Origin of the sequence: Streptococcus sp. 1453, assembly GCF_013276955.1 — a bacterium.
Lineage (GTDB): Bacteria > Bacillota > Bacilli > Lactobacillales > Streptococcaceae > Streptococcus.
The window spans coordinates 58,000-115,670 of the sequence record NZ_VMLZ01000002.1; the positions used below are offsets into that span (position 1 = coordinate 58,000).

Genomic DNA, 57,671 nt, shown 5'->3' on the forward strand with positions numbered 1-57,671 from the left:
GGAGATGCGACGTCGTGGAAGCGTTCAAGGATGCAAGGCTGTAAAACAGGAGTTTGAAAATGAAAAGACCACTTGAGATGGCACATGATTTTTTGGCTGAGGTAGTGACTCAGGATGATATCGTAGTGGATGCGACCATGGGAAATGGTCATGACACGCTTTTTCTAGCCAAGCTAGCCAAGAAAGTCTATGCCTTTGATATTCAGGAACAAGCCTTGGAAAAGACCCAAGACCGTTTAAATGAAGCAGGTTTAGAGAATGTCCAGTTGATTTTGCAAGGTCATGAAACACTGGACCAGTTTGTGACAGAAGCCAAAGCAGGGATTTTTAATCTGGGCTATCTGCCGTCAGCTGATAAGTCCGTCATTACCCGACCTCAGACAACGATTGAAGCATTAGAAAAGCTGTGTGGCTTACTTGTCAAAGGTGGACGGATTGCCATTATGATCTACTATGGTCATGATGGTGGCGACCTCGAGAGGGATGCTGTCTTGGATTTTGTTAGACAGTTGAACCAACAAGAGTACACAGCTGCCATTTACCGAACTTTAAACCAAGTCAACAATCCACCGTTTTTAGTAATGATTGAAAAATTAGAGAGATATAGACATGGATAAACAATACCTACGTGAAAAGCTGGATGCCATGCGCCAGAATTTTGTTGAATCAACCCACCACGAACGAGCAGTGGGAGTGCTAGACCAAGCGTATATGAGCAAAAAAATGCTTAAAATCAAGAAAAAATTAGTTGCTCTTGAAATGGAACGGTGCCAGAGAAAAATTGAGCACAAGGATTGTTCCAAGATTGACCAAAAAATCAAAGAGCAGAAGGAGATATTTGAATCCTGTTGTAAAAAAGATTAAGGAGGACGTGCGTGGAATTACTGATTTACCTCATCCTGTTTTTACTGGTCTTGATTGTCTCAAGTACAACCAATAAGCTCCTGCCCTTTTTGCCTCTCCCTTTGGTGCAGATTCTTTTGGGAATTGTGATTGGTCTCTTTTTACCCAATACCGACTTTCATCTCAATACGGAGTTGTTTTTGGCACTGGTTATCGGACCCTTGCTTTTCCGAGAGTCGGAAGAAGCTGATATTACAGCTATTTTAAAACACTGGCGAATCATTATCTATCTCATATTTCCAGTGATTTTTATCTCGACCCTGAGTTTGGGTGGCTTGGCCCACCTTCTTTGGTTCAGCCTTCCCTTGGCAGCTTGCTTGGCTGTTGGGGCGGCCCTTGGACCTACGGATTTGGTGGCCTTTGCCTCTCTTTCGGAGCGTTTTAGCTTTCCTAAGCGCGTGTCCAATATCCTTAAGGGTGAAGGACTCTTGAATGATGCTTCTGGCTTGGTTGCCTTTCAGGTAGCTTTGACAGCTTGGACAACTGGAGCCTTTTCCCTTGGGCAAGCAAGTAGTTCGCTCATCTTTTCAATTCTAGGCGGTTTTTTAATTGGCTTTTTAACAGCCATGACCAACCGTTTCCTCCATAGCTTCTTGCTAAGTGTGAGAGCAACAGATATTGCCAGCGAACTTTTACTAGAATTGAGTTTGCCTCTGGTAACCTTCTTCCTGGCAGAAGAAGTCCACGTTTCAGGGATTATTGCCGTTGTGGTCGCTGGGATTTTAAAGGCAAGCCGTTTTAAGAAAATTACGCTCCTCGAAGCCCAAGTGGATACGGTGACCGAGACGGTCTGGCACACAGTCAACTTTATGCTCAACGGTTCTGTCTTTGTGATTTTAGGGATGGAGCTGGAAATGATAGCAGAGCCTATCTTGACCAATCCAATCTATAATCCCTTACTGTTATTGGTATCTCTTATAGCCCTTACCTTTGTCCTCTTTGCCATTCGTTTTGTCATGATTTATGGCTATTATGCCTATAGGACTAGACGTCTCAAGAAAAAGCTAAATAAGTATATGAAGGACATGCTTCTTTTGACATTTTCAGGTGTCAAAGGAACGGTGTCGATTGCGACGATTCTTTTGATACCGAGTAATTTAGAGCAGGAGTATCCTCTCTTACTTTTCCTTGTCGCAGGGGTGACACTTGTCAGCTTTTTAACAGGCCTCGTGGTCTTGCCTCATCTTTCTGATGAACAGGAAGAAAGCAAGGATTATCTCATGCATATCGGCATTTTGAATGAAGTAACGATAGAGTTGGAAAAAGAGTTGGAAGATACCAGAAATAAGCTCCCTCTCTATGCGGCTATTGACAATTACCATGGACGTATTGAAAATCTCATTTTAAGCCAAGAAAACCAGGATGATCAAGAAGACTGGGCTGCTTTGAAACTCTTGATTCTTAGTATTGAAAGTGATGGATTGGAACAGGCCTATGAAGAGGGGAACATTAGCGATCGTGCTTACCGAGTTTACCAACGTTATCTGAAAAATATAGAACGAGGCATCAATCGTAAATTTGCGTCACGATTGACCTATTATTTCCTTGTTTCTTTGCGGATTTTACGTTTTCTCCTTCATGAAATTTTTACTCTCGGAAAGACCTTCCGTAGCTGGAAGGACAAGGAGAAAAGCCGTCTCCGTGCTCTTGATTATGACCAAATTGCAGAGCTCTATCTGGCCAATACAGAGATGATTATTGAAAGTTTGGAAAACCTGAAGGGAGTCTATAGACGCTCTTTGATTAGTTTTATGCAGAAGTCTCGTCTTCGTGAAACAGCTATTATCAGCAGTGGTGCCTTTGTCGAACGGGTTATCAATCGCGTTAAGCCTAACAATATCGATGAGATGCTGAGGGGCTATTATTTGGAGCGCAAGTTGATTTTCGAATACGAAGAGAAACGATTGATTACGACCAAGTATGCCAAGAAATTACGACAAAATGTCAATAACTTAGAGAACTATTCTCTGAAGGAAGCTGCCAATACCCTGCCTTATGATATGGTGGAATTGGTAAGAAGAAATTAGTTAATACTCTTCGAAAATCTATTCAAACTACGTCAGCTTCGCCTTACCGTATGTATGAGACTGACTTCGTCAGTCTTATCTACAACCTCAAAACAGTGTTTTGAGCAGCCTGCGGCTAGCTTCCTAGTTTGCTTTTTGATTTTCATTGAGTATAAGATTGTAAGTGAAGGAGTGTCACATGAAAAAGTGGTGGAAAGAGCTGATAGACAAGCCTCTATTAAAAGCTTTTTTGCATTATTATCAAGCATCAGATAGTGAGTTGACCAGTGTCGCAGTAGCCTACTATTGGTTGATTTCGATTTTTCCACTTCTTTTGGTGGTGGTCAATATCCTCCCCTATTTTCAGATTCCTGTGGGAGAATTTCTGGGCTTTGTGAAAGACGTCCTGCCCCCAAGCCTCTATGAAGGTGTGGAAAAAATAGCCAGAGAAGTCTTGACCCAACCTTCAACAGGTTTATTGAGTTTTTCTGTTTTATCGGCGTTATGGAGTTTTTCAAAATCTATGAATTTCTTGCAAAAAGCTTTTAACAAGGCTTATGGCGTCGAAAAGAGTCGTGGGCTTATTTCCCATCAGATGGTGAGTCTCCTAGTCAGTTTTGGCTTGCAGCTCCTCTTTGCGTTTGCCTTGTTTTTGAGCTTATTTGGGCAGATGATTTTGGATTTACTTGCTCATTATTGGACAAAAGATGGTATTATCTATCAGGCTTTACAAGGTTTGGCAGGTCCTCTGACTTACGCCCTCCTCTTTGCTATCTTGGTCATGCTTTATTATTTTCTTCCCAATCTATCTAACAGGAAAATTAGCTATACCCTACCAGGCAGTGCCTTTGTTCTCTTAGTGATTTTAGTTCTACTAACTCTGTTCTCTAGTTATCTCAATTACTATGTCCATCATTTAGTGGACGTCCGAATTTTAGGTTCAGTTCTTCTTGTTGTGATGATGTTTTGGTTTATCTTGATTGCTAAAATTGTTATCCTAGGCGCAGTTATCAATGCCAGTGTGCAGAGTTTGAAAGATCCGAGCTTGAGAAAAGATTAACCATTTATCTATTACAAAAGCGCATAGTATCAAGNNCTTGATACTATGCGCTTTTGTGCTTTGACAGTTTTTGTATAATTTTTGTCCAAGATTTCTAAATCATCTGATTAAATTCCTATTTTTCCCTATCATCGTCCCTGTTTTTTCGAAAATGGAAGGAGTATAATAAACCTATCAATAAAATGATAGGAGGAACTTTATGGGTCATATTTTCTTTTTTCTAAGTGTCTTTTTGGCAGGGATTCTATCCTTCTTTTCTCCTTGTATCTTACCCTTGTTACCGGTCTATGCAGGGGTGTTACTAGATGATAAGGATGGTGCTCAGGCTTCTAGTGGCAAATTTTCCATCTCAGTTGTTAGTTTATTGCGAACGCTGGCCTTTATAGCAGGAATTTCCTTTATCTTTATTTTGTTGGGCTATGGAGCTGGTTTTTTAGGCGACTTGCTTTATGCTTCTTGGTTCCAATATGTGACGGGTGCGGTTATCATTCTCTTAGGCTTGCACCAGATGGAGATTCTACACTTTAAGGGGCTTTATAAGGAAAAGAGGTTACAACTGCAAGGACAGGAGCAAAATGGTAAGGGCTATAGTCAGGCATTTTTATTGGGTTTGACCTTTAGTTTTGCTTGGACGCCTTGTGTGGGACCGGTTCTTGGCTCTGTTTTGGCCTTGGCGGCTTCAGGTGGCTCAGGTGCTTGGCAGGGAGCTGGTCTCATGTTAATCTATACGCTGGGTCTAGCGCTACCATTTTTGGTCCTAGCTCTGGCCTCTAGTTATGTTTTGAAACATTTCCGAAAACTTCATCCCTATCTCGGAATCCTCAAAAAAGTGGGAGGTTTTCTCATTATTGTGATGGGACTCTTGGTTCTGTTTGGAAATGCTTCAATTTTAAGTCAATTATTTGAATAAAATGGAAAGGAATATCAGTATGAAAAAATGGCAAACATGTGTTCTTGGAGCAGGTTCGCTCCTTTGTTTGACGGCTTGTTCAGGCAAGTCCATGACAAGTGAACACCAAATGAAAGATGAAATGAAGATGGAGCAGACAGCTAGTAAAACAAGCACGGCTAAAGGGAAAGAGGTGGCTGATTTTGAATTGACGGGAGTAGATGGCAAGACCTACCGCTTATCTGATTACAAGGGCAAGAAAGTCTATCTCAAATTTTGGGCGTCTTGGTGCTCCATCTGTCTGGCTAGTCTTCCAGATACGGATGAAATTGCTAAAGAAGCTGGCGACGACTATGTGGTCTTGACAGTAGTGTCACCAGGACATAAGGGAGAACAAGCTGAAGCGGACTTTAAGAATTGGTATAAGGGATTGGATTATAAAAATTTCCCAGTCCTAGTTGACCCGTCAGGTAAGCTCTTGGAAAGTTATGGTGTTCGTTCTTACCCAACTCAAGCCTTTATAGATGGTGAAGGAAAATTGGTCAAAACGCAACCAGGTTTTATGGAAAAAGATGCGATTTTGCAAACTTTGAAGGAATTAGCCTAGGAGGTGTCCTATGAATGATAAGCTAAAAATCATCTTGTTGCTAGGAGTATTTTTCCTAGCCATAACCGGTTTCTATTTTCTATTGATGCGAAATGCAGGGCAGACAGATAGCTCGCAAATTGAGAAAGCGGCAGTCAGCCAAGGAGGAAAAACAGTGAAAAAAACAGAAATTAGTAAAGACGCAGACTTGCACGAAATTTATCTAGCTGGAGGTTGTTTCTGGGGAGTGGAGGAATACTTCTCCCGCGTTCCCGGAGTGACAGATGCCGTATCAGGCTATGCAAACGGTAGAGGGGAAACAACTAAGTACGAATTGATTAACCAAACAGGACATGCGGAGACTGTCCATGTTACTTATGATGCCAATCAAATTTCCCTCAAGGAAATCCTGCTTCATTATTTCCGCATTATCAATCCAATCAGCAAAAATAAACAAGGAAATGATGTGGGGACCCAGTACCGTACTGGTGTTTATTACACAGATGATAAGGATTTGGAGGTAATCAACCAAGTCTTTGATGAAGTTGCTAAGAAATACGATCAACCTCTAGCAGTTGAAAAGGAGGCTTTGAAGAATTTTGTAGTGGCTGAGGATTACCACCAAGACTATCTCAAGAAAAATCCAAATGGCTACTGCCATATCAATGTTAATCAGGCTGCCTACCCTGTCATCGATGCCAGCAAATACCCAAAACCAAGTGATGAAGAATTGAAAAAGACCTTGTCGCCTGAGGAGTATGCAGTTACCCAGAAAAATCAAACAGAGCGAGCCTTTTCAAACCGCTACTGGGATAAATTCGAATCCGGTATCTATGTGGATGTGGCAACTGGGGAACCCCTCTTTTCATCAAAGGACAAGTTTGAGTCTGGTTGTGGCTGGCCTAGTTTCACCCAGCCCATCAGCCCAGATGTTGCTACTTACAAAGAAGATAAGTCTTACAATATGACACGCATGGAAGTGCGGAGCCGAGTTGGAGATTCTCACCTTGGCCATGTTTTTACGGACGGTCCACAGGACAAAGGTGGCTTGCGCTACTGTATCAATAGCCTCTCTATCCGCTTTATTCCCAAAGACCAAATGGAAGAAAAAGGCTACGCTTATTTACTAGATTATGTTGATTAAGAAGTATTTCCTAAGCAGTTAGAGGAGAATTTTGCTATACTGATACTAGTAAGTGACAAAGGAGAGAAGCATGACCTACACAATCTTAATCGTAGAAGATGAATATCTGGTAAGACAAGGCTTGGCCAAGCTGGTCAATGTAGCAGCCTACGATATGGAAATCATCGGTCAGGCTGAAAATGGAAGGCAGGCTTGGGAATTGATTCAAAAGCAGGTGCCAGACATTATTTTAACCGATATCAATATGCCTCAGCTAAATGGCATCCAGTTGGCCAGTCTAGTCCGAGAAACCTATCCTCAGATTCATCTAGTTTTTTTGACTGGCTACGATGATTTTGATTATGCCTTGTCTGCTGTCAAACTCGGTGTGGATGACTATCTGCTCAAGCCTTTTTCTCGTCAGGATATTGAGGAAATGTTGGGGAAAATCAAGCAAAAACTAGACAAGGAAGAAAAGGAAGAGCAGTTACAAGATTTATTAACCGATAAGTTTGAAGGAAACATGGCCCAGAAAATCCAGTCCCATCTGGCTGATAGCCAGTTTAGTTTAAAGTCTTTGGCCAGTGACTTGGGCTTTAGTCCGACTTATCTGAGTTCTTTGATTAAGAAAGAGTTGGGTTTGCCTTTTCAGGATTATTTGGTGCGAGAACGTGTCAAACAAGCCAAGCTCTTGCTTTTGACTACAGATCTGAAGATTTACGAGATAGCTGAAAAGGTTGGTTTTGAAGATATGAACTACTTTACCCAACGTTTTAAACAGATTGCAGGTGTGACCCCTCGTCAGTTTAAGAAGGGGGAAGGTTGATGAAGCGTTCTTCTCTCCTAGTCAGAATGGTTATTTCCATCTTTCTGGTCTTTCTCATTCTCCTAGCTCTGGTTGGAACTTTCTACTATCAATCTAGTTCATCAGCTATTGAGGCTACCATTGAAGGTAATAACCAAACGACTATCAGTCAGACTAGCCACTTTATCCAGTCTTATATCAAAAAATTAGAAACCACCTCGACTAGTTTGACCCAGCAGGCAGATGTCCTAACCTATGCTGAGAATCCCAGTCAAGACAAGGTCAAGGGAATCCGAAATCTGTTTTTGACCATCTTAAAGGCAGACCAGGACTTGAAAACTGTTGTGCTGGTAACCAAATCTGGTCAGGTTATTTCTACAGATGACAGTGTGCAAATGAAAACTTCCTCAGATATGATGGCTGAAGATTGGTACCAACAGGCCATTCATCAGGGAGCCATGCCCGTTTTGACTCCAGCTCGTAAATCAGATAGTCAGTGGGTTGTTTCTATCACTCAGGAACTTGTTGATGCCAAGGGGGTCAATCTGGGCGTGCTTCGTTTGGATATTTCTTATGAAACTCTAGAAGCCTATCTAAATCAACTTCAGTTGGGTCAGCAGGGCTTTGCCTTTATTATCAATGAAAACCATGAATTTGTCTACCATCCTCAACACACAGTTTATAGTTCGTCTAGTGAAATGGAGGCCATGGAACCCTACATCGAGACGGGTCAGGGCTATACTCCTGGTCACAAATCCTACGTCAGTCAAGAAAAGATTGCAGGAACTGATTGGACGGTACTTGGCGTGTCTTCGCTGGAGAAGTTAGACCAGGTTCGGAATCAACTCTTGTGGACCTTGCTTGGGGCTAGTATCACATCTCTTCTTGTCTGTCTCTGCTTGGTGTGGCTTAGTCTTAAACGCTGGATTGCTCCTTTGAAGGATTTGAGAGAAACCATGCTGGAAATTGCTTCTGGTAATCAGAATCTTCGTGCCAGGGAAACTGGTGCCTATGAACTGAGAGAAGTGTCTCGTCAGTTCAATGATATGTTGGATCAGGTTGATCAGCTGATGGCAGATGTTCGCAGGCAGGAAGAAACGACCCGTCAGTACCAACTTCAAGCCCTATCAAGCCAGATTAATCCGCATTTCCTCTATAACACCTTGGACACCATCATCTGGATGGCTGAATTTCAGGATAGTCAGCGAGTGGTTCAGGTGACCAAGTCTTTGGCAACCTATTTCCGCTTGGCACTCAATCAAGGCAAGGATTTGATTTGCCTGTCTGATGAAATCAATCATGTTCGCCAGTATCTCTTTATCCAGAAACAACGCTATGGAGATAAGCTGGAATACGAGATTGAGGAAAATCCTGCCTTTGATAACCTAGTCTTGCCCAAGTTGGTGTTACAACCTTTGGTGGAAAATGCTCTTTACCATGGCATTAAGGAAAAGGAAGGTCAGGGACATATTAGAGTTTCTGTTCAGAAACAGGATTCAGGATTGGTCATCCGTATTGAGGATGATGGCGTTGGCTTCCAAACTGCTGGCGATAGTAGTCAGAGTAACCTCAAACGTGGGGGAGTTGGTCTGCAAAATGTTGATCAGCGACTCAAACTTCATTTTGGAGACAATTACCAGATGAAGATTGATTCTAGGCCCCAAAAAGGGACGAAAGTGGAAATATACATAAATGGAATAGAAACTAGCTAACTCCCAGTCAATTCTGGGAGTTTTATGCGTAATTGGGCAAGCTTTCTAGGTTGTCTATCTTGCTAAAAACAAGAAAAAACGGTATGATAGAAGAGTGACAAAAGAGGTGACAGAGATGAACGAGACACAGATTCAAAGAGAAACACGTCAGATAGTAGAAGATGTTTTAGAAAAGGCCAATTTGAAGCAGGGGGCCCTTTTTGTTTTAGGTCTATCTTCTAGTGAGGTGCTAGGTGGTCAGATTGGGAAAGAGTCCAGTCAAGAGATTGGTGAGCTGATAGTGGAGACTATCTTGGGTATTCTAGGTAGTAGAGGTATCCATTTAGCCGTTCAAGGTTGTGAGCATGTCAATCGAGCCCTCGTTGTTGAACGTCAGGTGGCAGAGCAGTTTGGTCTGGAAATCGTTAGTGTCCTTCCAACTCTTCATGCAGGAGGTTCGGGTCAGTTGGCAGCCTTCAAGTTTATGCAGGATCCAGTTGAGGTTGAATTTATCAAGGCTCATGCTGGATTGGATATCGGAGACACTGCAATTGGTATGCATGTCAAGCATGTTCAGGTTCCGATTCGCCCTCTTTTGAGAGAGATTGGTCATGCCCACGTAACGGCGCTGGCTAGTCGTCCAAAATTAGTCGGAGGTGCGCGTGCGCACTATCCACAAGATTCTATTAGAAAGTCGTGAGAATGAATAAAGGAGATGAAAGTGTTTAAAAAAGACCGTTTTTCAATTCGTAAGATTAAGGGAGTTGTAGGTTCTGTATTTCTTGGAAGCCTTTTGATGGCTCCTTCTGTAGTGGACGCAGCCACCTATCACTATGTAGATAAAGAGGTTATTTCACAAGAAGCTAAAGATTTAATCCAGACAGGAAAGCCTGATGGAAATGAAGTTGTATATGGTTTGGTATATCAAAAAGACCAGCTGCCACAAACAGGGACAGAAGCATCTGTTTTGACAGCTTTTGGTTTGCTGACTGTTGGGAGCTTGCTTTTAATCTACAAGAGAAAGAAAATTGCCAGCGTCTTTCTAGTTGGAGCTATGGGATTGGTAGTCCTTCCTAGTGCAGGAGCTGTAGACCCAGTTGCGACCCTAGCACCAGCTAGTCGAGAGGGTGTTGTTGAAATGGAGGGTTATCACTATGTTGGTTATCTATCAGGTGACATCCTCAAAACGCTTGGCTTGGACACTGTTTTAGAAGAAGCCTCAGCTAAACCTGGAGAGGTGACTGTAGTCGAAGTTGAGAATCCCCAAGTAACAACAAATCAGGAGCAAGCTAAGCCAGAAAACCAAGCAGTAGAGACAGAGGAAGCTCCAAAAGAAGAAGCACCTAAAACAGAAGAAAGTCCAAAGGAAGAACTAAAATCGGAGGTAAAACCTACTGACGAGCCCCTCCCTAAAGGAAAAGATGAAAAAGAAGATTCAGCAGAACCAGCTCCAGTTGAAGAAGTAGGTGGAAAAGTTGAGTCAAAACCAGAGGAAAAAGTAGCAGTTAAGCCAGAAAGTCAACCATCAGACAAACCAGCTGAGGAATCAAACGTTGAACCACCAGTAGAACAAGCAAAAGTCCCAGAACAACCCGTGCAACCTACACAACCGGAGCAACCAAGGATACCAAAAGATTCATCACAACAAGAAGATCCTAAAGAGGATAAGGTATCGGAAGAGACACCGAAACAAGAAGATGCACAGCCAGCAGTAGTAGAAACAAGAGATGAGGCTGCTAATCAACCTGTTGAAGAACCAAAAGTGGAAACGCCTGCTGTAGAAAAACAAACGGAACCAACAGAGGAACCAGTAGACCAACCAGTTGTGACGAAACCAGCTGAGAAACCAGTAGACCAACCAGTTGTGACGAAACCAGCTGAGAAACCAGTAGACCAACCAGTTGTGATGAAACCAGCTGACCAACCAGTTGTGATGAAACCAGCTGACCAACCAGTGGAAACACCTACTGTAACAAAACCAGTGGACCAACCTACGTCACATGATCATGAGACTCCAAAAGAAAAATCGGTACCTGTTTTAACATTAACGAGTATCACAGATAATGCGATGAATCGTTCTGCAAATTTAAACTATAATTTAGAGAATGCTGATAATGCAGAAATTAAGAACATCGTAGCTGAAATTAAAGATGGAGATAAGGTTGTTAAAACCATCGACCTATCTAAAGAAAAACTAGAAGATGTGGTTGAAGGTTTGAATCTTTATAAAGATTATAAAGTAGCAACGCGAATGACTTATAATCGCGGTCAAGGTGATGAAACAACGACCTTAGATGAAAAACCACTTCGTTTAGACTTGAAGAAAGTTGAAATCAAGAACATTGCGTCAACTAGCTTGATTAGTGTGGATGAAAATGGCGTCGAAACGGATAAAAGTTTAATAACTGAAAAACCGACAGACGTTGCTCCACTTTACTTACGAGTGACAACTCATGATAACAAAACAACAAGACTAGCGGTAAGTTCTGTTGAAGAAGTGGTTGTTGATGGAAAAACATTGTACAAAGTGGTAGCAAAAGCTCCAGACTTAGTTCAACGTAGAGAAGATGATACTTTCAGTGAAGAGTATGTTCATTACTTTGAAAAACAAAAATTAAAAGAAGGTAATATTTATTATAGCTTCAACGAGCTTGTAAAAGATATTCAAGCTAACCCTACTGGAGAGTTCAAACTGGGTGCAGATCTTAATGCAGCCAATGTTCCAACTCCAAGTAAATCTTATGTGACAGCTACGTTTAAAGGTACATTATCAAGCAATGGAGATAATCGTTTCACTATTCACAATACAGCTCGACCTTTATTTGCTAATATTGAAGGTGGTAAAATCCACGATATTAATCTCGCTAATGTAAATATTAATATGCCTTGGGCTGATCAAATTGCATCTGTAGCAAATGTGATCAAAGGTGGTAGCCTTATTGAGAATGTTAAAGTCAAAGGTAATGTGCTCGGCAGAAACTGGGTATCTGGTTTCATTGATAAAATTGATAGTGGTGGTAGATTAGTTAATGTTGCATTTATTGGTAATGTAACTTCTGTTGGAGATGGGGATAAATTCTTAACAGGTATTGTTGGAGAAAACTGGAAAGGATATGTCGAAAAAGCATACGTTGAGGCTAATATTAAAGGTAAGCGAGCTAAAGCTGCAGGTATATCTTATTGGTCACAAAATGGCGGAGATAACAATGCTGTCGGTAGAGACGGAGCAATTAAGAAATCTGTCGTTAAAGGTACAATAGATGTTGAAGACCCAATTGAAGTTGGTGGCGCTGTTGGAAGCTTAAACTATCTTGGTTATATAGAAGACACTGTTTCTATGATGAAAGTTAAGAACGGTGAAATTTTCTACGGTTCACATGATATCGATACCGATCCATATTACACAGGGGATCGAGTAAATAGAAATTTCGTTGTTGACGGTGTAAGTGAAGGTAAATCTTCTTATAGATACTCTAAACAACAAAATCGTATTAAATCAATATCTCAGGAAGAAGCTGATAAGAAAATTGCAACACTGGGAATCACTGCTCATGAATATGCAATTAACGAACCAGTAGTTAACACTCTTAACAACATAAAACCAAAAGCTGATACTTATAAAGATACTCAAGATTACAATGCAGAACGTGAACTTGCATACCGTAATGTTGAAAAACTTCAACCATTCTACAACAAAGAATGGATTGTCAATCAAGGTAATAAGATTCCTGAAGGATCTAAATTACTAACTACAGAAGTATTATCTGTGACAGGTATGAAAGATGGACAATTTGTAACGGACTTGTCAGATGTTGATCATATTATGATTCATTATGCTGATGGTACTAAGGAAGAAAAAGCTGTATCAGCAAAAGCTACATCAAACGTGGAACAAGTAAAAGAATACGGTATTACAGATTTAGGAGATGTAGTTTACACACCAAATATGGTGGTTAAAGATAGAACACAATTAATCAGCGATATTAAAGCGAAATTAGATAGCGTTCAATTGATTTCACCTGAAGTGCGTGCGTTAATGGATAAACGTAACAAACCAGCTGAGAATAGTGACAATCATAAGAACAATTACATTCGTAACTTGTTCCTTGAAGAAAGCTTCAAAGAAACTAAAGCTAATTTGGATAAATTAGTCAAAGCTTTAGTCGAAAATGAAGACCATCAATTGAATAGTGATGAAGCTGCAATGAAAGCCCTTCTCAAGAAAGTTGAAGACAATAAAGCTAAAATTATGATGGGTCTTACTTATTTAAATCGTTATTATGGATTTAAATACAATGATATGAGCATTAAAGACCTTATGATGTTCAAGCCTGATTTTTATGGTAAGAACGTTAGCGTTATCGATAGATTGATTCAAATTGGTTCACGTGAACATTTCTTGAAAGGGGACCGAACTCAAGATGCTTATCGTGATGTGATTGCGGGAGCAACAGGTAAAGGTAATTTAAATGACTTCTTAACATATAACATGAAACTCTTTACAGAAGATACTGATATGAATGTGTGGTATAAGAAAGCTATTTCTCATACTAACTATGTAGTTGAGAAACAATCATCTAACCCTGATTTTGCTAATAAGAAATATCACTTATATGAAAACTTAAATAACGGTGAACATGGTCGATACATTTTACCGCTTCTTAATACGAAGAAGGCTCACATGTTCTTAATTTCAACGTACAATACGCTAGCGTTTAGTGCATTTGAGAAATATGGTAAGAATACAGAAGCTGAACGTGAAGCGTTCAAGAAAGAAATAGATTTACGTGCACAAGAGCAAATTAATTACTTAGACTTCTGGTCAAGACTTGCTGCTGATAATGTACGTAATCAATTGTTGAAATCTGAAAATATGGTCCCATCAGCAATTTGGGATAACCAAGATGTTCCAGGTAATGGATGGGCTGACCGAATGGGTCATAATAAGAATGGTGACTATGCTCCAGTTCGTGAGTTCTATGGACCTACAGGTAAATGGCACGGATATAACGGTATGGGTGCGTATGCTTATATCTTTTCTAATCCACAAAACTCAGAAGCTGTATACTACATCATCTCTAGTATGATTAGTGATTATGGTACATCTGCATTCACTCACGAAACAACTCATATCAATGACCGTATGGCCTACTTAGGAACATGGCGTCACCGTGAAGGGACAGATATTGAATCATTTGCTCAAGGTATGCTACAATCGCCATCACTTACAAACTATAATGGTGAATATGGTTCACTTGGATTAAATATGGCGTACGAACGTAAAAATGACGGTACACAAATTTATAACTATGATCCTAATATGTTAAGTAGTCGTGAGAAGATTGATCACTACATGAAGAACTATAACGAATCAATGATGATGCTTGATTACTTAGAAGCAGAATCTGTCATCAAGAAAAATACTGGAACTAACGATAAGTGGTTCAAGAAAATCGATAAGAAATATCGCGAAAAAGCGAGCTATAATAAGTTAGAAGGTGCACCACACCAATGGGATTTAGTTCGTGATTTAAATGATGATGAGAAGAGTATGAAACTGACAGCTATTGATCAACTTGTAGATAACAACTTCGCTACTAAACACGGGCTACCAGGTAATGGTCATTACCGTACTGAAGGATTCGATTCTGCTTATACTGTTGTGAATATGATGACTGGTATTTATGGTGGTAACACAAGTAAGAGTACGGCTGGCTCAATCTCATTCAAACACAATACATTCCGTATGTGGGGCTACTACGGTTACCTTGATGGATTCTTAGGGTATGCATCTAACAAGTATAAACAAGAATCTAAAGCAGCCGGCAACGTAGGTCTAGGTGATGACTTTATCATCCAAAAAGTTTCTAAAGGTAGATTTAATACATTAGAAGAGTGGAAGAAAGAATGGTATAAAGAAGTCAGAGCTAAAGCTGAGAAAGGTTTTGTAGAAATTGAAATTGATGGTCAAAAGATTTCAACATATGAAAAACTTCAAGAGCTATTCGATGCTGCAGTTGAAAAAGACCTTCAAGGTAATAAATTTGATAATACAGTGAATCTTAAATGGAAAGTTTACAAACAACTATTGCAGAAATCAGACGGATTTACTGGAGATTTATTCACTAAATAGTAGATAGGACTAGTAAAATGAAAAAAGGTAGATCAGCTTTGTCTGTATCTGCCTTTTTATGCTATACTTAAGGTATGCATAGAAAAACAGTGATTGATTTTAGGGCTTTGGGGGAGCGATACATCTTTACCCAGCCTATCAAAGAGTTAAAAACCAGAAATTTAACAGAAGTAACAGCCTTATTGGCACAAGTGGAAAGTTACCAAGAGCAGGGCTACTATGTGGTGGGCTATGTCAGCTATGAGGCTGCACCTGCTTTTGAGGAAAAATTAGCAGTTCATAAAACTCCTTTATTGGCAGAGTACCTGCTATATTTTACCGTTCATGATAGCGTAGAAACATCCCCTATTCCTCTGATGTATGATGAGGTTGATTTGCCTTCTGATTGGCAGGAAGTAACGTCTGCAGAGGACTATGAAAAGGCGATTGCCCAGATACATCATCATTTGCGGCAGGGAGACACCTATCAGGTCAACTACACCGTCCAACTCAAGCAGGACTTAAGCGCTAATCCTTTTGCCATCTACAATCGTATGGTGGTAGAGCAGGAGGCGGGTTACAATGCTTATGTTGAACATGATGAGATGGCAGTCATTTCCATGAGCCCAGAGCTCTTTTTTGAGCAAAATGGCCGCGAGTTGACAACGCGACCAATGAAGGGAACGACTCAGCGTGGCATGACTGACAAAGAAGACTTGGAGCAGGCCAGTTGGTTGGAACAGGACCCTAAAAATCGCTCTGAAAATATGATGATTGTGGACCTCTTGCGCAACGACATGAACCGTATTTCTGAAGTGGGGAGCGAGCACGTGGAGCGTCTGTGTCAGGTAGAGCAGTATTCAACTGTCTGGCAGATGACTTCGACCATCAAGAGTAAGTTGCGAGAGGATGTTGACCTTGTAGAAATCTTCCGCTCACTCTTTCCTTGTGGTTCCATAACGGGCGCTCCAAAAATTGCGACTATGGAGATTATAAAGGACTTGGAGCCGCAACCGCGCGGAGTCTACTGTGGAACGATTGGTCTCTTGCTTCCACATGGGAAACGGATTTTCAATGTCGCCATTCGTACCATTCAACTGTATCAAGGGAAAGCCATCTATGGAGTTGGCGGAGGCATTACATGGGATAGCACTTGGGAATCTGAATACCGCGAGGTTCATCAAAAGGCGGCAGTTCTTTATCGTAAACAAGCTCGTTTCCAAATAATTACAACTGGAAAAATCAGTCAGAAGAACTTGTTGTTTGAAGATCAACATTTGGAAAGACTGAGAAAAGCTAGTCGATATTTTGCTTATCCTTTTGACCCAGAAATTTTGAGACAAAAGATTGAAGCAGAGTGTCAGGATTGTGAAGTTAATCAAGATTACCGCTTGCGAATTTCTCTCAGCAAATCTGGAGAGATAGAAGTCAATCGTCAAATATTGGAACCTTTCAGTCCGACCTTCTGCAAAGCCGAACTTTTCCTTCAGGAAGCGAATTTGCAACAAGCATTTACCTATTTTAAAACAAGCCACCGACCGCATTTGAGCATAGGGGAACAAGAGAAGATTTACCATAATGCAAGAGGAGAATTGCTTGAAACCTCTATCGGAAATTTGGTTCTGAAAATCGCTGGGAAACTCTACACACCGCCTATCCGACTGGGAATCTTACCAGGAATTTACCGTCAGCATTTGCTGGAAATAGGAGAGGTAGAAGAGAAAGTCTTGACCTTGGCAGATTTAGCCCAAGCAGAAGCTATTTACGGTTGTAATGCAGTGAGGGGCTTGTATGAATTAAGCCTAGAGGAGAACTAGATGAAACTGGTATTTTTACACGGGTTAGGGCAGTCGGCAGAAAGTTGGAAAGAAGTTCGGAATTTACTGACAGATTATCCTTCTGAGGCTATCGAGTTATTTCCTTCTGGAGTTAGCAGCTATCAAAAAGCCAAGGAGCGAGTTTATCAACACCTAGCTCAAGAGACAGAACCTTTTGTTTTGATTGGATTGTCCTTAGGTGCTGCCCTGGCACTAGAACTTTCCAGTTACGATTTACCAAATCTTCGAGCTTTGGTTCTATCAGGATGCCCGCTTAAATTAGCAGGGAATATCCTATTTTATGTTCAGTTGCTGATTTTTAAACTACTTCCTAAAAGGGTATTTGAAAAACAGGGGGCAGACAAGACTTTTATAATAGGTATTTCCAAAGAATTGAAGACACTTGATTTAACGGATATAGCAGGGATTTGCCCCTATCCAACCTTACTAATTTGTGGCAGCAAAGATAAACCGAATCTTAGTTCTATGAGAAGTCTTCATAAACTAATATCAAAATCCCAATTTCAGATTATCCCAGACGGCCCTCATGTCTTGAATAAGGAAAAACCAAAGGAGTTTGTAGAAAAGACCAGAAGTTTCCTTGAATTACTGAAATAAGTTTGATAAAATAATATTGAAATCGATAACATCGTTAGAGGAGAACCAAATGGACAAACGTCTATTTTTAAAAATGAGTCTGGCTACCTTGTCAGTTTTAGCCTTGTTTTCACAATCTGTTTTAGCAGAAGAAAACATCCATTTTTCTAGCTGTAAGGAAGCTTGGGCTAATGGCTATTCAGATCTTCATGAGGGAGACCCTGGGTATTCTGCCAAGTTAGACCGCGATCATGATGGTGTGGCTTGTGAATTGAAAAATGCCCCTAAGGGTGCCTTTAAAGCAAAACAAGAGACTACAACTCAAACTGATACAAGTTCAGCAACAACAAGTGGCTGGGTTAAGCAGGATGGTACTTGGTATTACTTTGATGGAAATGGCAATCCAGTGAAAAATGCATGGCCGGGAAGCTATTACCTGAAAGAAGATGGTCAAATGGCACAGAGCGAATGGATTTATGATGATTCTTATCAGGCTTGGTATTACTTGAAATCAGATGGATCTTATGCAAAGAATGCATGGCAAGGAGCTTACTACCTTAAGTCAAACGGTAAAATGGCACAAGGTGAGTGGGTTTATGACTCTTCTTACCAAGCCTGGTATTACTTGAAATCAGATGGTTCTTATGCTCGCAATGCATGGCAAGGAAACTACTATTTGAAATCAGATGGCAAAATGGCTAAGAATGAGCGAGTTGATGGAGGCCGCTACTATGTAGATGCCTCAGGTCTCTGGAAACCATAAATCAGATAAAATTTAGAAAGTTAATGCAAACCTTTGCATAAATGACTGAATTTTGTTATACTATATCTGTAAGCATTTTCAGTTAATTCATAATGAAAAAGGAGAATATGATGAGTCAAAAGATTATTGGGATTGACCTTGGTGGAACTTCTATCAAATTTGCAATCTTAACAACAGCAGGAGAAATCCAAGAAAAATGGTCTATCAAGACTAACATTTTGGATGAGGGAAGTCATATCGTAGATGATATGATTGAGTCTATTCAACATCGTTTGGACTTGCTTGGATTGGCAGCAGCAGACTTCCAAGGTATCGGAATGGGGTCACCAGGTGTGGTTGACCGTGAAAAAGGAACTGTTATCGGTGCCTACAACCTCAACTGGAAAACCCTTCAACCAATTAAAGAGAAAATTGAAAAAGCCTTGGGCATTCCATTTTTCATCGATAATGATGCCAACGTGGCAGCTCTTGGTGAGCGCTGGATGGGTGCTGGAGATAACCAACCAGATGTTGTCTTTATGACACTTGGTACAGGTGTTGGTGGTGGTATCGTCGCAGAAGGCAAATTGCTTCACGGTGTGGCTGGTGCAGCAGGTGAGCTTGGCCACATCACTGTTGACTTTGACCAACCAATCGCATGTACTTGCGGTAAGAAAGGTTGCCTTGAGACAGTTGCTTCAGCAACAGGGATTGTCAACTTGACTCGTCGCTATGCGGATGAATACGAAGGCGATGCAGCCTTGAAACGTTTGATTGATAACGGAGAAGAAGTAACTGCTAAGACTGTCTTTGACCTTGCAAAAGAAGGAGACGACCTCGCCTTGATCGTTTACCGTAACTTCTCACGTTACTTGGGAATCGCTTGTGCTAACATTGGTTCAATCCTAAACCCATCAACAATCGTAATCGGTGGTGGTGTGTCAGCTGCAGGAGAATTCCTTCTACAAGGTGTTCAAAAAGTCTACGACGAAAATAGCTTCCCACAAGTACGCACATCCACTAAATTAGCTCTTGCAACTCTAGGAAATGACGCTGGGGTTATCGGAGCAGCATCACTTGTATTGCAATAAAATAATAAAAGAGGAAAAATGCTAACCTAGAGTTAGTAATGTTCCTCTTTTCTTTTTTATGCTATACTAGTTAGGACAATAAATGAGGTGAGAGAGAATGACAAAAGCAGATACGATTTTTAAAGAGAATATTGAACGCATCCTCAAAGACGGTGTCTTTTCTGAGCAGGCCCGTCCCAAGTACAAGGATGGGACAGTTGCTAACTCTAAATATGTAACTGGTGCCTTTTCCGAGTATGACTTATCTAAAGGAGAATTCCCCATCACAACTTTGCGCCCTATCGCTATCAAATCAGCTATCAAGGAAGTGCTCTGGATTTACCAAGACCAGTCAAATAGCCTAGAGGTGCTTAATGACAAGTACAATGTTCACTACTGGAATGACTGGGAAGTGGGAGATACGGGAACTATTGGTGAGCGCTATGGTGCTGTTGTTAAGAAACACGACATCATCAATAAGCTTCTCAAACAGTTGGAAGCCAACCCTTGGAACCGTCGAAACATTATCTCCCTTTGGGATTACCAAGCTTTCGAAGAAACAGATGGGTTGCTCCCATGTGCCTTTCAGACTATGTTTGATGTCCGCCGTGTAGATGGGGAAATCTATCTGGATGCGACCTTGACCCAGCGCTCCAATGATATGCTGGTGGCCCACCACATCAATGCTATGCAGTATGTGGCTCTTCAAATGATGATTGCCAAACATTTTGGCTGGAAGGTTGGGAAGTTCTTCTACTTTATCAACAACCTCCATATCTATGACAATCAATTTGAACAAGCTCAGGAATTGCTTCGTCGTGAACCGTCAAATTGTCAACCACGTTTGGTCTTGAATGTACCAGACAAAACCAACTTCTTTGATATCAAAGCGGAAGATTTTGAGTTGGTGGATTATGACCCTGTCAAGCCACAGTTGAAGTTTGACCTAGCTATTTAAAACTCTTCGAAAATTTCTTCAAACCACGTCAGCGTCGCTTCATCAACAACCTCAAAACAGTGCTTTGAGTAACCTGTTGCTAGCTTCCTAGTTTGCCTTTGATTTTCATTGAGTATAAAAGAATAGAAAAAAAAGAAGTTGAGACAATGAATCCCAACTTCTTTTGTTTCTTAACGTGATACGCGGCGGCGAGCTGCTTTTTTACGGTTTTCTTCGATGAAAGCTGCTTTTTGCTCTTCTGGTTCGATTACTTTCTTTTTAAATGCGTATACTGCACCTGCAACGGCAGCGACAGTTCCTGCGACACCTGTTACAAGACCTTTAGCGAATCCTTTAGCCATGAGTCTTCCTCCTTTATATTCTCAATCAGCCAGCCTCCTCAAGAGGTCACATTTTTCTGACTGACCTTTTTGTGTTATAATAATAGTAACGAAAAAATGGAAATTTTTCAAGGAAAAAAGATGAAAACAAAAATAATTGTGATTGTTGGACCGACTGCTGTTGGAAAAACAGCTCTTGCTATTGAAGTGGCCAAGCGTTTTAATGGCGAAGTGGTTAGTGGAGATAGCCAGCAAGTCTATCGAGAACTTGATATTGGGACGGCTAAGGCTAGTCCAGAAGAGCAGGCAGCTGTTCCCCATCATTTAATCGATGTTAGAGAGGTAACCGAGTCTTACTCGGCTTTTGATTTTGTTTCAGAAGCTAAGATGGCTATTGAGGATATTCACAGCCGTGGCAAGCTAGCCATTATAGCCGGTGGGACTGGGCTTTATATCCAGAGCTTGCTAGAAGGTTATCACCTGGGTGGGGAGACTCCCCATGAGGAGATTTTGGACTATCGAGCTAGTTTGGAGCCATATTCAGATGAGGAATTAGCTCATCTGGTGGCGCAAGCAGGTCTTGAGATTCCCCAGTTTAATCGTCGTCGTGCAATACGTGCCTTGGAAATTGCCCATTTTGGTCAGGATTTGGAAAATCAAGAGACCTTGTATGAACCACTGATTATCTGCTTGGATGATGAGCGCAGTCAATTATATGAACGAATCAATCATCGAGTGGATTTGATGTTTGAAGCTGGACTTCTAGACGAAGCCAAGTGGCTCTTTGACCATTATCCAGATGTGCAGGCTGCTAAAGGAATTGGCTACAAGGAACTCTTTCCTTACTTCCGTGGAGAGCAGACCTTGGAGGAAGCCAGTGAGAGTCTCAAACAGGCTACTCGTCGTTTTGCCAAGCGTCAGTTGACCTGGTTCCGTAATCGCATGCAGGTCACCTTTTATCAGATTGGAGAAGCTGGTGTGCAGGACCGCATTTTAAGCCAGATAGAGGAGTTTTTAGATGATTGAAACGGAGAAAAAAGAGGAACGGGTTCTGCTGATTGGTGTAGAATTGCAGGGAATGGACAATTTTGATCTCTCCATGGAAGAATTGGCCAGTTTAGCGAAAACGGCAGGGGCAGTCGTTGTAGATAGCTACAAACAAAAACGTGAAAAGTATGACTCCAAGACCTTCGTTGGCTCTGGTAAGTTGGAAGAAATTGCGCTTATGGTGGATGCAGAAGAAATCACCACTGTCATCGTCAACAACCGTCTGACCCCAAGGCAAAATGTCAATCTAGAGGAAGTTCTCGGTGTCAAGGTCATTGACCGTATGCAGTTGATTTTGGATATCTTTGCTATGAGAGCTCGAAGCCATGAAGGGAAGCTCCAAGTTCATCTTGCCCAGCTCAAGTACCTCTTGCCTCGTTTGGTTGGTCAGGGGATTATGCTCAGTCGTCAGGCAGGGGGAATTGGTTCCCGTGGACCTGGTGAAAGCCAGCTGGAGCTGAACCGTCGTAGTGTTCGCAACCAAATTACGGATATCGAGCGCCAGCTCAAGGTGGTTGAGAAAAATCGGGCGACTGTCAGAGAAAAACGTTTGGAGTCCAGCACCTTTAAGATTGGTTTGATTGGTTATACCAATGCTGGGAAATCAACTATCATGAACACCTTAACCAGTAAGACCCAGTATGAGGCTGACGAGCTCTTTGCGACTCTAGATGCGACGACTAAGAGTATTCATCTGGGAGGTAATCTCCAAGTAACTTTGACAGATACCGTTGGATTTATCCAGGATTTGCCGACAGAGTTGGTGTCCAGTTTTAAGTCAACCTTGGAAGAAAGCAAGCATGTGGACCTTCTGGTTCATGTTATCGATGCCAGCAATCCTTATCATGAGGAACATGAAAAAACGGTTCTCTCCATCATGAAAGACTTGGACATGGAGGACATTCCTCGTCTGACTCTTTATAATAAAGCGGATTTGGTGGAGGATTTCACGCCGACCCAAACACCTTATGCTCTCATTTCTGCCAAGTCTGAGGATAGTCGTGAGAATTTGCAGGCTTTGTTTTTAGAGAAAATCAAGGATATTTTTGAATCTTTTACCCTGCGCGTGCCTTTTTCTAAGTCCTACAAGATTCATGATTTAGAAAGTGTTGCGATTTTGGAAGAACGTGATTATCAGGAGGACGGCGAAGTGATTACAGGCTATATTTCTGAGAAAAACAAATGGAGGTTAGAGGAATTTTATGACTGATATTAAAGCGTTGGCTCTAAAATATGGGGGCTATACAAGTCTGGATAAGGTCTATCTGGATCAGCTTCTAGCTGGTAAAACAGAGCAGGAGCAGTTGGCACTGATCACACCTCCTCCAAGTGTAGTCAATGCTTACTTTGCAGAACTCTACCAGAAAAAGAGTCCCCAAGCTGCGACGGATTATTTTGCAGAACTCAGTCAGGAACTGAATCTCTACAATACTGAGCCAAGTTTCATCCTAGAAAATAAGCCTTTTATTCGTCTTAACCTATCTGGTAAATCCTTTGGTTTTTGTTATGAGAGTGAGGGTCTTGGTCGGATTTTCTCTGAAAATGAAGAGAAAATTTCAGATGACTTGCTCTTTGAAATTGCGCAAATTTTCCCCCATCAACTAGTCTTTGAAGAGTCTGGCAAGATTTATATGAAGGATGTCGGAGATGAGGAAGTTGTTAGCGTGGAAAATCTTACAGCTTTGACTGATTTGGAAAGCTTGGCGGATGGTCGTAAACGTCTCAAAGGTTACAGCCAAGAGGAGTTATTACAAGAAGCTGTTGCTTTTTCTGGCAAGCGCTATTTCCGATCGGAAAACCGCACAGCCATGTTATATATTGATTAATTAGAAAGTATCGAATGGATATTCAATTTTTAGGAACGGGGGCAGGTCAGCCCTCTAAAGCCCGCAATGTTTCAAGTCTTGCCCTGAAACTCTTGGACGAGATTAACGAAGTCTGGCTCTTTGACTGTGGAGAAGGTACGCAAAATCGCATTCTGGAAACCACAATTCGACCACGTAAGGTCAGCAAAATCTTTATCACCCACCTGCATGGAGACCATATCTTTGGCTTGCCAGGTTTCCTTTCTAGCCGTGCCTTTCAGGCTAATGAAGAGCAGACTGATTTGGAAATCTATGGACCGCAAGGAATCAAGTCATTTGTCTTAACCAGCCTTCGTGTGTCAGGTTCGCGCCTGCCTTACCGCATTCATTTTCATGAATTTGACCAAGATTCTCTAGGAAAAATCCTTGAGACCGATAAATTCACTGTGTACGCGGAAGAATTGGATCACACTATTTTCTGTGTTGGTTACCGTGTCATGCAAAAGGATTTGGAAGGAACGCTGGATGCTGAAAAACTCAAGGCGGCAGGTGTCCCATTTGGCCCACTTTTTGGAAAAATTAAAAACGGTCAGGACGTTGTTTTGGAAGATGGTACTGAAATAAAGGCAGTAGACTATATCTCAGCGCCACGTCCAGGTAAAATTATCACTATTCTTGGTGATACTCGTAAAACTAGTGCCAGTGTGCGTCTGGCTGTCAATGCTGATGTCCTAGTCCATGAATCGACTTATGGCAAGGGCGATGAAATAATTGCTCGTAATCATGGTCACTCTACTAACATGCAAGCTGCACAAGTAGCGGTAGAAGCAGGTGCCAAACGACTATTGCTCAACCATATCAGTGCCCGATTCCTTTCAAAAGATATTAGTCAGCTCAAGAAAGATGCGGCAACGATTTTTGAAAACGTCCATGTGGTTAAGGATTTGGAAGAAGTGGAAATCTAGCAGTCACAGAAAGGAACAGTATGCCTACTATTCTCATTACCGGAGCTAGCGGTGGTCTAGCCCAAGAAATGGTTAAACTTTTACCTGAAGACCAACTCATCTTGCTTGGTCGAAATAAGGAAAAATTAGCCCAACTCTACGGAAATCATCCCCATGCAGAATTGATTGAAATTGATATTACCGATGACTTAGCCTTAGAATCTCTGGTAACTGACCTCTATCTCCGCTATGGCAAGATTGATGTCTTAATTAACAATGCTGGTTACGGGATTTTTGAGGAATTTGACCAGATTTCTGACCAAGATATTCACCAGATGTTTGAGGTCAATACCTTTGCCCTGATGAATCTGTCTCGTCGCCTTGCGGCTCGAATGAAGGAAAGTCGAAAAGGCCATATCATCAATATTGTTAGTATGGCAGGTTTGATCGCTACTGGCAAGTCCAGTCTCTACTCTGCGACCAAGTTTGCGGCCATTGGTTTTTCAAATGCTCTGCGCCTTGAACTCATGCCCTATGGTGTCTATGTGACAACTGTTAATCCAGGACCTATCCGTACAGGATTTTTTGACCAAGCAGACCCAGATGGTACCTATCTCAAGTCGGTTGAACGCTTCCTGTTGAAACCAGATGCAGTGGCTAAAAAGATTGTCAAGATTATAGGAAAAAAGAAACGAGAACTTAATCTCCCGATTTTGTTGAACCTAGCCCATAAGTTTTATACTCTCTTTCCCAAGCTAGCAGATAAGTTGGCAGGGGAAACTTTTAATTATAAGTAAAAAGAACCAATGTGCAGGTTGTTGCTAGCCTACATATTGGTTCTTATCATTTCTCAACTATCAAATTGAACTTCTTCTAGTAGATAGTCGATAAAGCGTTCGCCCATCTTGGATAGGCTGGTTTTTTCATGCTGGATATAGACTAGCTCAATGGAGTCGTCAATATCCAATGGGATGGAAACGATGTTGTCTCCGTTGAGGTTGCTGTTCAAAATCCCTGTCGCAATGGTATAACCATCCAGACCAATCAAGAGGTTAAAGAGGGTAGCACGGTCGCTGACTACGATAGATTTTTTGTGGTATTCCTGCGAGAGAATCTCTTCAGAGAAGTAGAAGGAGTTGTGAGTTCCTTGATCATAACTTAGATAAGGGAAGTTTTCCAAATCAGACAGTTTCACCTTGTCTTTCTTTGCCAGAGGATTGGTCTTGCTGACAAAGATATGGGGCTGGGCTGTGAAGAGATGGTGAGCCAGCAGGTGGTTGTCATCCAGCATTTTCGTTAAAACATCACGGTTGTAGCTGTTTAAGAAGAGAACACCGACCTCACTACGGAAGTTCTTGACGTCGTCGATAATTTCCCAAGTTCGCGTTTCACGAAGAAAAAGTTCGTATTTCTCCATATCGCTTTTTTTGAGCAAAGAGACAAAGGCATTGACCACAAAGGCATAGTGCTGAGAGGAAACGCTAAAGAGTTCGCGGTGGGCAACAGGATTTTTATAGCGTTCCTCCAGAAGCTGGGTCTGCTCGACAACCTGACGGGCGTAAGAGAGAAACTCCATCCCATCACGGGTCAAGGTGATGCCCTTGGGATTGCGGATAAAGATCTCAATCCCCATTTCATTTTCCAAATCTCTCACAGCATTGGAAAGACTCGGCTGGGTGATAAAGAGTTGCTTGGCTGCCTCATTCATGGAGCCAGTTTCGACGATTTTGATAATATAATGTAATTGTTGAATTCTCATGTTTTTATTGTACCACACTTGCGTCAGAATCGCCAAAGAAGATAGGAAAATCAGGGGCATTGTGTGAGTCTCTGTAAAGTAGTTAAGAAGAAACTTCTAAATCATTTAGTAAATAAGGTAAAAAAGTAGCTGAGCAAGGTATGTATTGGGCACTATAAAAATTTTCCTCGAAAATAAGAAACTTGCACGATTTACTCATTACTTAGCCAATACTAGAGTTTATACTAGTTACTGTAAAGATGATCATTTAAAAGAAGGAAGGAGGCAACTTTATGGCTAAAAATACAAATCGTTCAGAGATTGATTCTCTAAGTTTTGAGGTTGAAAAGCAGCAATCAGGAGCTGGTGATACACAGATTTTAAAATGACACTAGCAGGTCTCTGTGGATTGTGTTTCACCTATTCCTATGAGTGTACGAGAAATAATGTTCGCTGTTAGATAAAACAAAAGGAAAATTCTAGTGTTTTATTACAAAACATTGACAACATTTTGATTTGGTGTTATATTTACGGGGATAAATACAAATAAAACAAGACAACTTTGAGATTGATTCTTTGGATTATGGAAATTAATAGCCAAGAATTGGATGGAAAATCTGCTGCTGGGTAGGGTACGACTGTTAGATTAACAGCACAGGGGCGCTGTGGTTGGTGATTGACATATTCTTATGAATGTATTTCGCCAAACGTGCGCTGTGGGTAAAACTCTCTATTTTTTGACAGGAGGATAAAATGGAAGGAATTATTGGAACACTAGAATTCTATGCACCTGTACTGGTCTTAGGAGTTGTTGTCATAGGGATTGTTTACTTTATGAAAAAAAGAAACGATCGCAAATAATCAACATTGACCGATACCTAAAAAAGTATCGGCTTTTTATAGCATAAATATATTGCACAAAATACTCATGGCAAACTTTGAAAGAAACCGTATAATGAGAGAGTAATAAAGAAACGGAGGAATGAAATGATGAAACAGCTTATCGTGACAGGATTAACGAAAACATTTGGTCAAGGGGATAATATCGTTCATGCTTTATCAGATGTGAACTTGTCCGTTGAAAAAGGTGAATTTCTGGCAATTATGGGGGCCAGTGGTAGTGGAAAAACAACACTCCTCAATTGTATTTCAACGATTGATAAACCAACATCAGGTGAGATTCGATTTGAAGATTTTGACATCATCCATGCCAAGGAAAATGAACTAGCTGACTATCGTGCTAAAAATATTTCCTATATTTTCCAAGCTTACAACTTGGTGGAAACCTTGACAGTTTATGAAAATATTGTTCTACCTCTTCAAATTCAGGGGAAAAATATCAAAAAACATCAGGATAAGATTGAGGAAATTTTGAATAAGTTGGCCATCCAAAACTTAAAAGATAAGTTTCCTAATCAGTTATCAGGTGGCCAGCGACAACGTGTGGCAACTGCTAGAGCCTTGATTGATGATTCTAAACTGATTATCGCAGATGAGCCGACAGGAGCCTTGGACTCTGCCAATTCTGAAAAACTGATGGCGCTTTTGCAGGAAATCAATAAAAGTTTTGGTATTACCATTTTACTGGTTACGCATGACCCTGCTGCAGCAAAGTACTCTTCACGGATGGTGCTACTTAGCGATGGAAAGATTATGGATGATTTGGAACGTCACAGCTTATCTAATGAACAGTATTTGCAAGAGATTTACAGCCGTACCAGATAGGAGGGGGAGAGTATGTATCCAAAATTGATTTTACGAAATGTATTTCGAAATTTACAGACCTATACCATCTATTTTTTCAGTCTGACCTTGATTTATAGCTTGCTCTACGCTTTTAATGCTTTACCAAGCCATCCAGTGATGCAAAGTTTATCAGGAGCAAAGGAAATGTTGACGACGGTGATGAGTCAGTACATGGGCTTGCTTTCCTATCTGATTCTATCGGCGATTGCCTTTCTCGTCGTTTATTCCACAAACTTTGTCCTGGGACGGCGTAAGAAAGAGCTGGGACTTTATGCAACGCTGGGAATGAAGAAGAAGCAGATTATCGGTACCCTGTTCTTTGAAACCATGCTGGTCAATATCTTTTCCTTGATTCTAGGTTTCTTGCTTGGATTGATTTTACTGGTCATTCTAGCTAAGATTGCATCTGAGTTTTTTATGGCCAATTACTTTGGTAGTCTGCTTTTCTTTGATAGCAAGTCTGTCATCTTACTAGTTTATTCCTATTTGGTAACCAGTCTTATTGTTGGTGTCATGGACATTCTTACCTTTAGAACGCAAAATATCATTGCACTCATTCAAGAAAATGGGGTCAAGAAATCTGTCTTGGCAAAAGGCAAGCCAGTTCTTCAAGCACTTCTCTTTATTCTTTCGACAGCTGTTATCGGTTTTGGTGCTCTCTATTTTTCAGACTATCACCATCTATCACTCTTGAAAAGTTGGGGTATCTTGCTGGTATCTGTCTTCGTGATTTTTGTGATTTTATTTTACAATACCTTGAGCCATTTTATCTTGGTCTCCCTTAGAAAACTGCCTCAAACCTACTATAACAAACTAAACACTTTTAAAATCCGTCAATTTTCAAAACAAGCTGATAGTAATTCGGTCACGTTGGCTGTCTTATCCTTGACCTTGACACTGGCTCTCAGCTTACTCGTTTTTAGTGGTAGTGCCTATACGACTATGAACCGAGAGCTGAACAAATACTCACCTTATGATGTAACTGTCAATCTCTACCGTGGTAAAGAGTTTCAATTTTCTCAGGAATCTGTCAAAGACAGATTGAAAGCCGATGGCTTTGACTTTAATTTCATCAAAGAAGAGTACAGCTATCCTATCTATTCTAGTGATTTAACCTATAAAGATTTGATTGATACCAGCAATCTCTGGGAGCATGATAAGGAACTTCCTGAATCAAAAGTACCGATTTTAGGAATTTCTGCCTACAATTATCTCCGCAAACTGCAAGGTGAAAGAGAGGTTGACTTGGCAGATAACCAATTTCTGATCAATGCTAACTATAAAGGAACTGCCAAGCAGATTCAGGACTTTCTATCAACGACCAAAACCCTCATGATTAACGGTTATTCTCTTAATCTTGCGTCTTCAAAGCCACTTGAAACAGTTTACTTTTTATCGTCAGTAGGTACAAATGACACAGGAACCTTAATTGTACCAGATACGGTAGTAGTTGGATTGACGGAAGACCACACGACCTATGTTGCCAATTTCAAAGAAAATATCGACAAACGGAAAGTAGAAACATTCTTAAGTCAGTGGATAGAAAAATACTACTTCACTCGTGATGGAGCAGAGTTGAATTCGTTCACCTATCAAACGAAAGGAAGAATTTTTGAGATTTATCTTGGATTTATGGGGGTCATTGTCTTTGTCATGATTTTTGTCAGTGTTATTTTTATCATTATTTCCCTCAGTATCTTGTCTCTTCAAACTTCTACAAGTGCTTTGGATAGTGTTAATGATTATCAAATCTTATACCTTCTTGGGAACAAGAGAAAGCAAAATCGCTCTATTCTTTTGCAACAGATTCTAAGTTATTTCTTGGTTCCGCTGGTCATCGCAGGTCCGCTAGCACTTGCCTTGAGTACCGCTCTTTTGGGCTATTTTGAGAATTTCGCTAATACCAGTATTTCTATTGATATCACCTATCTGGGAGTAGCGGTCTTACTCTTTGTCCTTTACCTGCTAGTGACTTACAGAGTAAGTTGGCAAATGATTGAAAATTAAGTCAAATACCAGAGTTGCCTATCCGACAATTCTGGTATTGTGTTATAATGATATTAAAGTAGTTCAGGAAGTGGATACATATGAAACAGTTTGTCAAATTGATCTCGAAAAACTCACTTTTATTGTGGTGGTTGACGATTTTTAATCATCTAACTTTGATGATTTATATTTATTATAGGATTCCTCTGGACTTTTCGACAGATTTTTCCTTACAGATGGTTTTATTGCTGATTATTGCTTTAATTGTATTTAGCTATATTTGTAATATTGTGACCTTTCGGTATAGTGAGTTAAAACTTTGGTTGCTCCTGATGATGTTTCTCATTAGCTGGCAATCCATCTTTAATCAAGGAGTTGCGAACACCCTGTTGCACTTTTTTGATATTCTTCATCCGCTCAACTCTTTTTTATTGGTGTATAGTTCTCTGTCTATTATCTTTCTGGGAGAGAAAATGGGAAAAGAACTGTTGAGTGTGTCCTTTGTGTTGACACTAATCACCATTAGTTCGTATCTGTTAAGTCCTTCAATTTTTCTATTTCTGTCCTTGTTTGCGTCTTTCTTTTTAAACCTTGTTCCCTTGATTTTACTGATTTTATATCATAAAGAGTTGAAAAGTAAACTCAAGTATCAGAGACGAAATTTGTGGATATTAGCTTTGATATTGCCTCTTTCTTATTTCTTTTTGTATATCAATACGAGGGGCTCAGGAGTGATGAACCTAGTCTGGTATCTGGAAATTGTTGGCATTTTAGCTTTTTTACACTTCAAAACAATTATCAGCTCTCTTCAAAAAAAGGTATCAGAGTTGAAATTGTCCTATATAAAAGCTTTTTCACACTTGTTTTTATTGGTTATGTTTTTGTTAGTAGGCATTTTCATCATCTTTCGTCTCGATTTAAACACGAGCTTTTTGGTCTTGAATATCATGTTACTATTGTTCGGGATTTGTTCGGAAGAATTGATTCGTCTCTTTCGTTCTGCTGAGATGCTAGATGCTAGGGATTATGTAAAAGTTCTCTTTTTAAAGCGTAATCGTATGGTGAAAAGTCTGCTGGCAAATGAAGACACAGAACAACAGTTCTCCGAATTTCTTCACAATGAAATCCTGCAAAATGTGATGGCGATAAAAAATTTCAATAAATATAGTAGCAATCAAGCTTTTGGTGAACAGATCAATCTGGTGACAGAGGAGTTGGTTCAGCGGATTCGTGAGCGGATGGATTATTATCAGCCAATGGTAGAAACAGACGAGCAGTTAGACATCCAGTATCAAGGGCTGATTAATCGGATTGTCAAGCGCTATCACGCAGAAAATGAAGTCGTTACACAGTTTCCTGCCCACTTTAGGCTTTTATCTCCTTACGATAAAATTGCCTATCGTCTGGTTGAGGAATTGGCGACCAATGCCGTTAAGTACGCTAGTGGTGGAAGGATTTCTTTGAAGATTGATGTGCATGATGACGCTATTTTTATCATTTCTGAAAATGACTGCCTTCAAACAGAAAAATCCTTAGGTTATGGCTTGAAAAATATGTCTAATAAAATTAGTGTTTTAGGTGGTCAAATGCAGATTTTTGAAAATAATAAGAGATTTCGTGTAGAAATTACTCTCCCGATTGATAAGGAGTTGTGTTATGAAAATTTTGTTAATTGATGATCATAAATTATTTAGCCAAAGTATCAAGATGATTTTAGAGTTATCGGAAAACATTAAAAAGGTCCAGTTAGTAGATAATTTTTCGACTATTTCGGAGATTGCTTTTAATGACTACGACATTATTTTGATTGACATCAACCTGACGAGTCTGTATCAAGCTGATGGGCTGACCTTGGCACAAGAGATTATCGACAATGGTTGTTCTAGTAAGGTTGTGATTTTGACAGGTTACAGTAAAAAAATGTATGAATACCGAGCTAAAGCAATGGGAGCTTATGGCTTTCTGGACAAAAGTATGGATCCAGATGAGTTGGTGAAAAAACTGGAAAAGATTTATCTAGGAGGTAAGGTCTTTTCAGATGAAGTGATGGTAGAGGTGCTAACATCACGAGAAATCGAGATACTAGAACTGGTTAGAAATGGCTTGACCATTGATGATGTCTGTGACAAGGTCTATGTGAGTAAACGTACAGTTTCTAATCACTTGGCCAATATCTTTTCAAAATTAGGAGTGGCTAACAGGCAGGAGGCGATTCATATCGCTGAGCAGTTGGGCTATTTTCCACCAGATTAAAAAGTTGCAGAAGATGCAGCTTTTTTAATTTCTGTGCTACTTCTTGTGTGAGTCTCTTCTTGAAAAAAACACAAAAATTTGCTAGAATGAGTCTTATGAAAACATTCTATGATGTGCAGCAATTCCTCAAACGATTTGGTATTATTGTTTACATGGGAAAACGCTTATATGATATTGAACTGATGAAGTTGGAACTCTTTCGGATTTACGATGCAGGGTTGATGGACAAATTAGACTATCTGGAAGCAGAAGCGGTTCTTCGCAGAGAGCACAAGGTAGAATTGGATTATATTGAGAAAAATGGAGAAAAGAACTAATGGTTACTTGGATTTTGTGGGCACTTATACTGGCAATGTTGGCGTGGATGGGCTTTAACTATTTTCGTATTCGCCGTGCGGCTAAAATTGTAGACAATGAGGAATTTGAAGCCTTGATTCGTACGGGTCAATTGATTGATTTGCGCGACCCAGCTGAATTCCACAGAAAACATATCCTTGGGGCCCGCAATATTCCTTCAAGTCAGTTGAAGACTAGTCTTGCTGCCCTTCGTAAGGATAAACCTGTCCTTCTTTACGAAAACCAACGTGCGCAACGTGTCACAAATGCGGCCCTTTACTTGAAAAAACAAGGTTTTACTGAGATTTATATCCTTTCTTATGGTTTGGATTCTTGGAAAGGGAAAGTCAAAGTTGAGAAATAAGAAAACGAGCTTGGATGTTTCCGAGCTCATTTTTTAACCACTTTTTCTGAGAAAGTCACGAATGCTTGCCAATTCTTGGGAGTTTAGGGGTCGATAGTCCCCTTCTTGAAGATTGTCATCCAAGCTCCAAGGTCCAAAATGGGTGCGTTTGAGGGAGGTCACCTTGACACCAACCGAGAGAAACATTTTCTTGACTTGATGAAATTTTCCTTCTGAAATGGTGATGGAGGCTCGACTGAGGGAAGGACTTGCAGATAGAATCTCTAGTCTTGCAGGTTTACAGACAGTACCATCTAAAAAGACAATTCCTTTTTGAAAGGCTTGGATATGGTCAGGTGTCAGAAGTCCATTAACCTCAACTCGATAAGTCTTATCGACATGATATTGGGGATGGAGGAGCTGAAAGCCCAAGGGACCGTTATCGGTCAAGAGGAGGAGGCCGGTCGTATCTCGGTCCAGTCGGCCGACGGCATAGAGCTTATCAGACTGGATGTCAGGTGACAGCAGGTCCATGACAGTTGGAAGTTCCCTGTCTTTATTGGCTGTAACGACACCAGCAGGCTTATGAAGCATAAGATAGGTATGCTCATAACCTTGAATGATTCGGTCCTGAAAAAGGAGTTCCTGTAGCCCTGTATCGATATTCTGGGCTAGGGAGCGGGCTGGGCAACCATCAACTAGAATTTCCTCTTTGAGTAAGGCTTGCTTCATGGCCTTTCGGCTAACTTTTTCTTGGGCTAATAAATTATCTAAACGCATACTGTGCCTATCTTATCATAAGTCGCCTTCTTTGAAAAGGCTTGACGTGAAAAGAAAAGCGGAGTGAAAACATTTACACTTGCTTGAATTATGTTATTTACTTGAAATTATGGTATAATCGTTCAGTTAGAAAATAAATTTTGAATATTATAGAGGAAATCATGACAAAATTAAGAGAAGATATCCGTAACATTGCGATTATCGCCCACGTTGACCACGGTAAAACAACCCTCGTTGACGAATTATTGAAACAATCAGAAACGCTTGATGCACGTACTGAATTGGCAGAGCGTGCTATGGACTCAAACGATATCGAAAAAGAGCGTGGAATTACCATCCTTGCCAAAAATACAGCCGTTGCCTACAACGGAACTCGTATCAACATCATGGACACACCAGGACACGCGGACTTCGGTGGGGAAGTTGAGCGTATCATGAAAATGGTTGACGGTGTTGTCTTGGTCGTAGATGCCTACGAAGGAACAATGCCACAAACTCGTTTCGTATTGAAAAAAGCCTTGGAACAAGACCTTGTCCCAATCGTGGTTGTTAACAAAATCGATAAACCATCAGCTCGTCCAGCAGAAGTAGTGGACGAAGTATTGGAACTTTTCATCGAGCTTGGTGCTGATGATGACCAGCTTGACTTCCCAGTGGTGTATGCTTCAGCGATTAACGGAACTTCTTCATTGTCAGATGATCCAGCTGACCAAGAAGCTACGATGGCACCAATCTTTGACACGATTATCGACCATATCCCAGCTCCAGTAGATAACTCAGATGAGCCTTTGCAGTTCCAGGTCTCACTTTTGGACTACAATGACTTCGTTGGTCGTATCGGTATCGGTCGTGTCTTCCGTGGTACTGTTAAGGTTGGGGACCAAGTTACCCTTTCTAAACTTGATGGCACAACTAAAAACTTCCGTGTTACAAAACTCTTCGGTTTCTTTGGTTTGGAACGTCGTGAAATCCAAGAAGCCAAAGCAGGTGACTTGATTGCCGTTTCCGGTATGGAAGATATCTTTGTCGGTGAAACCATCACTCCGACAGACGCAGTTGAAGCGCTTCCAATCCTACACATCGATGAGCCAACTCTTCAAATGACTTTCTTGGTCAACAACTCACCATTTGCTGGTAAAGAAGGTAAATGGGTGACTTCTCGTAAGGTGGAAGAACGCTTGCAGGCTGAATTGCAAACGGACGTTTCCCTCCGTGTTGACCCAACTGATTCACCAGATAAATGGACAGTTTCAGGTCGTGGAGAATTGCACTTGTCAATCCTTATTGAAACAATGCGTCGTGAGGGATATGAACTTCAAGTATCTCGTCCAGAGGTTATCGTAAAAGAAATCGACGGTGTTAAATGTGAGCCATTTGAACGTGTTCAAATCGACACTCCAGAAGAATACCAAGGTTCTGTTATCCAAAGCCTTTCTGAACGTAAGGGTGAAATGTTGGATATGATTTCAACTGGTAATGGTCAAACTCGTTTGGTCTTCCTTGTTCCAGCGCGTGGTTTGATTGGATACTCAACTGAGTTCTTATCAATGACTCGTGGTTACGGTATCATGAACCATACCTTTGACCAATACTTGCCATTGATTCCAGGGGAAATTGGTGGACGTCACCGTGGTGCCCTTGTTTCTATCGATGCTGGTAAGGCTACAACTTACTCAATCATGTCTATCGAAGAACGTGGTACAATCTTTGTCAACCCAGGTACTGAGGTTTACGAAGGAATGATCATCGGTGAAAACTCTCGTGAAAACGACTTGACAGTTAACATCACTAAGGCAAAACAAATGACTAACGTTCGTTCAGCTACTAAGGACCAAACAGCTGTTATCAAGACACCTCGTATCTTGACACTTGAAGAGTCTCTTGAGTTCTTGAACGACGATGAGTACATGGAAGTAACGCCTGAGTCTATCCGTTTGCGTAAACAAATCCTTAACAAAGCAGAGCGTGAGAAAGCTAACAAGAAGAAAAAATCAGCTGAATAAGAGCTAGAAAGAGAGAAAGATGGTCTATTTAGTCCTAGGAATTTTACTGCTCCTACTCTATGTATTTGCAACACCAGAAAGCATTAAAGGGACAGTCAATATCGTCGCTATGGTATGTATTTTAGTGGCACTTTTGGTTTTGTTGGCTCTATCTTTTCTGAAAATTTTTCAATTACCAACAGAAATGTTCCTAGCAATAGCCATGTTAATCCTAGCTTACTTTAGTGTGAGAGACATCACACTCATGCCAGTCAAAAAAAGTAAAAGAAGATAAAAAAGAGAGTTTCGGCTCTCTTTTTTGCTAGGAATTTTACAGTAGTTCGAATTGCTTTTTAGTTAATATCATCTCTTTTGCTTGGATAATATGAATGGGAAAAACTGAACTTAAATTCTTTCCCGACATCTATTTCTAAGGAAACTTTAAAATTCTATTACTAATGATATCTTAGTAAAATATGTTGATAGATTATATAAAAAGTGATATACTTAAGTTATAAGAAATCGTTTTCAAAATAAGAAAGGATTAAATTTATACTCAATGAAAATCAAAGAGCAAACTAGGAAACTAGCCGCAGGTTGCTCAAAGCACTGCTTTGAGGTTGTAGATAAGACTGACGAAGTCAGTCACATATATAATCCAAGGCGACGTTGACGCGGTTTGAAGAGATTTTTGAAGAGTATTGTTGTCTTGGTGCTTAGGGTGTAATGGATTAAACTAGGAAAATAATTCTAAGAATTTATAAAAGATAAAATCTTTTTCTATAGGGTTATTCTCTTATACAAGGAGTCTACTATGAAGAAACTATTCATATTATTATCAACTTTTTTTCTCAGCATCTTCCTTGCTTGGATTATTGTCTTACGTGCGCCACAATATTTATATGCAAGCTATGATTCCGTCTCCTTACTTCGTGTCAAAAAAGATACTCAGGAACCGACGCGTGAGGTATTTGAACAGGAATTGGAGAATTTTGCAAACTCAGAACAGAGTTTAATAGCTAGGAGAATTGTAGAGCCGAGTAAGGATGGGACGACTCACTTTACTTATGCAACTTATGGTCAGGGAACTTTACCAAAAGAATTCCAAGAAGCTAGCCAAGAAAGTCGTGAACGTAGTGATCCGCTAAATAGTTATCTCCTTTTGTCAGGCTCCTTGACGAAAGAAAAGCTTGCCGATAAATTAGGAGATTTGGGTTATAAAGCAATTGCTGACCGAAAGACACCTCCCTATTCTCTTGCTTTTCGAATGTTACTAAATCCACTTATTTTAATTAGTTTAGCAATATTTGGCTTATCTTTCTTTGCTTTAGTGATTATCACTCGGATTAAGGAAATGAGAGAAGCAGGTATAAAACTCTTTTCTGGTCAGACTCTCTTATCCATTATGGGGCATTCTTTATCTACTGATATCAAGTGGCTCCTTCTATCAGCCCTCCTTTCCTTCCTAGGTGGGGGAGTCGTTCTTTTTAGTCAAGGTTTGTTTTATCCTATCTTGTTAGCCACCTATGGTTTTGGGATTACTTTCTATCTGTTGTTTTTATTGGGTATTTCAATTTTACTAATGCTTCTTTATCTAATGAGTTTGAGTTACAAAGCATTAGTTCCCGTTATTAAGGGAAGATTACCCCTCAAACGCTTGATGGCTTTAACCCTATTGTGTCAGTTGGTTGCTGTCTTTACAGTGGGATACGCTGTTAAGACAGGTTTGACGTCTTACCAACGATTGAAAGAACTTGAAATTTCAAAACAAGCATGGCATGACAGAGTAGACTATTATCAAATTTCTTTTGGCTTAGGTGACAGAGTAAATGATACAGAAAATCAGAATAAGTGGTATGAATTTTCCAAAGAAGCAGTTGAACAAGAACAGGCTCTATTTGTAAAAGAGAATCTCATTCATTTTGCAAATCCTCAAGGAAAAAATGAAAACGGGGAAACACTGGATACCTATAGTCCAGATGCTAATGTTCTCTATGTGAGTCCAAGTTATTTAGACAAGGAAAATGTGGCTGTAAATGATGAGACTAGACAGAAACTAGCTCATCTTCAAAAAGGGGAATTTGGACTCTTATTACCAGAATCTCTTCGTTCACAGGAAGCAGAACTTAAGAAAGTTTTTGAAGAACGTTTGAACTATTACGGAAAATCAAGCGAGGATAAAGACGCTCCTTTAGAGTATGAAATGAGAGCGATTGTTAGCTATCTTCCAACAGGACAAAAACGCTTTGTTTATAATAACGGTGAAAGTCCAGTATCTATTCAGTACTTAACCGATCCGATTTTAGTTGTATTTACTCCAACATCTACAGGTGATAGTTTCATTTCAAAATATGTTTGGTCTATCAATGCTGGAAAACAACTCTTTATCAAAGGATATGAGAGTGGGCTAGAACTCTTAAAGAAAGCTGGAATTTATGAGCAAGTATCCTATCTTAAAGAAGGAAGAAGTGTTTATCTAACTCGTTATAATGAAGTTCAAACTGAAACAGCAACTTTAATATTAGGAGCTATTGTTGGGATAGCCAGTTCCTTATTACTCTTTTATTCTGTCAATCTTCTATATTTCGAGCAATTCCGCCGAGATATCTTGATTAAACGAATTTCAGGTTTACGATTTTTTGAAACACATGCTCAGTATATGGTTAGCCAATTTGCCAGTTTTGTATTTGGTGCTAGTTTCTTTATTTTAAGCAGTCGAGACTTGGTGATTGGCTTGCTCACTTTATTCGTCTTTCTAGCTAGCGCAGTTTTGACGCTTTACCGTCAAGCCCATAAGGAATCTCGTGTTTCTATGACAATTATGAAAGGAAAATAGGATGATTGAACTAAAGAATATATCTAAAAAATTTGGAAGCCGTCAGCTATTTTCAGATACAAATCTTCATTTTGAAGGTGGGAAAATTTATGCCTTAATCGGTACAAGTGGCTGTGGTAAGACAACACTCTTGAATATGATTGGACGATTAGAGCCATATGACAAAGGGCAAATCATCTATGATGGCACTTCTCTTAAGGACATCAAGCCTTCTGTTTTCTTTAGAGATTACTTGGGATACTTATTTCAAGATTTTGGCTTAATTGAAAGCCAAACCGTCAAAGAGAATCTCAATCTGGGTTTAGTTGGTAAAAAGTTGAAAGAGAAAGAGAAAATCTCTTTGATGAAACAAGCTCTAAACCGTGTTAACCTCTCTTATTTAGATTTAAAGCAACCTATCTTTGAATTATCAGGAGGAGAAGCACAACGTGTTGCACTAGCGAAGATAATTTTAAAGGATCCGCCTTTGATCCTCGCAGATGAACCAACCGCTTCGCTAGACCCCAAAAACTCTGAGGAATTACTCTCTATCCTAGAATCTTTAAAAAATCCGAATCGAACTATTATTATTGCGACCCACAATCCTCTTATTTGGGAACAAGTGGACCAAGTCATTCGAGTTACCGATTTATCACATAGATGATATGATAAGATTCATACTCAATGAAAATCAAAAAGCAAACTAGGAAGCTAGCCGCAGGCTGCTCAAAGCACTGCTTTGAGGTTGTAGATAAAACTGACGAAGTCAGTAACCATATATACGGCAAGGCGAAGCTGACGTGATTTGAAGAGATTTTCGAAGAGTATCAGTTAGAAGAAAGAGTCACAAACACACTTTGTGGCTTTTTTATTTCCATAAAAATGGTAAAATAGTAGGAGTAGAAATGGAGTTTGAGACATGAAAGTAATAGATCAATTTAAAAATAAGAAAGTCCTTGTTTTAGGTTTGGCCAAGTCTGGTGAATCTGCAGCTCATTTGTTGGACAAGCTAGGTGCCATTGTGACAGTAAATGATGGGAAACCTTTCGAGGATAATCCAGCTGCCCAAAGTTTGCTGGAAGAAGGGATCAAGGTCATTACAGGTGGCCATCCTTTGGAACTCTTGGATGAAGAGTTTGCCCTTATGGTGAAAAATCCAGGTATTCCATACAATAATCCCATGATTGAAAAGGCTTTGGCCAAGGGAATTCCAGTCTTGACTGAGGTGGAATTGGCTTATTTGATTTCTGAAGCACCGATTGTTGGTATTACTGGTTCGAACGGTAAAACAACCACAACGACTATGATTGGGGACGTTTTGACTGCTGCTGGGCAACATGGTCTTTTATCAGGAAATATCGGCTATCCTGCCAGTCAGGTTGCTCAAACTGCGTCAGACAAGGACACGCTTGTCATGGAACTTTCTTCTTTCCAACTCATGGGCGTCCAAGAATTCCATCCTGAGATTGCGGTTATTACCAACCTCATGCCAACTCATATCGACTACCATGGCTCGTTTGAAGAGTATGTAGCAGCCAAGTGGAATATCCAGAACAAGATGACAGCAGCTGATTTCCTTGTCTTGAACTTTAATCAAGACTTGGCAAAAGAATTGTCTAGCAAAACACAAGCTACTGTTGTACCATTTTCAACACTGGAAAAGGTTGATGGAGCTTATCTGGAAGATGGTCAGCTATACTTCCGTGGAGAAGTGGTCATGGCAGCTAGCGAAATCGGAGTTCCAGGTAGCCACAATGTAGAAAATGCCCTTGCGACTATTGCTGTAGCCAAGCTTCGTGGTGTAGACAATCAAACTATTAAAGAAACTCTTTCAGCCTTTGGTGGTGTCAAACACCGTCTCCAATTTGTGGATGAAATTCAGGGTGTTAAATTCTATAATGATAGCAAGTCAACCAATATCTTGGCTACTCAAAAAGCCTTATCAGGATTTGACAACAGCAAGGTCATTTTGATTGCAGGTGGTTTGGACCGTGGCAATGAGTTTGACGAATTGGTGCCAGACATTACTGGACTCAAGAAGATGGTCATCCTGGGTCAGTCTGCCGAACGTGTCAAACGGGCAGCAGATAAGACTGGTGTGGCTTATGTGGATGCGACTGATATTGCTGATGCGACCCGCAAAGCCTATGAACTTGCGACTCAAGGAGACGTGGTTCTTCTCAGTCCTGCCAATGCCAGCTGGGATATGTATGCTAACTTTGAAGTACGTGGCGACCTCTTTATCGACACAGTAGCGGAGTTAAAAGAATAATATGAAAAAAATTGTCTTTACAGGTGGGGGGACGGTTGGACACGTTACCCTCAATCTTTTGTTAATGCCCAAGTTCATCGAAGATGGTTGGGAAGTCCACTATATCGGGGACAAGCGTGGTATCGAACACCAAGAAATCCTCAAGTCAGGTTTGGATGTTACCTTCCATTCCATTGCGACTGGAAAATTGCGTCGCTATTTCTCTTGGCAAAATATGCTGGACGTCTTTAAAGTTGGCTGGGGAATTGTCCAATCGCTCTTTATCATGTTGCGACTTCGTCCACAAGCACTTTTTTCAAAGGGAGGCTTTGTCTCTGTGCCACCTGTTATCGCAGCACGTGTTTCAGGAGTGCCAGTCTTTATTCACGAGTCTGACCTGTCTATGGGCTTGGCCAATAAAATCGCCTATAAATTTGCGACTAAGATGTATTCAACCTTTGAGCAAGCTTCAAGTTTGTCTAAGGTTGAGCATGTGGGAGCAGTGACCAAGGTTTCAGACCAAAACACTCCAGAACCCGATGAATTGGTGGATATTCAAACCCACTTTAATCCTAAATTGCCAACTGTATTGTTTGTCGGTGGTTCTGCAGGTGCTCGTGTCTTTAACCAATTGGTGACAGACCATAAGAAAGAATTGACAGAACGCTACAATATTATCAATCTAACTGGAGATTCTAGCCTGAACGAGTTGAGCCAAAATCTTTTTCGTGTTGACTATGTGACCAATCTCTATCAACCCTTGATGGAATTGGCTGATATTGTTGTGACACGAGGTGGCGCTAATACGATTTTTGAGCTCTTGGCTATGGCAAAATTACATGTCATTGTGCCACTTGGTCGTGAAGCAAGTCGTGGTGACCAGATTGAAAATGCAGCTTACTTTGTAAAAAAAGGCTATGCAGAAGAGCTTCAAGAAAGCGATTTGACCTTGGATAGTTTGGAAGAGAAGCTTTCTCACTTACTAAGTCACAAGGAAGACTATCAAACTAAGATGAAGGCTTCTAAGGAATTGAAATCTCTAGCAGATTTTTATCAATTGTTGAAAAAAGATTTATCATAAGGAAAGTAAATGTCAAAAGATAAGAAAAATGAGGGCAAAGAAATCCTCGAAGAATTGAAAGAGTTATCAGAATGGCAGAAACGAAACCAAGAATATCTAAAAAAGAAGGCTGAAGAAGAGGCAGCCCTAGCTGAGGAGAAGGAAAAGGAAAGACAAGCTCGAATGGCTTCGAAATCTGAAAAGTCAGATGCAACTGAGGACCAGGAGAGTGAATCTGATCCAAAAGACCCAAAATTAGCTAAGGACGAGTCTGAAGAAAAAGTAGAATCCTCAGAGGGTGACAAAGAGGAAGAAGAGATAGAAGAATCAGGGTCTAAAGAGAAGGAGGAACAGGATAAAAATCTTGCTAAAAAGGCTCCAAAGGAAAAAGCAGCCAAAGCAAAGATTCCTGGCCTCCATATCTTGCGAGCTCTAACGATTTTATTTCCAAGTCTGCTTTTATTGATTATCTCTGCCTACCTACTCAGTCCTTATGCGACCATGAAGGATATCCGTGTTGAGGGAACGATGCACACTACGGCTGATGATATCCGACAGGCTTCAGGCATTCAGGATTCGGATTATACGATTGACCTTCTGCTAGATAAGGCAAAATATGAAGAGCAGATCAAGTCTAACTATTGGGTGGAATCAGCTCAGCTTGTCTATCAATTTCCAACCAAGTTCACTATCAAGGTCAAGGAATATGATATTGTGGCTTACTATATTTCTGGTGAAAATCATTATCCTATTCTTTCCAGTGGTCAGCTTGAGACCAGTGCTGTGAGTTTGGTCAGTTTGCCAGAAACTTATATATCAGTTCTCTTTAATGACAGCGAACAAATCAAGGCTTTTGTCTCAGAACTTGCTCAAATTAGCCCAGAACTCAAGGCGGCTATCCAGAAGGTGGAACTAGCTCCCAGCAAGGTCACTTCCGATTTAATTCGATTGACCATGAATGATTCGGACGAAGTCTTGGTTCCCTTGTCTGAAATGAGCAAGAAATTGCCTTACTACAGTAAGATTAAGCCTCAATTGTCAGAACCGAGTGTGATTGACATGGAAGCTGGAATTTACAGTTACACTGTGGCGGATAAATTGATTATGGAAGCTGAGGAAAAAGCCAAACAAGAGGCTAAGGAAGCCGAGAAAAAGCAGGAAGAAGAACGTAAACGTTTAGAAGAAGAACAGAAAAAACAAGAGGAAGAGAGCAATCGAAATCAAACAAATCAGCGTTCATCGCGTCGTTAGGTTTAGCTTTTCTCCTATAGCTCTTTGGTTGCCATGTTTTTACTTGACAAGTGCTAGTAGAAATAATAGAATAATAGAAAACCTTTAAAGCAGTCCAGAGAGGCAGCTAAGGTTAGACGGTGAAAGGGTGGAGACTACCCATTTTTCGTGGAACCTTGCTGTTGGCAGGTTCCTTTTTTCGTGGTTTCTGTTGGCCAGATTCTCTCACTAGCAAAGGTAAAAGGAGAAACCTATGCGAGAACATCGTCCAGTCATTGCTCTTGATTTTCCTAGTTTTGAGGCAGTCAAGGAATTTTTAGCTCTTTTTCCAGCAGAAGAAAGCCTTTATCTAAAGGTAGGGATGGAGCTTTATTACGCAACGGGGCCTGAGATTGTATCTTACTTGAAAGATATGGGTCACAGTGTCTTTTTGGATCTCAAGCTGCATGACATTCCCAATACAGTCAAGTCAGCCATGAAGGTCCTGTCTCAGCTTGGTGTGGATATGACCAATGTTCATGCTGCTGGTGGTGTAGAGATGATGAAAGCTGCGCGCGAAGGTCTTGGAAATCAAGCCAAATTGATTGCTGTCACTCAGCTCACATCAACATCAGAAGCCCAGATGCAGGAGTTTCAAAATATTCAAACCAGCCTGCAAGAGTCTGTGATCCACTATGCTAAGAAGACAGCTGAAGCGGGTTTGGATGGAGTCGTTTGCTCGGCTCAGGAAGTGCAAGTCATCAAGCAGGCTACCAAACCAGATTTTATCTGTCTGACTCCGGGCATTCGTCCTGCAGGTGCTGCAGTAGGAGATCAAAAACGCGTCATGACGCCAGCAGATGCCTATCAAATCGGCAGTGACTATATCGTAGTGGGACGTCCCATTACCCAAGCTGAGGATCCTGTTGCAGCTTATCATGCCATCAAGGATGAATGGACACAGGACTGAAATTAAAGAAATAGATTAGAAAAATAAAAGGAGAATATCATGACACTTGCTAAAGATATCGCTAGCCACCTCTTGAAAATTCAAGCAGTTTACCTCAAACCAGAGGAGCCTTTCACTTGGGCATCTGGTATCAAGTCGCCCATTTATACGGATAACCGTGTAACTCTTGCCTATCCAGAAACTCGTACTCTCATTGAAAATGGTTTTGTAGATGCTATCAAAGAAGCCTTTCCAGAGGTTGAAGTGATTGCAGGAACTGCGACAGCTGGGATTCCACACGGAGCTATCATTGCTGATAAGATGAATTTGCCTTTTGCTTACATTCGTAGCAAACCAAAAGACCACGGAGCTGGTAACCAAATCGAAGGCCGTGTAGCTCAAGGTCAAAAAATGGTAGTGGTTGAAGATCTTATTTCAACAGGTGGTTCTGTTCTTGAAGCCGTAGCCGCAGCCAAGCGAGAAGGAGCAGATGTGCTTGGTGTAGTAGCAATTTTCAGTTACCAATTGCCAAAAGCAGATAAGAACTTCTCAGATGCAGGTGTCAAACTTGTGACGCTTTCTAACTACAGTGAATTGATTCATCTAGCCCAAGAAGAAGGTTACATCACACCAGAAGGATTGGATCTCCTAAAACGCTTTAAAGAAGACCAAGAAAATTGGCAAGAGGTGTAAAAAAATCAAAAGACTAAAATGTTAAAAATTATACTATTCTGTCATATCAGGTGTATGAATGACAAGATTCAAGTTGTTGATGTTTTTTACGTCAATTGTTTAAGTTTTAGATTTGCTTGGCTTGCTCTTATATAAAAAGTAGCACACGTCATGAAAGTTACAAGGGTTAAAGTATAATCCATAAACATGGTCAGATCCCTTTTCTGAGATGTTGAAATTTCTTGCTTATCCCAGTCTTTTCAGTGATCTTAGCGTCAAGTTCTTTGTAGTTTTGAAAGATTATCCGTGAATTTCTGGCTTATTTATGATAAAATGGGAGTATCGCAAAAATGACTCATCGTATTCAATTTTGAGTAAAACTAGGAGGATCCCATGTCTACAGAACATATGGAAGAACTAAATGACCAGCAGATCGTTCGCCGTGAAAAAATGGCTGCGCTCCGTGAACAAGGAATCGATCCTTTCGGAAAACGTTTTGAACGTACTGCAAATTCACAAGAATTAAAAGATAAATTTGCTGACCTCGATAAAGAACAATTACATGATAAAAACGAAACAGCTACTATCGCAGGACGCTTGGTAACCAAACGTGGTAAAGGTAAAGTAGGTTTTGCCCACCTTCAAGACCGCGAAGGACAGATTCAAATCTACGTTCGTAAAGATGCTGTCGGTGAAGAAAACTACGAAATCTTCAAAAAAGCAGACCTTGGTGACTTCCTTGGTGTCGAAGGCGAAGTGATGCGTACAGATATGGGTGAACTCTCTATCAAGGCGACTCACATTACACACTTGTCTAAGGCCCTTCGTCCTCTTCCTGAGAAATTCCACGGTTTGACAGACGTTGAAACAATTTACCGTAAACGTTACTTGGACTTGATTTCTAACCGTGAAAGCTTCGAGCGTTTTGTCACTCGTTCAAAAATCATCTCTGAAATCCGTCGTTACCTTGACCAAAAAGGTTTCCTTGAAGTGGAAACACCTGTTCTTCACAACGAAGCTGGTGGTGCTGCTGCCCGTCCATTTATCACCCACCACAATGCCCAAAACATTGACATGGTTCTTCGTATCGCGACTGAGCTTCACTTGAAACGCCTTATCGTTGGTGGTATGGAACGCGTCTATGAAATTGGCCGTATCTTCCGTAACGAAGGAATGGATGCTACTCACAACCCTGAGTTTACTTCCATTGAAGTCTATCAAGCTTATGCAGACTTCCAAGACATCATGGATTTGACGGAAGGCATTATCCAACATGCTGCTAAAGCTGTTAAAGGCGACGGCCCAGTCAACTACCAAGGAACTGAAATCAAAATCAACGAACCATTTAAACGTGTTCATATGGTGGATGCTATCAAAGAAATTACTGGCGTCGATTTCTGGCAAGACATGACTTTGGAAGAAGCTAAAGCTATCGCTGCTGAGAAGAAAGTTCCAGTTGAGAAACACTACACTGAGGTTGGTCACATTATCAATGCCTTCTTTGAAGAGTTTGTTGAAGAAACCTTAATCCAACCAACCTTTGTTTATGGCCATCCAGTAGCTGTATCTCCACTGGCTAAGAAAAATCCTGAAGACCAACGCTTTACTGACCGTTTCGAACTCTTCATCATGACTAAGGAGTACGGTAATGCCTTTACTGAGCTAAACGACCCAATCGACCAACTTAGTCGTTTTGAAGCCCAAGCCAAAGCCAAAGAACTTGGTGATGATGAAGCAACAGGCATCGACTATGACTACATCGAGGCTCTTGAATACGGTATGCCACCAACAGGTGGTTTGGGAATCGGTATCGACCGTCTCTGCATGCTTCTCACTGATACAACTACTATCCGTGATGTATTGCTCTTCCCAACAATGAAATAAACTCTTATCCTCTGGTACTTATCAGAGGATTTTTTTGATTCAAAAAGAGACTGAATTTAAGGAGAAAATGAAGTATAGTGTATTGAAGTTGAAATAGTACACTTTGACTTCTAAGATATTGTTAGAAATTGGTTTAAATTCCCTAATCAATTTGCGCATGTTTTATTTCATTTTACGATAGTATGCTGAAACTTTTCAAAAAGTACTAGAAATTGACTTGGATCCCCCAATTGATTTGTTCAGATTCACTATAAATAAAAATTAATAAGTGGGATAGGAAGTTAGCGTCAACTAGGATAGTATCTTGCTTAAACAGTATATATGGGACTGCTATAAGTCCATAGGCCCTATTAGAGGATGTTCTGGTGTCTTATTCACTTGTTTTTTATAGCATTAGTAGATAGAATCAGCAAATAAAAAAGTAGTTCAAATGCCTGGCAGCAAAAAATCTCAACGATTCACTTAATATAGACTAAAGTTTAGAGTTTAAGGAAAGTAGGGATAGTATATTGTATGAAAAAATAAGATGGTTTTTAAGCAAAACTCTTGAAAATGATTGAAAAAAGAGTTATTATAGTTGTATAGTAAAAAGCAAACGCTTACTTAATCAAGGAGGACAGTTTATGTCATACAAAACAAGCAATGCAGAAGGTCATGTAGATTTCATCAATACCTATGATTTGGAGCCAATGGCGCAACAAGTGATCCCTAAAGCAGCATTTGGCTATATCGCCAGTGGAGCAGAGGATACTTTCACTTTAAGAGAGAATATCCGCGCCTTTAACCACAAGCTCATCGTTCCTCATACACTTTGCAATGTAGAAAATCCAAGTACAGAGATTGAATTTGCAGGCGAAAAATTATCTTCACCAATCATTATGGCACCTGTTGCAGCTCATAAATTGGCAAACGAACAGGGTGAAGTGGCGACTGCGCGTGGTGTGCATGAGTTCGGTTCTCTTTATACAACCAGTTCTTACTCTACTGTTGACCTTCCAGAGATTTCTGAAGCCCTCCAAGGGACACCTCATTGGTTCCAATTTTACTTTAGTAAAGATGATGGCATTAACCGCCACATCATGGACCGTGTGAAGGCTGAAGGTTATAAGGCGATTGTCTTGACAGCAGATGCTACTGTAGGGGGCAATCGTGAAGTGGATAAGCGTAATGGTTTTGTCTTCCCAGTTGGCATGCCGATTGTTGAAGAATACCTGCCAGAGGGTGCTGGAAAATCAATGGACTTTGTTTACAAATCAGCTAAACAGCGCTTGTCTCCACGCGATGTAGAATTTATCGCTGAATACTCTGGTCTTCCTGTGTATGTCAAGGGACCACAATGCCGTGAGGACGTTGAACGTTCGCTTGCTGCAGGAGCTTCTGGTATCTGGGTAACCAACCACGGTGGTCGTCAAATCGACGGTGGACCAGCTGCCTTTGACTCACTTCAAGAAGTGGCAGAAGCAGTTGATAAACGTGTGCCAATCGTCTTTGACTCTGGTGTTCGTCGTGGTCAACATGTCTTTAAAGCCTTGGCTTCAGGAGCAGACTTAGTAGCTATTGGTCGCCCGGTTATCTATGGCTTGGCTCTTGGTGGTAGTGTCGGTGTGCGTCAAGTCTTTGAACACTTGAATGCGGAATTGAAGACAGTCATGCAATTGTCTGGAACTCAGACCATTGAAGATGTCAAACACTTCAAACTTCGTCACAACCCATACAACCCAACCTTCCCAGTTGACCCTCGTGACTTAAAATTGTATTGATAAAAGAGATTGCCTCCACTGAATGTGGAGGTTTTTCTTCGTGTATTGGAAGAATAAATCGCTATCAAAAACTATATAAAGATATTTTTCGGTCAAATATCTTGCTAGGGCTTTCATTTTTTGCTATACTGGTGCAGTAATTAAATAATAGAGACATTTGGGGTGCTTTAAGCTGAGATGATACCCATTGAACCTGATACAGTTAAGACTGGCGAAGGGAAATGTGAAACGTTTTTTCGTATGGCGAAATGAACGATCTAATCTTGTAAGTCAACTCTAATTCTTGATTGTAATTGGAGTTTTTTTGTTTATATAAAACTGGATAGGCTTGTTTAGGTAGCTCTCTGCAAATGCCCTCGGTGTTCTTTAAAAGGATCAAGTGAAACTAGGATTTTGCTTGGTATCTCTTGGTATTTTATTGATTACTAAGGAGTAAAGAGAGGAAAAATAAATATGGAAACACAGGTTTATGCATTTCAGCCAGGTTTGACTGTTGGAGAATTATTAAAAAGTAGTCAGAAGGATTGGCAGGCTGCTGTCAATCATCGTTTTGTCAAGGAACTTTTTGCAGGGACAATTAAGAATAAGGTCTTAAAAGACTACCTAATTCAAGATTATCACTTCTTTGATGCCTTCTTATCCATGCTGGGTGCCTGCGTAGCTCACGCAGACCAGCTTGAATCCAAACTTCGTTTTGCCAAGCAACTAGGCTTTCTTGAAGCAGATGAAGATGGTTATTTCCAAAAGGCTTTCAAAGACTTAAAAGTATCTGAGAATGATTATCTGGAAGTGACCTTGCACCCTGTAACAAAAGCCTTTCAGGATCTTATGTATTCGGCAGTGGCTTCATCAGACTATGCCCATCTTTTGGTCATGCTGGTCATTGCAGAGGGTCTCTATTTAGACTGGGGTTCTAAAGATTTGGCTCTACCTGAAGCCTATATTCATTCGGAATGGATCAATCTCCACAGAGGTCCTTTCTTTGCAGAGTGGGTTCAATTTCTGGTTGACGAACTCAATCGTGTCGGAAAAGGTCGAGAAGATTTGACAGAACTTCAGCAACGCTGGAATCAAGCGGTCGCTTTAGAATTAGCCTTTTTTGATATTGGTTATGATGCCTAGAGAAAGTTCAGGATACTGACAAATTTGATGAGTTAATACTCTTCGAAAATCTCTTCAAACCACGTCAGCTTCACCTTGCCGTAGGTATGGTTACTGACTTCGTCAGTTCTATCCACAACCTCAAAACAGTGTTTTGAGCAACCTGTGGCTAGCTTCCTAGTTTGCTCTTTGATTTTCATTGAGTATAAATCATTCAATGTAACTGAAAAATTTCTTAATGAAAGATAGAGATAAATCGAAATCTATAGATCGTATAAAGTGAAAAGGAAGGAATTCAATATGACAAGTTTAAAATTATTAAAAGAAAAAGCACCATTAGTCATTTGTATCACCAATGATGTAGTAAAAAATTTCACAGCAAATGGATTAGTAGCACTGGGTGCATCACCAGCCATGAGTGAGTTTCCAGCAGATTTAGAGGATTTGTTAAAGTATGCTGGAGGATTATTGATTAACATTGGGACTTTAACGGATGATAATTGGAAGCTGTACCAAGAGGCATTAAAAATAGCTGAAAAATATAATGTACCTGCAGTATTAGATCCTGTAGCCTGTGGAGCGGGAGCTTATAGAAAAAAAGTATCAGATGATTTAATAAATAATTACAAACTGGCAGCTATTAGAGGAAATGCAGGAGAGATTGCATCTTTAGTCGGCATAAATGTAGCCTCTAAGGGAGTAGACAGTGCAGGAGTAGATAATATTGATGAAATTGCTTTAGCAGCAAATGCTAAGTTTAATATTCCAATAGTAGTAACTGGGGAGGTTGATGCTATTGCTGTTAATGGTGAGGTAGTGACTATCCATAACGGAAGTGCAATGATGCCGAAAGTTATTGGAACAGGATGTTTATTAGGAGCTGTATTAGCGAGCTTTATAGGACTAGAAAAAGGACAAGAATTGAAATCTTTAGAAACAGCAATGTTAGCATATAATATTGCCGGGGAAATGGCAGAAAAGCGTCCTAATGGACATCTACCAGGAACGTTTAAAGTTGAATTTATTAATGCATTATATGAAGTTACTGATAAAGATATAGAAACATTTAAAAAGGTGAAATAAGATGTTTAATAAAGAACTATTAAAATTATATTTTATTTGTGGAACGACTACTTGCTTAGGTAAGGATTTATATACAGTTGTTGAAGATTCTTTAAAAGGTGGTATAACTTTATTTCAATTTCGAGAAAAAGGTAAAGGTGCTTTAGAAGGTAAAGAAAAACTGGAATTAGCAATAAAACTTAAAAAACTTTGTAAAAAATACAATGTTCCGTTTATTGTTAATGATGATATTGATTTGGCGATGGAAATTGACGCTGATGGCGTACATGTAGGACAAGATGACCTTGGAGTTGATGAAATTAGAAAATTGATGCCAGATAAAATAATTGGTCTTTCTATAAAAAACGAGAAAGAATTTCAACAGTCAAAAGTTGAATATGTAGATTATGTTGGTGTTGGTCCTGTATTTGATACCCAGTCAAAAGATGATGCTGGTGGCGCTATAGGTTATGAAGGTCTTAAATTGATGAGAAAACTATTGCCACAAATGCCCTTAGTTGCAATTGGTGGGATACAGACGCAACATATTAAAGACATTATGAAGACCAATGTTGACGGTGTTTCAATCATTTCAGCAATATCGTATGCAAAAAATATAGAAAAAACTGTTCGAGAAATGAGTGAACAATAGGTATCTATCCTTGGATTCTAAGTAAGTGGAAGTTTTCCTTTTCTAAAAAGATATGTCCAGATTCAGCTTGAATGGCTAATTCATCAAACAGGTCATTTGTTTTTTGCAAAAGAAAGATCTGCTGTCTTTGTGAGTGCAAGGCTGTATTTCCAGTTCAATTTCTTGAACTAGTATAAAATGTGTGTTATAATAATCACATAATTAAATAATAAAGACATTTGGGGTGCTTTAGGCTGAGATGATACCCATTGAACCTGATACAGTTAATACTGGCGAAGGGAAATGTGAAATGTTTTTTCGTATGTCGAAAAGAACGGTCTAATCTTGTAAGCTAAACTCTAATTCTCGTTTGTAATTGGAGTTTTTTTGTTTATTAAAAGAGGATAGTCTGGACGTTAATACTCAATGAAAATCAAAGAGCAAACTAGGAAACTGGCCGCAGGCTGTACTTGAGTACGGCAAGGCGACGTTGACGTGGTTTGAATTTGATTTTCGAAGAGTATAAGCCTTTTGGCAGCTCACCTTGAGCACCCCACTTTTCTTTAAAAAAAGGAGTTTTTTATGTTGAAAAAATGGCAATTAAAAGATGTTATTTTGCTTGCTTTCTTGTCTATCTTTTTTGGTGGCGTTTTTGTGGGTTCAGGCTATCTGTTTGATATCCTCACTCTGATTTTAGCCCCTCTTGGCTTGCAGGCCTTTGCCAATGAAATCCTCTTTGGTCTCTGGTGTATGGCTGCGCCCATTGCTGCCATCTTTGTTCCAAGAGTTGGAAGTGCAACAATTGGTGAAGTGCTAGCTGCGCTTGCTGAAGTCCTTTATGGTAGCCAATTCGGTCTAGGTGCCCTTTTGTCTGGCTTGGTTCAAGGTTTGGGAAGTGAACTTGGTTTTATCGTAACCAAGAATCGCTATGAAAGTTGGCTCTCTCTAACTGCCAATAGTATTGGGATTACGCTTGTTAGCTTTGTCTATGAGTACATTAAGTTAGGTTACTACGCCTTTTCACTTCCTTTTGTTCTTTCCTTACTTGTAGTACGTTTTATTTCTGTTTATTTCTTCTGTACCATTTTGGTTCGTGCCATTGTCAAACTCTATCATCAGTTTGCAACTGGAGGAAAGGCATAGATGGGTCTGGAATTACGGGAGATTCAGTCCTCAATTTTTTCGGAACCGCTTGATTTTACTTTTCATGCGCAAGCCTTTACCTTGTTAGTTGGGAGCAGTGGTTCAGGAAAATCCAGCCTCTTTCAAGTTATTGCCCAAGTTAGTTCTCTTCCCTATAGCGGTCAAGTACTGATAGATGGGAGCGAAGTCAGTCAGCTTTCTATCATCGAACGTGTCCAAACGGTTGGTATTCTCTTTCAAAATCCCAATCATCAGTTTACCATGGAGAATTTGTTTGAGGAGCTGGTTTTTACCTTGGAAAATATTGGGCATCCCGTTCAGGAAATTGACTCTAAAATAGCAGAGGTTGTCCAGCAATGTCGTTGCAAGGACATCTTGCACCGTCCAATTCATCACTTATCAGGTGGGGAAAAGCAAAAGGCTGCTTTGGCTGTTCTCTTTGCTATGAATCCTAGGGTCTATCTTTTGGATGAGCCCTTTGCTTCCATTGATCGCAAGAGTAGGATAGAGATATTGGAGATTCTAAAAGAGTTGGTCTCTAATGGGAAGACAGTTATTTTGTGCGACCATGATTTATCTGATTATGAAGCCTATATCGACCATATGGTGGAGCTAAGAGACGGACAACTAAGGGAAGTGTTTCAAATCCCTTCCTCTGAGATGACACAGGTTGCTTCAAAGGAAGTTGCTTCTAGCCCAGAACTATTCCATATGGATGGAACGACTTGTGAGCTGGATAAGCGTCCCCTCTTTTCGATTGCTGATTTTACATTTTACCAAGGAATTTGCTGTATTTTGGGTGATAATGGTGTCGGGAAATCAACCCTCTTTCGGTCTATTCTTCAATTTCAAAAGTATAAAGGACGAATTACTTGGAGGGGGACAGTCCTGAAAAAGAAAAAGAGCTTGTATCATGACCTGACGGGTGTTGTTCAGGAAGCTGAGAAACAGTTTATCCGAGTTAGTTTGCGAGAAGAGCTTCAATTAGCTGGACCTGATTCTGAAAGAAATCAGCGAATTTTTAAAGCTTTACGATATTTTGATCTGAAGCAGGCACTCGATAAGAGTCCTTATCAATTAAGTGGTGGTCAGCAAAAGATTCTTCAGCTCTTGACCATCTTGACCAGCAAGGCTTCTGTGATTTTACTAGATGAACCTTTTGCTGGTTTGGATGATAGAGCCTGCTCTTATTTTTGTCAGTGGATTGTGGAGGAGAGAAATCAAGGAAGAAGTTTTCTGATCATTAGCCATCGTTTAGATCCCTTGATCTCTGTGGTTGATTATTGGATTGCGATGACTAGTCAGGGGCTCAGTCATGTGAAAACAGTGACAATTACCAAACCACTCACATCTCAGAGTAGCAATATCCAAGGGGAGGTGAGATAGTATGGTCAAAGTAGCAACCCAGACACCGATTATCAGTCTCTTCTTGCTGATTTTATCCTTGGAAACATCTTTCATTCCTTCGATTGCTCTGAATCTTTCGGTAGTCGCATTTTGTATTCTCTTTATGCTCTATTACCGTCGATTTAAAGTATTGGCTTGGATGATTCTGCTTGCCATTTTGCCATCCTTTGCCAACTACTGGGCAGTTCAGTTACATGGAGATGCTTCGCAGGCAGTCATGCTTGGAACGAGGGCCTTTGTGACGGTTTGTATTGGTCTTGTCTTTGTTTCCTCTATTTCCCTAAAAGAGCTTCTCTTGTACTTGGCTCAAAAGGGATTATCACGGTCATGGGCCTATGCCTTGATTGTGGTATTCAATTCCTTTCCCCTTATCCAGAAAGAAATAAAATCCCTCAAAGAAGCTTGCCTATTACGCGGTCAAGAACTACATTTTTGGTCGCCCTTGATTTACAGTAAGGTTCTGATGACAGTCTTTAGGTGGCGCCATCTTTACCTGAGAGCCCTATCGGCGCATGGATATGACGAACATGCACAGGTGGAGAATAGCTATCGGACTTTTTATATTCCTCAAAGGGCAATATTCATCTACCTGCTTTTCTTTTTATTACTTCAAATCAGTCTATTTTTATAAAGGAGTTATTATGGAATTTACAGATATTGCGATGGAATTATCCAAGGAAGCTTGGCAGGCTTCCTTTCATCATCCCTTTATTTTACAATTACAAGAGGGGGATTTAGAACCTGCCATTTTCCGCTATTACCTGATTCAGGATGCCTACTATCTGAAGGCCTTCTCAGAAATCTATCACCTTTTGGCTAATAAGACTTCAAACCAAGAGATGAAAAGACTCTTGAAACAAAATGCTCAGAGTCTACTGGAAGGTGAGTTATTTATCCGCCAACAATTTTTCAAGGAATTGGAAATCAGCGATCAGGAAATGGAGCAACATCCAATCGCTCCAACCTGCTATCATTATATCTCTCATATTTATCGTCAATTTGCAGAGCCAAACTTAGGCATTGCCTTTGCGAGCTTGCTGCCTTGTCCTTGGTTATATCATGATATAGGCAAATCACTTAATCTTAAACCATCACCAAATCCTCTCTACCAACAATGGATTGAAACTTATATTACGGATGAGTTGGAGCAGCAGATCAGAGAGGAGGGAGCGCTGGTCAATCAGCTCTATCGAGAAAGTGACGAGACAGACAAGAAAAAAATGCTAGATGCCTTCCACATCAGTGTTCATATGGAAGCCAAGTTTTGGCAAATGGCCTACCAACACCAGACATGGAAGAGCGATTTACAGTCTTTAGAAAAAGGAGAAGAATAGAAGCATGAGAAAGCACCAATTACAAGTTCACAAATTAACCATTTTATCTATGATGATTGCCCTTGATGTAGTCCTTACGCCTATCTTTCGGATTGAGGGAATGGCACCGATGTCCAGTGTAGTCAATATTCTAGCGGGAATCATGATGGGACCTGTTTATGCCTTGGCTATGGCTACAGTGACAGCCTTTATCCGTATGACGACTCAAGGGATTCCTCCTTTAGCTCTCACAGGAGCGACTTTTGGAGCCCTCCTTGCAGGTCTCTTTTATAAGTATGGTCGAAAATTTTATTTTTCTGCCTTGGGAGAAATTTTGGGAACAGGTATCATTGGTTCTATTGTTTCCTATCCTGTTATGGTACTCTTTACAGGATCAGCTGCTAAGCTTAGCTGGTTTATCTATACTCCTCGATTTTTCGGAGCAACCTTAATCGGTACAGCGATTTCCTTTATTGCCTTTCGATTTTTAATCAAGCAGGAATTCTTTAAAAAAGTGCAAGGATATTTCTTTGCTGAAAGGATAGACTGATGCAGGCATTGACAAATCCTTTTCCTATAGACTCTAGTTCCCTCATTCACTGTATTACCAATGAGATTTCTTGTGAGATGCTAGCAAATGGGATTTTGGCTCTAGGGTGTAAACCAGTTATGGCAGATGATCCCCGTGAGGTTCTTGATTTTACTAAGCAAAGTCAGGCTCTCTTCATCAATTTGGGGCATTTGTCAGCTGAGAAGGAAAAAGCAATCCGTATGGCAGCTTCTTATGCAAACCAATCTTCTCTCCCGATGGTAGTAGATGCGGTTGGCGTAACGACTTCATCCATTCGTAAGAGCTTAGTTAAAGACCTTTTAGACTATAGACCTACGGTCCTTAAAGGAAACATGTCAGAAATTCGAAGTCTTGTTGGCTTAAAGCACCACGGCGTTGGGGTCGATGCGAGTGCTAAAGATCAAGAAACGGAGGATTTACTTCAAGTCTTGAAAGACTGGTGTCAGCTTTATCCTGGTATGTCATTCTTAGTTACTGGCCCCAAGGATCTCATCGTTTCGGAGAATCAGGTTGCAATATTGGGAAATGGCTGTGTAGAATTAGACTGGATAACAGGGACAGGAGACTTGGTTGGAGCTTTAACAGCTGTTTTTCTCAGCCAAGGAAAGGCTGGTTTTGAAGCTTCTTGCCTAGCGGTCTCTTATCTCAATATCGCTGCTGAGAGAATAGTTGTTCAAGGAATGGGATTGGAAGATTTTCGCTACCAAGTACTCAATCAGCTTTCGCTCCTCAAAAGAGATGAAAATTGGTTAGATGCCATCAAAGGAGATGTTTATGAATAGAGAAGCACTTAGACTATATCTGGTAACCAATCGCTATCAAGATTCCGTGGAAAGATTTCTTGCAAAAGTTGAGACTGCCTGCCGTTCAGGTGTTACCATAGTCCAATTACGAGAAAAAAATCTCACAACCAATCAATATTATCAACTGGCAAAACAAGTCAAGGAAATAACAGATGCCTATCAGGTACCCTTGATAATCGATGATCGGTTGGATATCTGTCTGGCGGTTGATGCAGCAGGTCTGCATATCGGAGACGATGAATTACCAGTTTCGGTTGCCCGACAAGTCTTGGGACCTGAAAAAATCCTCGGTGTAACTGCTAAAACAATAAAAAGAGCTCTGGAAGCAGAAACATCAGGTGCAGATTACTTGGGTACAGGAGCCATTTTCCCAACCACCACCAAGGAAAATGCGCCCATCACTCTGATATCGACCTTGAAAACAATTTGCCAAACGGTTGACATTCCAGTAGTTGCTATTGGAGGCCTGACTTCAGAGAACATTGACCAGCTTATGGGCACTGGCATCGCTGGTGTAGCTGTTGTACGTGATTTGATGCAGGCAGAAGATATTGAGGCAAAAACGCAAGCCTTTTTAACAAAGTTGGATGATATTATTTTCTAATTAATACTCAATGAAAATCAAAGAGCAAACTAGGAAGCTAGTCGCAGGTTGCTCAAAGCACAGCCTTGAGGTTTTAGATAAGACTGACGACGTAGTTTGAAGAGATTTTCGAAGACTATAAAAACTCTCTAATTCCCTTAAAGTGGGAACTAGAGAGTTTTTTCTTAATCTTTAAAAGTTGTATGGTTGACTGGGCCAGAACCATGGCCAAGTTGAGGAGCGTCTTGGATGGCTTTCGTGATAAAGGCCTTGGCCTTATCAACTGCCTGGTAGAGAGTCTTGCCCTTGGCAAGTTCAGCAGTAATCACTGCAGCAAAGGTACATCCAGTACCATGGGTGTGACAGGTTTGAATTCGTGGACTTTCCCAGACAAATTGGTCATCCTTGGTAAAGAGGAAATCTTTAGCACCACCTTCGAGATGGCCGCCTTTGATAACAACAGACTGAGGACCAAATTCTTTTAAAATCAGGCGACCAGCACGCTGCATGTCTTCGGGGTCATGGATTGAAAAACCAACAATCTCTTCTGCCTCAGGAAGATTTGGCGTAATAATCGTTGCTAGAGGTAGTAAGTTTGTTTTGAGATAGTCTCTAGCACCTGAGTCGACCAAGGCATCTCCACTTGTAGCAACCATAACAGGATCAAGAACATAGGGACAATCCAGTTTTTTAAGATAGGGCTGGATGATTTCCATGATGTCAGTAGTTGCCAACATCCCAGTTTTTACAGCCTGAGGTGGAATATCAGAAAAGACACTGTCCAATTGGGCTTTCAACATTTGAGGAGAAACGTGCTC

55 protein-coding genes and 2 riboswitches (2 of these 57 only partly in view) are annotated in these 57,671 nt (G+C 40.5%); of the genes, 50 read left to right on the forward strand and 5 right to left on the reverse strand.

What is annotated here, in order from left to right:
* The 17 genes from HW098_RS01140 to HW098_RS01220 form a co-directional block, all read left to right on the forward strand.
* On the forward strand, window positions 1-76 hold the 3' portion of the coding sequence (locus HW098_RS01140; RefSeq protein ID WP_176139017.1) for a TIGR01212 family radical SAM protein. The gene continues 881 nt to the left of window position 1, outside the view; only the last 76 of its 957 coding nucleotides appear in the window; the start codon falls outside the window, past its left edge; it ends in the stop codon at window positions 74-76.
* Window positions 60-617, forward strand: coding sequence for a class I SAM-dependent methyltransferase (locus tag HW098_RS01145; protein ID WP_176139018.1), 558 nt, complete (start codon window positions 60-62; stop codon window positions 615-617). The genes HW098_RS01140 and HW098_RS01145 overlap by 17 nt, the downstream gene beginning before the upstream one ends.
* Window positions 610-864 carry a hypothetical protein gene (locus HW098_RS01150; protein ID WP_173254449.1) on the forward strand — a complete coding sequence of 85 codons (255 nt, stop codon included), beginning with the start codon at window positions 610-612 and terminating at the stop codon, window positions 862-864. The genes HW098_RS01145 and HW098_RS01150 overlap by 8 nt, the downstream gene beginning before the upstream one ends.
* An 11-nt stretch (window positions 865-875) precedes the next feature.
* Window positions 876-2,930 (forward strand): cation:proton antiporter, encoded by a 2,055-nt coding sequence (locus tag HW098_RS01155; protein WP_176139019.1) that lies wholly within the window; start codon window positions 876-878, stop codon window positions 2,928-2,930.
* A gap of 178 nt (window positions 2,931-3,108) precedes the next feature.
* A complete protein-coding gene (locus HW098_RS01160; RefSeq protein WP_176139020.1) occupies window positions 3,109-3,969 on the forward strand; it encodes a YihY/virulence factor BrkB family protein in 861 nt (286 codons plus the stop codon).
* 199 nt (window positions 3,970-4,168) lie between these two features.
* Window positions 4,169-4,879, forward strand: a complete 711-nt coding sequence (gene ccdA2 / locus HW098_RS01165) for a thiol-disulfide oxidoreductase-associated membrane protein CcdA2 (RefSeq protein WP_176139021.1) — start codon at window positions 4,169-4,171, stop codon at window positions 4,877-4,879.
* A gap of 19 nt (window positions 4,880-4,898) precedes the next feature.
* Complete coding sequence (locus HW098_RS01170; RefSeq protein ID WP_061438786.1) at window positions 4,899-5,465, forward strand: redoxin family protein; 567 nt, start codon at window positions 4,899-4,901, stop codon at window positions 5,463-5,465.
* 10 nt (window positions 5,466-5,475) lie between these two features.
* On the forward strand, window positions 5,476-6,588 hold the full coding sequence (msrB, locus tag HW098_RS01175) for a peptide-methionine (R)-S-oxide reductase MsrB (RefSeq protein WP_176139022.1): 1,113 nt from the start codon (window positions 5,476-5,478) through the stop codon (window positions 6,586-6,588).
* Between the two features lie 70 nt (window positions 6,589-6,658).
* On the forward strand, window positions 6,659-7,393 hold the full coding sequence (locus tag HW098_RS01180) for a response regulator transcription factor (RefSeq protein ID WP_176139023.1): 735 nt from the start codon (window positions 6,659-6,661) through the stop codon (window positions 7,391-7,393).
* Window positions 7,393-9,084: a sensor histidine kinase gene (locus HW098_RS01185; protein WP_176139024.1), complete on the forward strand. Its 1,692-nt coding sequence runs from the start codon at window positions 7,393-7,395 to the stop codon at window positions 9,082-9,084. The genes HW098_RS01180 and HW098_RS01185 overlap by 1 nt, the downstream gene beginning before the upstream one ends.
* Window positions 9,085-9,199: 115 nt before the next feature.
* Window positions 9,200-9,763, forward strand: coding sequence for a TIGR01440 family protein (locus tag HW098_RS01190; protein ID WP_050242330.1), 564 nt, complete (start codon window positions 9,200-9,202; stop codon window positions 9,761-9,763).
* A gap of 21 nt (window positions 9,764-9,784) precedes the next feature.
* The gene (locus HW098_RS01195) at window positions 9,785-15,196 is read left to right on the forward strand and encodes a ZmpA/ZmpB/ZmpC family metallo-endopeptidase (protein WP_176139025.1); all 5,412 of its coding nucleotides are present in this window, start codon (window positions 9,785-9,787) and stop codon (window positions 15,194-15,196) included.
* 74 nt (window positions 15,197-15,270) lie between these two features.
* Window positions 15,271-16,992 carry an aminodeoxychorismate synthase component I gene (pabB, locus tag HW098_RS01200; RefSeq protein ID WP_176139026.1) on the forward strand — a complete coding sequence of 574 codons (1,722 nt, stop codon included), beginning with the start codon at window positions 15,271-15,273 and terminating at the stop codon, window positions 16,990-16,992.
* Window positions 16,993-17,610, forward strand: coding sequence for an alpha/beta hydrolase (locus tag HW098_RS01205; protein ID WP_176139027.1), 618 nt, complete (start codon window positions 16,993-16,995; stop codon window positions 17,608-17,610).
* A gap of 49 nt (window positions 17,611-17,659) precedes the next feature.
* On the forward strand, window positions 17,660-18,352 hold the full coding sequence (locus HW098_RS10695) for an excalibur calcium-binding domain-containing protein (protein WP_176139028.1): 693 nt from the start codon (window positions 17,660-17,662) through the stop codon (window positions 18,350-18,352).
* Window positions 18,353-18,462: 110 nt separating this feature from the next.
* Window positions 18,463-19,422 carry an ROK family glucokinase gene (locus tag HW098_RS01215; protein ID WP_033684051.1) on the forward strand — a complete coding sequence of 320 codons (960 nt, stop codon included), beginning with the start codon at window positions 18,463-18,465 and terminating at the stop codon, window positions 19,420-19,422.
* 97 nt (window positions 19,423-19,519) lie between these two features.
* On the forward strand, window positions 19,520-20,359 hold the full coding sequence (locus HW098_RS01220; RefSeq protein WP_176139029.1) for a thymidylate synthase: 840 nt from the start codon (window positions 19,520-19,522) through the stop codon (window positions 20,357-20,359).
* A gap of 170 nt (window positions 20,360-20,529) precedes the next feature.
* Here the strand turns inward: HW098_RS01220 and HW098_RS01225 are convergent, their stop codons facing one another.
* Window positions 20,530-20,700, reverse strand: coding sequence for a DUF3042 family protein (locus HW098_RS01225; RefSeq protein ID WP_001051780.1), 171 nt, complete (start codon window positions 20,698-20,700; stop codon window positions 20,530-20,532).
* Window positions 20,701-20,820: 120 nt separating this feature from the next.
* On the opposite strand from HW098_RS01225, the gene miaA reads away from it, so the two are divergent.
* Genes miaA through HW098_RS01250 form a run of 5 tightly spaced genes read left to right on the forward strand, consistent with a single transcriptional unit; the run spans window position 20,821 to window position 25,272 of the window.
* Complete coding sequence (gene miaA, locus HW098_RS01230; protein ID WP_176139030.1) at window positions 20,821-21,705, forward strand: tRNA (adenosine(37)-N6)-dimethylallyltransferase MiaA; 885 nt, start codon at window positions 20,821-20,823, stop codon at window positions 21,703-21,705.
* The gene (hflX, locus tag HW098_RS01235; RefSeq protein ID WP_176139031.1) at window positions 21,698-22,936 is read left to right on the forward strand and encodes a GTPase HflX; all 1,239 of its coding nucleotides are present in this window, start codon (window positions 21,698-21,700) and stop codon (window positions 22,934-22,936) included. The genes miaA and hflX overlap by 8 nt, the downstream gene beginning before the upstream one ends.
* A complete protein-coding gene (locus HW098_RS01240) occupies window positions 22,929-23,552 on the forward strand; it encodes a cystathionine beta-lyase (protein ID WP_176139032.1) in 624 nt (207 codons plus the stop codon). The genes hflX and HW098_RS01240 overlap by 8 nt, the downstream gene beginning before the upstream one ends.
* 14 nt (window positions 23,553-23,566) lie before the next feature.
* Window positions 23,567-24,496, forward strand: a complete 930-nt coding sequence (gene rnz / locus HW098_RS01245) for a ribonuclease Z (protein ID WP_176139033.1) — start codon at window positions 23,567-23,569, stop codon at window positions 24,494-24,496.
* Between the two features lie 20 nt (window positions 24,497-24,516).
* Window positions 24,517-25,272 (forward strand): SDR family oxidoreductase, encoded by a 756-nt coding sequence (locus HW098_RS01250; protein ID WP_176139034.1) that lies wholly within the window; start codon window positions 24,517-24,519, stop codon window positions 25,270-25,272.
* Window positions 25,273-25,325: 53 nt separating this feature from the next.
* On the opposite strand, the gene HW098_RS01255 is transcribed toward HW098_RS01250, so the two are convergent.
* Complete coding sequence (locus tag HW098_RS01255; RefSeq protein WP_025169857.1) at window positions 25,326-26,234, reverse strand: LysR family transcriptional regulator; 909 nt, start codon at window positions 26,232-26,234, stop codon at window positions 25,326-25,328.
* 732 nt (window positions 26,235-26,966) lie between these two features.
* Between HW098_RS01255 and HW098_RS01265 the strand changes: the two genes are divergently transcribed.
* The 7 genes from HW098_RS01265 (at window position 26,967) to HW098_RS01295 (ending at window position 32,898) form a co-directional block, all read left to right on the forward strand.
* Window positions 26,967-27,074, forward strand: coding sequence for a QVPTGV class sortase B protein-sorting domain-containing protein (locus tag HW098_RS01265; protein ID WP_004256158.1), 108 nt, complete (start codon window positions 26,967-26,969; stop codon window positions 27,072-27,074).
* Between the two features lie 129 nt (window positions 27,075-27,203).
* Entirely contained in the window at window positions 27,204-27,938 is a 735-nt protein-coding gene (locus tag HW098_RS01270; protein ID WP_176139119.1) for an ABC transporter ATP-binding protein, read from the forward strand.
* Window positions 27,939-27,950: 12 nt separating this feature from the next.
* Entirely contained in the window at window positions 27,951-29,966 is a 2,016-nt protein-coding gene (locus HW098_RS01275) for an FtsX-like permease family protein (protein ID WP_176139035.1), read from the forward strand.
* Between the two features lie 926 nt (window positions 29,967-30,892).
* On the forward strand, window positions 30,893-31,621 hold the full coding sequence (locus HW098_RS10385; protein WP_240149438.1) for an ATP-binding protein: 729 nt from the start codon (window positions 30,893-30,895) through the stop codon (window positions 31,619-31,621).
* Entirely contained in the window at window positions 31,602-32,198 is a 597-nt protein-coding gene (locus tag HW098_RS01285; protein WP_176139037.1) for a response regulator transcription factor, read from the forward strand. The genes HW098_RS10385 and HW098_RS01285 overlap by 20 nt, the downstream gene beginning before the upstream one ends.
* 47 nt (window positions 32,199-32,245) lie before the next feature.
* Window positions 32,246-32,515: a YqgQ family protein gene (locus tag HW098_RS01290; RefSeq protein ID WP_176139038.1), complete on the forward strand. Its 270-nt coding sequence runs from the start codon at window positions 32,246-32,248 to the stop codon at window positions 32,513-32,515.
* On the forward strand, window positions 32,515-32,898 hold the full coding sequence (locus HW098_RS01295; protein ID WP_173307423.1) for a rhodanese-like domain-containing protein: 384 nt from the start codon (window positions 32,515-32,517) through the stop codon (window positions 32,896-32,898). Before HW098_RS01290 ends, HW098_RS01295 begins: the two co-directional genes overlap by 1 nt.
* Before the next feature lie 33 nt (window positions 32,899-32,931).
* On the opposite strand, the gene HW098_RS01300 is transcribed toward HW098_RS01295, so the two are convergent.
* Window positions 32,932-33,657, reverse strand: coding sequence for a 16S rRNA pseudouridine(516) synthase (locus HW098_RS01300; protein WP_173307424.1), 726 nt, complete (start codon window positions 33,655-33,657; stop codon window positions 32,932-32,934).
* A gap of 161 nt (window positions 33,658-33,818) precedes the next feature.
* On the opposite strand from HW098_RS01300, the gene typA reads away from it, so the two are divergent.
* The 12 genes from typA to HW098_RS01360 all read left to right on the forward strand — a co-directional run bounded on the left by typA (window position 33,819) and on the right by HW098_RS01360 (window position 49,361).
* Complete coding sequence (typA, locus tag HW098_RS01305; protein WP_000164111.1) at window positions 33,819-35,660, forward strand: translational GTPase TypA; 1,842 nt, start codon at window positions 33,819-33,821, stop codon at window positions 35,658-35,660.
* Between the two features lie 19 nt (window positions 35,661-35,679).
* Window positions 35,680-35,934, forward strand: coding sequence for a DUF3165 family protein (locus HW098_RS01310; RefSeq protein ID WP_023932983.1), 255 nt, complete (start codon window positions 35,680-35,682; stop codon window positions 35,932-35,934).
* 519 nt (window positions 35,935-36,453) lie between these two features.
* Window positions 36,454-38,475: a bacteriocin-associated integral membrane family protein gene (locus HW098_RS01315; protein WP_176139039.1), complete on the forward strand. Its 2,022-nt coding sequence runs from the start codon at window positions 36,454-36,456 to the stop codon at window positions 38,473-38,475.
* Between the two features lies 1 nt (window position 38,476).
* Window positions 38,477-39,118 carry an ABC transporter ATP-binding protein gene (locus tag HW098_RS01320; RefSeq protein ID WP_000571283.1) on the forward strand — a complete coding sequence of 214 codons (642 nt, stop codon included), beginning with the start codon at window positions 38,477-38,479 and terminating at the stop codon, window positions 39,116-39,118.
* Window positions 39,119-39,373: 255 nt separating this feature from the next.
* A complete protein-coding gene (murD, locus tag HW098_RS01325) occupies window positions 39,374-40,726 on the forward strand; it encodes a UDP-N-acetylmuramoyl-L-alanine--D-glutamate ligase (RefSeq protein WP_176139040.1) in 1,353 nt (450 codons plus the stop codon).
* Window position 40,727: 1 nt separating this feature from the next.
* On the forward strand, window positions 40,728-41,786 hold the full coding sequence (locus HW098_RS01330) for a UDP-N-acetylglucosamine--N-acetylmuramyl-(pentapeptide) pyrophosphoryl-undecaprenol N-acetylglucosamine transferase (protein WP_176139041.1): 1,059 nt from the start codon (window positions 40,728-40,730) through the stop codon (window positions 41,784-41,786).
* A 9-nt stretch (window positions 41,787-41,795) separates the two neighbouring features.
* Window positions 41,796-43,016 (forward strand): cell division protein FtsQ/DivIB, encoded by a 1,221-nt coding sequence (locus HW098_RS01335; protein WP_176139042.1) that lies wholly within the window; start codon window positions 41,796-41,798, stop codon window positions 43,014-43,016.
* A gap of 232 nt (window positions 43,017-43,248) precedes the next feature.
* A complete protein-coding gene (gene pyrF / locus HW098_RS01340) occupies window positions 43,249-43,944 on the forward strand; it encodes an orotidine-5'-phosphate decarboxylase (protein WP_176139043.1) in 696 nt (231 codons plus the stop codon).
* A gap of 39 nt (window positions 43,945-43,983) precedes the next feature.
* A complete protein-coding gene (gene pyrE, locus HW098_RS01345; RefSeq protein ID WP_050294638.1) occupies window positions 43,984-44,616 on the forward strand; it encodes an orotate phosphoribosyltransferase in 633 nt (210 codons plus the stop codon).
* 372 nt (window positions 44,617-44,988) lie between these two features.
* Complete coding sequence (lysS, locus tag HW098_RS01350) at window positions 44,989-46,479, forward strand: lysine--tRNA ligase (protein ID WP_176139044.1); 1,491 nt, start codon at window positions 44,989-44,991, stop codon at window positions 46,477-46,479.
* Window positions 46,480-47,102: 623 nt separating this feature from the next.
* On the forward strand, window positions 47,103-48,239 hold the full coding sequence (gene lctO / locus HW098_RS01355; protein WP_049531486.1) for an L-lactate oxidase: 1,137 nt from the start codon (window positions 47,103-47,105) through the stop codon (window positions 48,237-48,239).
* A gap of 148 nt (window positions 48,240-48,387) precedes the next feature.
* Window positions 48,388-48,476: riboswitch (TPP riboswitch) on the forward strand.
* Window positions 48,477-48,692: 216 nt separating this feature from the next.
* On the forward strand, window positions 48,693-49,361 hold the full coding sequence (locus HW098_RS01360; RefSeq protein WP_176139045.1) for a TenA family protein: 669 nt from the start codon (window positions 48,693-48,695) through the stop codon (window positions 49,359-49,361).
* 32 nt (window positions 49,362-49,393) lie between these two features.
* On the opposite strand, the gene HW098_RS10390 is transcribed toward HW098_RS01360, so the two are convergent.
* Window positions 49,394-49,540 carry a hypothetical protein gene (locus tag HW098_RS10390; RefSeq protein ID WP_240149439.1) on the reverse strand — a complete coding sequence of 49 codons (147 nt, stop codon included), beginning with the start codon at window positions 49,538-49,540 and terminating at the stop codon, window positions 49,394-49,396.
* 100 nt (window positions 49,541-49,640) lie between these two features.
* On the opposite strand from HW098_RS10390, the gene thiM reads away from it, so the two are divergent.
* From thiM to thiE (HW098_RS01410), 9 genes are all read left to right on the forward strand, one after another.
* Entirely contained in the window at window positions 49,641-50,423 is a 783-nt protein-coding gene (gene thiM, locus HW098_RS01370; RefSeq protein ID WP_166731203.1) for a hydroxyethylthiazole kinase, read from the forward strand.
* 1 nt (window position 50,424) lies between these two features.
* On the forward strand, window positions 50,425-51,054 hold the full coding sequence (thiE, locus tag HW098_RS01375) for a thiamine phosphate synthase (RefSeq protein ID WP_176139046.1): 630 nt from the start codon (window positions 50,425-50,427) through the stop codon (window positions 51,052-51,054).
* Window positions 51,055-51,263: 209 nt separating this feature from the next.
* A riboswitch (TPP riboswitch) is annotated at window positions 51,264-51,352 on the forward strand.
* Between the two features lie 263 nt (window positions 51,353-51,615).
* Complete coding sequence (locus HW098_RS01380; protein WP_050259772.1) at window positions 51,616-52,176, forward strand: ECF transporter S component; 561 nt, start codon at window positions 51,616-51,618, stop codon at window positions 52,174-52,176.
* A complete protein-coding gene (locus tag HW098_RS01385) occupies window positions 52,177-53,562 on the forward strand; it encodes an ABC transporter ATP-binding protein (RefSeq protein WP_176139047.1) in 1,386 nt (461 codons plus the stop codon).
* 1 nt (window position 53,563) lies between these two features.
* On the forward strand, window positions 53,564-54,214 hold the full coding sequence (locus HW098_RS01390) for an energy-coupling factor transporter transmembrane component T (protein ID WP_176139048.1): 651 nt from the start codon (window positions 53,564-53,566) through the stop codon (window positions 54,212-54,214).
* A gap of 10 nt (window positions 54,215-54,224) precedes the next feature.
* On the forward strand, window positions 54,225-54,917 hold the full coding sequence (tenA, locus tag HW098_RS01395) for a thiaminase II (RefSeq protein WP_176139049.1): 693 nt from the start codon (window positions 54,225-54,227) through the stop codon (window positions 54,915-54,917).
* 4 nt (window positions 54,918-54,921) lie between these two features.
* Window positions 54,922-55,446 carry an energy coupling factor transporter S component ThiW gene (gene thiW, locus HW098_RS01400; protein WP_050236841.1) on the forward strand — a complete coding sequence of 175 codons (525 nt, stop codon included), beginning with the start codon at window positions 54,922-54,924 and terminating at the stop codon, window positions 55,444-55,446.
* Window positions 55,446-56,249, forward strand: coding sequence for a hydroxyethylthiazole kinase (locus tag HW098_RS01405; protein ID WP_176139050.1), 804 nt, complete (start codon window positions 55,446-55,448; stop codon window positions 56,247-56,249). The genes thiW and HW098_RS01405 overlap by 1 nt, the downstream gene beginning before the upstream one ends.
* Complete coding sequence (gene thiE / locus HW098_RS01410; RefSeq protein ID WP_176139051.1) at window positions 56,242-56,874, forward strand: thiamine phosphate synthase; 633 nt, start codon at window positions 56,242-56,244, stop codon at window positions 56,872-56,874. The genes HW098_RS01405 and thiE (HW098_RS01410) overlap by 8 nt, the downstream gene beginning before the upstream one ends.
* 164 nt (window positions 56,875-57,038) lie before the next feature.
* Here thiE (HW098_RS01410) and thiD read toward each other — a convergent pair whose 3' ends face one another.
* Window positions 57,039-57,671 carry the 3' portion of a bifunctional hydroxymethylpyrimidine kinase/phosphomethylpyrimidine kinase gene (thiD, locus tag HW098_RS01415; protein WP_176139052.1) on the reverse strand. It continues 159 nt past the right edge of the window, so the window shows 633 of its 792 coding nt (coding positions 160-792); its start codon lies off the right edge, out of view; it ends in the stop codon at window positions 57,039-57,041.

Coding starts and splice junctions, on each gene's coding strand:
- HW098_RS01250 (WP_176139034.1), top strand. CDS start 24,517: ATGCCTACTATTCTCATTACCGGAGCTAGCGGTGGTCTAGCCCAAGAA.
- pyrF (WP_176139043.1), top strand. CDS start 43,249: ATGCGAGAACATCGTCCAGTCATTGCTCTTGATTTTCCTAGTTTTGAG.
- HW098_RS01380 (WP_050259772.1), top strand. CDS start 51,616: ATGTTGAAAAAATGGCAATTAAAAGATGTTATTTTGCTTGCTTTCTTG.
- HW098_RS01390 (WP_176139048.1), top strand. CDS start 53,564: ATGGTCAAAGTAGCAACCCAGACACCGATTATCAGTCTCTTCTTGCTG.
- thiE (WP_176139046.1), top strand. CDS start 50,425: ATGTTTAATAAAGAACTATTAAAATTATATTTTATTTGTGGAACGACT.
- HW098_RS01335 (WP_176139042.1), top strand. CDS start 41,796: ATGTCAAAAGATAAGAAAAATGAGGGCAAAGAAATCCTCGAAGAATTG.
- msrB (WP_176139022.1), top strand. CDS start 5,476: ATGAATGATAAGCTAAAAATCATCTTGTTGCTAGGAGTATTTTTCCTA.
- HW098_RS01285 (WP_176139037.1), top strand. CDS start 31,602: ATGAAAATTTTGTTAATTGATGATCATAAATTATTTAGCCAAAGTATC.
- thiM (WP_166731203.1), top strand. CDS start 49,641: ATGACAAGTTTAAAATTATTAAAAGAAAAAGCACCATTAGTCATTTGT.
- HW098_RS01265 (WP_004256158.1), top strand. CDS start 26,967: ATGGAAGGAATTATTGGAACACTAGAATTCTATGCACCTGTACTGGTC.
- HW098_RS01190 (WP_050242330.1), top strand. CDS start 9,200: ATGAACGAGACACAGATTCAAAGAGAAACACGTCAGATAGTAGAAGAT.
- HW098_RS10385 (WP_240149438.1), top strand. CDS start 30,893: ATGTTACTATTGTTCGGGATTTGTTCGGAAGAATTGATTCGTCTCTTT.
- HW098_RS01220 (WP_176139029.1), top strand. CDS start 19,520: ATGACAAAAGCAGATACGATTTTTAAAGAGAATATTGAACGCATCCTC.
- thiW (WP_050236841.1), top strand. CDS start 54,922: ATGAGAAAGCACCAATTACAAGTTCACAAATTAACCATTTTATCTATG.
- HW098_RS01385 (WP_176139047.1), top strand. CDS start 52,177: ATGGGTCTGGAATTACGGGAGATTCAGTCCTCAATTTTTTCGGAACCG.
- HW098_RS01150 (WP_173254449.1), top strand. CDS start 610: ATGGATAAACAATACCTACGTGAAAAGCTGGATGCCATGCGCCAGAAT.
- thiE (WP_176139051.1), top strand. CDS start 56,242: ATGAATAGAGAAGCACTTAGACTATATCTGGTAACCAATCGCTATCAA.
- HW098_RS01320 (WP_000571283.1), top strand. CDS start 38,477: ATGATTGAACTAAAGAATATATCTAAAAAATTTGGAAGCCGTCAGCTA.
- HW098_RS01205 (WP_176139027.1), top strand. CDS start 16,993: ATGAAACTGGTATTTTTACACGGGTTAGGGCAGTCGGCAGAAAGTTGG.
- HW098_RS01170 (WP_061438786.1), top strand. CDS start 4,899: ATGAAAAAATGGCAAACATGTGTTCTTGGAGCAGGTTCGCTCCTTTGT.
- lysS (WP_176139044.1), top strand. CDS start 44,989: ATGTCTACAGAACATATGGAAGAACTAAATGACCAGCAGATCGTTCGC.
- pyrE (WP_050294638.1), top strand. CDS start 43,984: ATGACACTTGCTAAAGATATCGCTAGCCACCTCTTGAAAATTCAAGCA.
- HW098_RS01315 (WP_176139039.1), top strand. CDS start 36,454: ATGAAGAAACTATTCATATTATTATCAACTTTTTTTCTCAGCATCTTC.
- lctO (WP_049531486.1), top strand. CDS start 47,103: ATGTCATACAAAACAAGCAATGCAGAAGGTCATGTAGATTTCATCAAT.
- HW098_RS01240 (WP_176139032.1), top strand. CDS start 22,929: ATGACTGATATTAAAGCGTTGGCTCTAAAATATGGGGGCTATACAAGT.
- HW098_RS01275 (WP_176139035.1), top strand. CDS start 27,951: ATGTATCCAAAATTGATTTTACGAAATGTATTTCGAAATTTACAGACC.
- HW098_RS01215 (WP_033684051.1), top strand. CDS start 18,463: ATGAGTCAAAAGATTATTGGGATTGACCTTGGTGGAACTTCTATCAAA.
- HW098_RS01225 (WP_001051780.1), bottom strand. CDS start 20,700: ATGGCTAAAGGATTCGCTAAAGGTCTTGTAACAGGTGTCGCAGGAACT.
- typA (WP_000164111.1), top strand. CDS start 33,819: ATGACAAAATTAAGAGAAGATATCCGTAACATTGCGATTATCGCCCAC.
- HW098_RS01295 (WP_173307423.1), top strand. CDS start 32,515: ATGGTTACTTGGATTTTGTGGGCACTTATACTGGCAATGTTGGCGTGG.
- HW098_RS01405 (WP_176139050.1), top strand. CDS start 55,446: ATGCAGGCATTGACAAATCCTTTTCCTATAGACTCTAGTTCCCTCATT.
- HW098_RS01255 (WP_025169857.1), bottom strand. CDS start 26,234: ATGAGAATTCAACAATTACATTATATTATCAAAATCGTCGAAACTGGC.
- HW098_RS01180 (WP_176139023.1), top strand. CDS start 6,659: ATGACCTACACAATCTTAATCGTAGAAGATGAATATCTGGTAAGACAA.
- HW098_RS01310 (WP_023932983.1), top strand. CDS start 35,680: ATGGTCTATTTAGTCCTAGGAATTTTACTGCTCCTACTCTATGTATTT.
- pabB (WP_176139026.1), top strand. CDS start 15,271: ATGCATAGAAAAACAGTGATTGATTTTAGGGCTTTGGGGGAGCGATAC.
- rnz (WP_176139033.1), top strand. CDS start 23,567: ATGGATATTCAATTTTTAGGAACGGGGGCAGGTCAGCCCTCTAAAGCC.
- HW098_RS10695 (WP_176139028.1), top strand. CDS start 17,660: ATGGACAAACGTCTATTTTTAAAAATGAGTCTGGCTACCTTGTCAGTT.
- HW098_RS01185 (WP_176139024.1), top strand. CDS start 7,393: ATGAAGCGTTCTTCTCTCCTAGTCAGAATGGTTATTTCCATCTTTCTG.
- miaA (WP_176139030.1), top strand. CDS start 20,821: ATGAAAACAAAAATAATTGTGATTGTTGGACCGACTGCTGTTGGAAAA.
- HW098_RS01160 (WP_176139020.1), top strand. CDS start 3,109: ATGAAAAAGTGGTGGAAAGAGCTGATAGACAAGCCTCTATTAAAAGCT.
- HW098_RS01360 (WP_176139045.1), top strand. CDS start 48,693: ATGGAAACACAGGTTTATGCATTTCAGCCAGGTTTGACTGTTGGAGAA.
- HW098_RS01145 (WP_176139018.1), top strand. CDS start 60: ATGAAAAGACCACTTGAGATGGCACATGATTTTTTGGCTGAGGTAGTG.
- HW098_RS10390 (WP_240149439.1), bottom strand. CDS start 49,540: ATGAAAATCAAAGAGCAAACTAGGAAGCTAGCCACAGGTTGCTCAAAA.
- hflX (WP_176139031.1), top strand. CDS start 21,698: ATGATTGAAACGGAGAAAAAAGAGGAACGGGTTCTGCTGATTGGTGTA.
- murD (WP_176139040.1), top strand. CDS start 39,374: ATGAAAGTAATAGATCAATTTAAAAATAAGAAAGTCCTTGTTTTAGGT.
- HW098_RS01300 (WP_173307424.1), bottom strand. CDS start 33,657: ATGCGTTTAGATAATTTATTAGCCCAAGAAAAAGTTAGCCGAAAGGCC.
- HW098_RS01330 (WP_176139041.1), top strand. CDS start 40,728: ATGAAAAAAATTGTCTTTACAGGTGGGGGGACGGTTGGACACGTTACC.
- HW098_RS01270 (WP_176139119.1), top strand. CDS start 27,204: ATGAAACAGCTTATCGTGACAGGATTAACGAAAACATTTGGTCAAGGG.
- ccdA2 (WP_176139021.1), top strand. CDS start 4,169: ATGGGTCATATTTTCTTTTTTCTAAGTGTCTTTTTGGCAGGGATTCTA.
- tenA (WP_176139049.1), top strand. CDS start 54,225: ATGGAATTTACAGATATTGCGATGGAATTATCCAAGGAAGCTTGGCAG.